At 64.7% G+C, this 56,145-nt stretch carries 58 protein-coding genes (1 of these 58 cut by a window edge); 11 read left to right on the forward strand and 47 right to left on the reverse strand.

Annotated elements, in window-relative coordinates:
- The first annotated feature begins 102 nt into the window (after window positions 1–102).
- Window positions 103–951, forward strand: a complete 849-nt coding sequence (locus RAD16_RS16210) for an SDR family oxidoreductase (RefSeq protein ID WP_458158888.1) — start codon at window positions 103–105, stop codon at window positions 949–951.
- 113 nt (window positions 952–1,064) lie between these two features.
- Window positions 1,065–2,333, forward strand: coding sequence for a serine hydrolase domain-containing protein (locus RAD16_RS16215; protein ID WP_458158889.1), 1,269 nt, complete (start codon window positions 1,065–1,067; stop codon window positions 2,331–2,333).
- A gap of 112 nt (window positions 2,334–2,445) precedes the next feature.
- Here the strand turns inward: RAD16_RS16215 and RAD16_RS16220 are convergent, their stop codons facing one another.
- Window positions 2,446–3,333: a dienelactone hydrolase family protein gene (locus RAD16_RS16220; RefSeq protein ID WP_458158890.1), complete on the reverse strand. Its 888-nt coding sequence runs from the start codon at window positions 3,331–3,333 to the stop codon at window positions 2,446–2,448.
- Window positions 3,334–3,994: 661 nt separating this feature from the next.
- Here RAD16_RS16220 and RAD16_RS16225 point away from each other — a divergent pair.
- Entirely contained in the window at window positions 3,995–4,573 is a 579-nt protein-coding gene (locus RAD16_RS16225; RefSeq protein ID WP_458158891.1) for a MarR family winged helix-turn-helix transcriptional regulator, read from the forward strand.
- Window positions 4,574–4,586: 13 nt separating this feature from the next.
- On the opposite strand, the gene RAD16_RS16230 is transcribed toward RAD16_RS16225, so the two are convergent.
- Window positions 4,587–5,510, reverse strand: coding sequence for a hypothetical protein (locus tag RAD16_RS16230; protein ID WP_458158892.1), 924 nt, complete (start codon window positions 5,508–5,510; stop codon window positions 4,587–4,589).
- Between the two features lie 822 nt (window positions 5,511–6,332).
- Here RAD16_RS16230 and RAD16_RS16235 point away from each other — a divergent pair.
- On the forward strand, window positions 6,333–7,103 hold the full coding sequence (locus tag RAD16_RS16235) for a response regulator transcription factor (protein ID WP_326904033.1): 771 nt from the start codon (window positions 6,333–6,335) through the stop codon (window positions 7,101–7,103).
- Between the two features lie 207 nt (window positions 7,104–7,310).
- Here the strand turns inward: RAD16_RS16235 and RAD16_RS16240 are convergent, their stop codons facing one another.
- The 38 genes from RAD16_RS16240 to motA all read right to left on the reverse strand — a co-directional run bounded on the left by RAD16_RS16240 (window position 7,311) and on the right by motA (window position 39,330).
- Window positions 7,311–7,769, reverse strand: coding sequence for a hypothetical protein (locus tag RAD16_RS16240; RefSeq protein WP_458158893.1), 459 nt, complete (start codon window positions 7,767–7,769; stop codon window positions 7,311–7,313).
- Window positions 7,766–8,278, reverse strand: a complete 513-nt coding sequence (locus tag RAD16_RS16245; protein WP_458158894.1) for a flagellar biosynthesis protein FlgN — start codon at window positions 8,276–8,278, stop codon at window positions 7,766–7,768. Before RAD16_RS16245 ends, RAD16_RS16240 begins: the two co-directional genes overlap by 4 nt.
- Before the next feature lie 42 nt (window positions 8,279–8,320).
- Window positions 8,321–8,797, reverse strand: a complete 477-nt coding sequence (locus RAD16_RS16250) for a rod-binding protein (protein WP_458158895.1) — start codon at window positions 8,795–8,797, stop codon at window positions 8,321–8,323.
- Window positions 8,794–9,210, reverse strand: a complete 417-nt coding sequence (locus RAD16_RS16255) for a hypothetical protein (RefSeq protein WP_458158896.1) — start codon at window positions 9,208–9,210, stop codon at window positions 8,794–8,796. Before RAD16_RS16255 ends, RAD16_RS16250 begins: the two co-directional genes overlap by 4 nt.
- 6 nt (window positions 9,211–9,216) lie before the next feature.
- On the reverse strand, window positions 9,217–9,969 hold the full coding sequence (fliR, locus tag RAD16_RS16260; protein WP_458158897.1) for a flagellar biosynthesis protein FliR: 753 nt from the start codon (window positions 9,967–9,969) through the stop codon (window positions 9,217–9,219).
- Window positions 9,966–12,047, reverse strand: a complete 2,082-nt coding sequence (flhA, locus tag RAD16_RS16265) for a flagellar biosynthesis protein FlhA (protein WP_458158898.1) — start codon at window positions 12,045–12,047, stop codon at window positions 9,966–9,968. Before flhA ends, fliR begins: the two co-directional genes overlap by 4 nt.
- A 76-nt stretch (window positions 12,048–12,123) precedes the next feature.
- Entirely contained in the window at window positions 12,124–12,390 is a 267-nt protein-coding gene (gene fliQ, locus RAD16_RS16270) for a flagellar biosynthesis protein FliQ (protein ID WP_326904040.1), read from the reverse strand.
- Window positions 12,387–12,809 (reverse strand): flagellar hook assembly protein FlgD, encoded by a 423-nt coding sequence (gene flgD, locus RAD16_RS16275; protein WP_458158899.1) that lies wholly within the window; start codon window positions 12,807–12,809, stop codon window positions 12,387–12,389. Before flgD ends, fliQ begins: the two co-directional genes overlap by 4 nt.
- Window positions 12,810–12,824: 15 nt before the next feature.
- Entirely contained in the window at window positions 12,825–13,229 is a 405-nt protein-coding gene (gene flbT / locus RAD16_RS16280; RefSeq protein WP_458158900.1) for a flagellar biosynthesis repressor FlbT, read from the reverse strand.
- Window positions 13,229–13,573, reverse strand: coding sequence for a flagellar biosynthesis regulator FlaF (gene flaF / locus RAD16_RS16285; RefSeq protein ID WP_458158901.1), 345 nt, complete (start codon window positions 13,571–13,573; stop codon window positions 13,229–13,231). The genes flbT and flaF overlap by 1 nt, the downstream gene beginning before the upstream one ends.
- A gap of 72 nt (window positions 13,574–13,645) precedes the next feature.
- Window positions 13,646–14,692, reverse strand: a complete 1,047-nt coding sequence (locus RAD16_RS16290) for a flagellar hook-associated family protein (protein WP_458158902.1) — start codon at window positions 14,690–14,692, stop codon at window positions 13,646–13,648.
- 3 nt (window positions 14,693–14,695) lie between these two features.
- On the reverse strand, window positions 14,696–16,171 hold the full coding sequence (gene flgK / locus RAD16_RS16295) for a flagellar hook-associated protein FlgK (protein ID WP_458158903.1): 1,476 nt from the start codon (window positions 16,169–16,171) through the stop codon (window positions 14,696–14,698).
- Window positions 16,172–16,205: 34 nt separating this feature from the next.
- Window positions 16,206–17,438 carry a flagellar hook protein FlgE gene (locus RAD16_RS16300; RefSeq protein WP_458158904.1) on the reverse strand — a complete coding sequence of 411 codons (1,233 nt, stop codon included), beginning with the start codon at window positions 17,436–17,438 and terminating at the stop codon, window positions 16,206–16,208.
- A 97-nt stretch (window positions 17,439–17,535) separates the two neighbouring features.
- The gene (locus RAD16_RS16305) at window positions 17,536–18,117 is read right to left on the reverse strand and encodes a transglycosylase SLT domain-containing protein (RefSeq protein WP_458158905.1); all 582 of its coding nucleotides are present in this window, start codon (window positions 18,115–18,117) and stop codon (window positions 17,536–17,538) included.
- A complete protein-coding gene (fliK, locus tag RAD16_RS16310; RefSeq protein ID WP_458158906.1) occupies window positions 18,068–19,426 on the reverse strand; it encodes a flagellar hook-length control protein FliK in 1,359 nt (452 codons plus the stop codon). Before fliK ends, RAD16_RS16305 begins: the two co-directional genes overlap by 50 nt.
- Window positions 19,423–20,655: a chemotaxis protein gene (locus tag RAD16_RS16315; protein ID WP_458158907.1), complete on the reverse strand. Its 1,233-nt coding sequence runs from the start codon at window positions 20,653–20,655 to the stop codon at window positions 19,423–19,425. Before RAD16_RS16315 ends, fliK begins: the two co-directional genes overlap by 4 nt.
- A complete protein-coding gene (locus tag RAD16_RS16320; RefSeq protein WP_458158908.1) occupies window positions 20,652–21,959 on the reverse strand; it encodes a MotB family protein in 1,308 nt (435 codons plus the stop codon). Before RAD16_RS16320 ends, RAD16_RS16315 begins: the two co-directional genes overlap by 4 nt.
- Before the next feature lie 5 nt (window positions 21,960–21,964).
- Complete coding sequence (locus tag RAD16_RS16325; RefSeq protein ID WP_458158909.1) at window positions 21,965–22,675, reverse strand: hypothetical protein; 711 nt, start codon at window positions 22,673–22,675, stop codon at window positions 21,965–21,967.
- Window positions 22,672–24,300: a flagellar basal-body MS-ring/collar protein FliF gene (gene fliF / locus RAD16_RS16330; RefSeq protein ID WP_458158910.1), complete on the reverse strand. Its 1,629-nt coding sequence runs from the start codon at window positions 24,298–24,300 to the stop codon at window positions 22,672–22,674. Before fliF ends, RAD16_RS16325 begins: the two co-directional genes overlap by 4 nt.
- Before the next feature lie 306 nt (window positions 24,301–24,606).
- On the reverse strand, window positions 24,607–25,521 hold the full coding sequence (locus RAD16_RS16335; RefSeq protein WP_458158911.1) for a flagellin N-terminal helical domain-containing protein: 915 nt from the start codon (window positions 25,519–25,521) through the stop codon (window positions 24,607–24,609).
- 274 nt (window positions 25,522–25,795) lie between these two features.
- A complete protein-coding gene (locus RAD16_RS16340; protein ID WP_458158912.1) occupies window positions 25,796–26,710 on the reverse strand; it encodes a flagellin N-terminal helical domain-containing protein in 915 nt (304 codons plus the stop codon).
- A 265-nt stretch (window positions 26,711–26,975) separates the two neighbouring features.
- On the reverse strand, window positions 26,976–27,887 hold the full coding sequence (locus tag RAD16_RS16345) for a flagellin N-terminal helical domain-containing protein (protein ID WP_458158913.1): 912 nt from the start codon (window positions 27,885–27,887) through the stop codon (window positions 26,976–26,978).
- A 288-nt stretch (window positions 27,888–28,175) separates the two neighbouring features.
- Window positions 28,176–28,916, reverse strand: a complete 741-nt coding sequence (fliP, locus tag RAD16_RS16350) for a flagellar type III secretion system pore protein FliP (RefSeq protein WP_458158914.1) — start codon at window positions 28,914–28,916, stop codon at window positions 28,176–28,178.
- Window positions 28,913–29,356 (reverse strand): flagellar basal body-associated FliL family protein, encoded by a 444-nt coding sequence (locus RAD16_RS16355; protein ID WP_458159137.1) that lies wholly within the window; start codon window positions 29,354–29,356, stop codon window positions 28,913–28,915. Before RAD16_RS16355 ends, fliP begins: the two co-directional genes overlap by 4 nt.
- A 42-nt stretch (window positions 29,357–29,398) precedes the next feature.
- Window positions 29,399–30,106 carry a flagellar basal body L-ring protein FlgH gene (gene flgH, locus RAD16_RS16360; RefSeq protein WP_458158915.1) on the reverse strand — a complete coding sequence of 236 codons (708 nt, stop codon included), beginning with the start codon at window positions 30,104–30,106 and terminating at the stop codon, window positions 29,399–29,401.
- Complete coding sequence (locus RAD16_RS16365; RefSeq protein WP_458158916.1) at window positions 30,107–30,889, reverse strand: MotE family protein; 783 nt, start codon at window positions 30,887–30,889, stop codon at window positions 30,107–30,109.
- Window positions 30,890–30,956: 67 nt separating this feature from the next.
- Window positions 30,957–32,087 (reverse strand): flagellar basal body P-ring protein FlgI, encoded by a 1,131-nt coding sequence (flgI, locus tag RAD16_RS16370; protein ID WP_458158917.1) that lies wholly within the window; start codon window positions 32,085–32,087, stop codon window positions 30,957–30,959.
- Window positions 32,084–32,560, reverse strand: a complete 477-nt coding sequence (gene flgA / locus RAD16_RS16375) for a flagellar basal body P-ring formation chaperone FlgA (protein ID WP_458158918.1) — start codon at window positions 32,558–32,560, stop codon at window positions 32,084–32,086. Before flgA ends, flgI begins: the two co-directional genes overlap by 4 nt.
- Before the next feature lie 13 nt (window positions 32,561–32,573).
- On the reverse strand, window positions 32,574–33,365 hold the full coding sequence (gene flgG / locus RAD16_RS16380) for a flagellar basal-body rod protein FlgG (protein WP_458158919.1): 792 nt from the start codon (window positions 33,363–33,365) through the stop codon (window positions 32,574–32,576).
- An 18-nt stretch (window positions 33,366–33,383) separates the two neighbouring features.
- Window positions 33,384–33,713 carry a flagellar hook-basal body complex protein FliE gene (locus RAD16_RS16385; protein WP_458158920.1) on the reverse strand — a complete coding sequence of 110 codons (330 nt, stop codon included), beginning with the start codon at window positions 33,711–33,713 and terminating at the stop codon, window positions 33,384–33,386.
- Window positions 33,714–33,715: 2 nt separating this feature from the next.
- Complete coding sequence (gene flgC / locus RAD16_RS16390; RefSeq protein WP_458158921.1) at window positions 33,716–34,132, reverse strand: flagellar basal body rod protein FlgC; 417 nt, start codon at window positions 34,130–34,132, stop codon at window positions 33,716–33,718.
- A gap of 11 nt (window positions 34,133–34,143) precedes the next feature.
- On the reverse strand, window positions 34,144–34,524 hold the full coding sequence (gene flgB / locus RAD16_RS16395) for a flagellar basal body rod protein FlgB (RefSeq protein ID WP_458158922.1): 381 nt from the start codon (window positions 34,522–34,524) through the stop codon (window positions 34,144–34,146).
- A gap of 86 nt (window positions 34,525–34,610) precedes the next feature.
- Window positions 34,611–35,696, reverse strand: a complete 1,086-nt coding sequence (gene flhB, locus RAD16_RS16400) for a flagellar biosynthesis protein FlhB (RefSeq protein WP_458158923.1) — start codon at window positions 35,694–35,696, stop codon at window positions 34,611–34,613.
- A gap of 13 nt (window positions 35,697–35,709) precedes the next feature.
- A complete protein-coding gene (locus tag RAD16_RS16405) occupies window positions 35,710–36,750 on the reverse strand; it encodes a flagellar motor switch protein FliG (protein WP_458158924.1) in 1,041 nt (346 codons plus the stop codon).
- Window positions 36,751–36,752: 2 nt separating this feature from the next.
- The gene (gene fliN / locus RAD16_RS16410; protein ID WP_458158925.1) at window positions 36,753–37,127 is read right to left on the reverse strand and encodes a flagellar motor switch protein FliN; all 375 of its coding nucleotides are present in this window, start codon (window positions 37,125–37,127) and stop codon (window positions 36,753–36,755) included.
- Between the two features lie 76 nt (window positions 37,128–37,203).
- Complete coding sequence (locus RAD16_RS16415) at window positions 37,204–37,518, reverse strand: hypothetical protein (RefSeq protein WP_458158926.1); 315 nt, start codon at window positions 37,516–37,518, stop codon at window positions 37,204–37,206.
- Window positions 37,499–38,440, reverse strand: a complete 942-nt coding sequence (locus RAD16_RS16420) for a flagellar motor switch protein FliM (protein ID WP_458158927.1) — start codon at window positions 38,438–38,440, stop codon at window positions 37,499–37,501. The genes RAD16_RS16415 and RAD16_RS16420 overlap by 20 nt, the downstream gene beginning before the upstream one ends.
- Window positions 38,437–39,330, reverse strand: coding sequence for a flagellar motor stator protein MotA (gene motA, locus RAD16_RS16425; RefSeq protein ID WP_458158928.1), 894 nt, complete (start codon window positions 39,328–39,330; stop codon window positions 38,437–38,439). Before motA ends, RAD16_RS16420 begins: the two co-directional genes overlap by 4 nt.
- A 162-nt stretch (window positions 39,331–39,492) precedes the next feature.
- Here motA and RAD16_RS16430 point away from each other — a divergent pair, with 162 nt between their 5' ends.
- The 7 genes from RAD16_RS16430 (at window position 39,493) to RAD16_RS16460 (ending at window position 49,281) form a co-directional block, all read left to right on the forward strand.
- A complete protein-coding gene (locus RAD16_RS16430; RefSeq protein ID WP_458158929.1) occupies window positions 39,493–40,281 on the forward strand; it encodes a DUF1217 domain-containing protein in 789 nt (262 codons plus the stop codon).
- Window positions 40,282–40,284: 3 nt separating this feature from the next.
- Window positions 40,285–41,013 carry a flagellar basal-body rod protein FlgF gene (gene flgF, locus RAD16_RS16435; protein ID WP_458158930.1) on the forward strand — a complete coding sequence of 243 codons (729 nt, stop codon included), beginning with the start codon at window positions 40,285–40,287 and terminating at the stop codon, window positions 41,011–41,013.
- Window positions 41,014–41,061: 48 nt separating this feature from the next.
- Complete coding sequence (fliI, locus tag RAD16_RS16440) at window positions 41,062–42,387, forward strand: flagellar protein export ATPase FliI (protein WP_458158931.1); 1,326 nt, start codon at window positions 41,062–41,064, stop codon at window positions 42,385–42,387.
- A gap of 938 nt (window positions 42,388–43,325) precedes the next feature.
- Complete coding sequence (locus tag RAD16_RS16445; protein ID WP_458158932.1) at window positions 43,326–43,973, forward strand: MarR family winged helix-turn-helix transcriptional regulator; 648 nt, start codon at window positions 43,326–43,328, stop codon at window positions 43,971–43,973.
- Window positions 43,974–45,210: 1,237 nt separating this feature from the next.
- Window positions 45,211–46,275, forward strand: a complete 1,065-nt coding sequence (locus tag RAD16_RS16450) for a ketopantoate reductase family protein (protein WP_458158933.1) — start codon at window positions 45,211–45,213, stop codon at window positions 46,273–46,275.
- Window positions 46,276–46,844: 569 nt separating this feature from the next.
- A complete protein-coding gene (locus RAD16_RS16455; protein ID WP_458158934.1) occupies window positions 46,845–47,663 on the forward strand; it encodes a YkgJ family cysteine cluster protein in 819 nt (272 codons plus the stop codon).
- 103 nt (window positions 47,664–47,766) lie between these two features.
- Window positions 47,767–49,281: a helicase HerA domain-containing protein gene (locus tag RAD16_RS16460; protein ID WP_458158935.1), complete on the forward strand. Its 1,515-nt coding sequence runs from the start codon at window positions 47,767–47,769 to the stop codon at window positions 49,279–49,281.
- A gap of 10 nt (window positions 49,282–49,291) precedes the next feature.
- Here the strand turns inward: RAD16_RS16460 and RAD16_RS16465 are convergent, their stop codons facing one another.
- The 7 genes from RAD16_RS16465 to RAD16_RS16495 form a co-directional block, all read right to left on the reverse strand.
- Complete coding sequence (locus RAD16_RS16465) at window positions 49,292–50,383, reverse strand: HoxN/HupN/NixA family nickel/cobalt transporter (RefSeq protein ID WP_458158936.1); 1,092 nt, start codon at window positions 50,381–50,383, stop codon at window positions 49,292–49,294.
- 84 nt (window positions 50,384–50,467) lie between these two features.
- Entirely contained in the window at window positions 50,468–51,208 is a 741-nt protein-coding gene (locus RAD16_RS16470) for an ABC transporter ATP-binding protein (protein WP_458158937.1), read from the reverse strand.
- A complete protein-coding gene (locus RAD16_RS16475; protein ID WP_458158938.1) occupies window positions 51,205–52,050 on the reverse strand; it encodes an ABC transporter ATP-binding protein in 846 nt (281 codons plus the stop codon). The genes RAD16_RS16470 and RAD16_RS16475 overlap by 4 nt, the downstream gene beginning before the upstream one ends.
- Window positions 52,050–53,873, reverse strand: coding sequence for an ABC transporter permease (locus RAD16_RS16480; protein WP_458158939.1), 1,824 nt, complete (start codon window positions 53,871–53,873; stop codon window positions 52,050–52,052). Before RAD16_RS16480 ends, RAD16_RS16475 begins: the two co-directional genes overlap by 1 nt.
- A gap of 53 nt (window positions 53,874–53,926) precedes the next feature.
- Entirely contained in the window at window positions 53,927–55,084 is a 1,158-nt protein-coding gene (locus tag RAD16_RS16485) for an ABC transporter substrate-binding protein (protein ID WP_458158940.1), read from the reverse strand.
- Window positions 55,085–55,142: 58 nt separating this feature from the next.
- Window positions 55,143–55,721 carry an alkylhydroperoxidase domain protein gene (locus RAD16_RS16490; RefSeq protein WP_458158941.1) on the reverse strand — a complete coding sequence of 193 codons (579 nt, stop codon included), beginning with the start codon at window positions 55,719–55,721 and terminating at the stop codon, window positions 55,143–55,145.
- Between the two features lie 14 nt (window positions 55,722–55,735).
- A protein-coding gene (locus RAD16_RS16495; protein WP_458158942.1) for a CMD domain protein crosses the window boundary here: on the reverse strand, window positions 55,736–56,145 show its 3' portion. It continues 190 nt past the right edge of the window; 410 of the gene's 600 nt are visible here — the last part of the coding sequence; its start codon lies off the right edge, out of view — the gene reads right to left on this strand; it ends in the stop codon at window positions 55,736–55,738.

Genomic DNA, 56,145 nt, shown 5'->3' on the forward strand with positions numbered 1-56,145 from the left:
AGCGAGTAAAATCGCAATATCTTTTGCCCGACCCAAAAATCTCTTATGAGCGAACGACGCGCCGCTGGCGCGAACGGGAACCTTGACCTGCACGGGAGACGCATGCGGCTCTTCATCCTCGGCCTCGGCTATAGTGCCCGGCACTTCGTCCGCACATTCGGCGGCAGCTTCTCCCATATCGCCGGCACCGTGCGCGATCCCGGACAGCACACCGACCTCGCAAACGTCGAGGTGCATGGCTTTGCCGGCAGCCATCCGGCACGCGAGACGGTCGCGCGCATCGGCGAGGCCGATGTCCTCCTCATCTCGATCCCGCCCGGCAGCACTGGCGATCCCGCACTCACCGCGTTCGGCGACGTGCTGGCAGCGGGCCGCCGCAAGGTCGTCTACCTCTCCACCATCGGCGTCTATGGCGATCACGCCGGCCGCTGGGTGGACGAGAGCACGCCGCCACAGGCCGTGTTCGAGCGCACGCGCCAGCGGATCGCGGCGGAGCAGGCCTGGACCGACGCGGCGCGCGGCGATGTCGCAATCCTGCGGCTCGCCGGCATCTACGGCCCCAGCCGCAATGCGCTGGTGACGCTGCGCGCGGGCACGGCCAGGCGCATCATCAAGCCGGGACAGGTCTTCAACCGCATCCACGCCGACGACATCGCAAGCGCGATCATGGCCGTGGTGAACCATCATGGCGGCGGCATCTGGAATGTCTGCGACGACGAGCCCACGCCGCCGCAGGATGTGATCGCCTATGCCGCAGAGCTGATGGGCGTTGCGCCGCCGGCCGAGGAGCCGTTCGAAAGCGCCGAGATGTCGGCGATGGCCCGCAGCTTCTATGCCAGCAGCGCCCGCGTCTCCAATGCGAAGCTGAAACGTGAGCTCGGCATCACACTGGCCCACCCGAGCTATCGCCATGGCCTCGATGCGTTGTGGCGCGCCGGTGAAGGGCGATGAGGTTCTGACGCCTCCCAGACATGCCGGGCCCGCGCTTGACTTTGCGCCGGTGCGGTCGTGATCTAGGCATTCAGCGAGCCACGTACAACGAGCTCGCTCCTTGGGAGGATCCAATGAACAAGACGATCGCCATGATCGCGGCGGCGGCTGCCGTCATCACGTTCGGCGCTGCACGCGCCGCACCACTGCCTGAAGTCAATCCCGACGACGCCGGTTTCTCGAAGCAGGGCCTTGCACGGCTCGACAGCTTCTTCGCCCGCGAGATCGCCGCCAAGCGCGTGCCCGGCGCGGTCGTCGCGGTGGCGCGGGACGGCAAGCTGGTGCACTACAAGGCCTACGGCATGCTCGATCCGGACAGGGGCACGCCGATGACGGTCGATGCGATCTTCGCGCTGGCCTCGATGACCAAACCGATGGCGGCGGTCGCAGGCCTGACGCTGATGGAAAAAGGCCAGCTGCCGCTTCAGGCGAAGCTCTCCGATTACTATCCCGGCTTTGCCGACATGAAGGTCGGCTCGGCGCAGGCCGATGGTTCGCTGAAGCTCGAGCCGCAGGCTTCGCCGATCTTCATCCATGATCTCTACCGGCATACATCCGGATTGATGTATGGCGGCCGTCCGGACAGCTCGAGCCCGGTGGCGCGGCTCTATCCGGACGGCGTCGCACCGGCGGTTGAAGGCGACACCCAGGCCTTCATCGAGCGCATGACGAAGCTTCCGCTGGCGCATCAGCCCTCGACCGAGTTCGAGTACGGCTTTTCGATCGATGTGCTCGGCGCCGTCGTCGAGAAGGTGAGCGAGCAGAAGCTCGGTGATTATCTCGCCGCCAATGTGTGGCAGCCGCTCGGCATGAAGGACGCGACCTTCCACCCGACCGACGCGCAACGCCCTCGCCTCGCCCGCCCGTTCGCCAATGATCCGCTGACGGGGAAGCCGCAGGCCATCAAGCTGCTCGACACCCCGACCAAGTTCGACTGCGGCGGCGCCTGCTCGTTCGCGACGATGGGCGACTATGTCCGCTTCGGGCAGATGCTGCTCAACGGCGGCGAGCTCGACGGCCAGCGCATTCTTTCGCCGAAGACCGTGCACCACATGACGACCAATCACCTCGGTCCCGAGATCAAGAACAACGTGGCGAACATCGAGCCGCATCGCGCCGGCTTCGGCTTTGGCCTCGCGGTCGCGGTCCGCACCGGCGAAGGCCTGTCGTCGGTTCCCGGCAATCCCGGCGAGTTCACCTGGAACGGCGCCTACGGCACGCAGTTCTTCTGCGATCCCAAGGAGCGTCTCGTCGTGGTGGTGGGAACGGCCGCGCCGGGCGAGCTGCGCAAATATTATCGCGAGCAGGTGCAGGACATCATCTATGGCGCGATGACGAAGTAAGATCAGCGCTGCCCCGATAGAGAAAGGGCGGCCACTCGGGCCGCCCTCTTTAACTCTAGAGCATGATCTTATCGGAAAACCGCTACACACTTTTCCGGATCATGCTCCGCTATCAGCTCAACACGCCGTACTTCTTGAACCAGGCCTCGGCCTGCTTCCAGGCGTCTTCCGCCGCGTCCTTGCGATAGCTGCCGCGATAGTCGGCATGGAAGCCGTGCGGCGCGTCCGGATAGATCTTGAATTCGGCCGTCTTCTTGTTCTCCGCGAGCGCGGCCTTCATCTGCTCGACCTGGGCGACGGGGATGCCGGTATCGGCGCCGCCATAGAGGCCGAGCACCGGCGCCTTCATCTCGGGCGCGAGCTGCATCGGGCTCCTTGGCCACAGCGGATTGGCGGGGTCGACCACCGTGCCGTAGAAGGCAACACCCGCCTTGAGCGCGCCGCTATGGGCGGCGTATTCCCAGACCGTGCGCCCGCCGCGGCAGAAGCCGATGATGCCGAGCTTGGCGGTGTCGCCGCCCTGCGCACCCGCCCATGCCACCACCGCGTCGAGGTCCGACAGCAGCTCGGCGTCCGGCTTGGCATTGACGATCGGCAGCAGGTCCTTGATCTCGGTGATCTTGGTGAGGTCGGTGCCCTTGCGGAAGTAATAGTCGGGCGCAATCGCGAACGCGCCGAGCTTGGCGAGGCGCCGTGTCACGTCCTTGATGTATTCGTGCAGGCCGAAGATCTCCATCGCCACGATGATCACCGGCGCCTTGGTGTTGCCGGCCGGGCGGGCGAAATACGCAGGTATCTCTTCCGAGCCGACCTTGATCTTGGCCTCGCCGGCCTGGAGGCCCTTTGTGTCGGTCGTGATCGCCTCGGCACGGACCGGACCTGCCGCAAGCGTATAGCCGGCGGCGACGGCCGCGGTGGCGCTCATGAATCCACGGCGGGAGACCGGGGCGACTTTCGTCAGCCCGACGACGTCGGATGTCATGGTGGTTTCAAAGCTCATCGGTCAATCCCTTCCAACTGCCTATGCTTGCCCCCTGGGGCGACGCATTCGCCAATAGTTGCCGGGCAAACGCAAATCACCAGCCTGCGAGGATGCCCATCCCTTCGTCGGCGCGGACTGCGGCTTCTTTCGGCAGCGTCCGCCGCGTTCCGGGCCCCTGAACGACAGAACGCGGCCGATCAGACCGCCAGCCACACGGGTCCGATCGTATGCGGGATTTAACCGCGTGGCTGCGCTGCGGCGCAACATCCATTAACCGATAATTGCGGTTCTCCCGCCGCACCCCACATGGTCGGATGTTGCAGACATGGCGCCGCTTCGCGCAATTCGAAACGCTCCGCCGCAACAAATGGGCTTCGCAGTGGCTGTAGCGACACATCATGTTGCCGCGATGTCGTGCGCTATCGGAATCCTGCACGCGAAGCGCAGCCATTTGACTGAAATTTTCGGAAGAGTTGAGCCGAGTGGTTTACTCGAACTTTCTTTGTGACGCTCTAGTTGCACGGCGGAAGTTCCATCTCGGGAAACCGGGAGACATCTTTCCCAAGCGCGCTTCTGCGTCCGTCGCGGACGAAGGATCACGAGAGAGCTTCATTGTCGTCCACCAGATTGCGCTGCCCAAGGCTCAATTGAATAAAGATTTATCCGACCTGGAATTGAAATGAATTTGGCTCGCGAATCGATTGAACTGTTGGAGCAGGTCGCGCGAATCCTCTGGTTCGAAGGCACCAAGCACGGCTTGCGTGATCGCGAGTGGATGGCGCTGCGCTTCCTGTCTCGCGCCAACCGGTTTTCCCGCACGCCTTCGGCGCTTGCGAGCTACGTCGGCACCACGCGCGGCACCGCCTCCTTCATTATCGGCGAGCTCGAGCGGCTCGGCTATATCGAGCGGAAGCGCTCAGCCAAGGATAAGCGGTCGGTGATGCTGAGCGTCACGCAGCAGGGCAAGAAGTTCCTGGCGCGCGATCCCGTCAACGTTCTCGTCGAGGCGATTGCCAGCCTCGACGACGAGGCAAAAATCCGCTTCCGCGACGCGCTTCGGCATGTGCTGGATCAGTCCGATGCCGCGGAGCAGCGCCACCATACCGACGTCTGCAAGCGCTGCATCTTCCTCCGGGAGGATCGCAGCAGCGCGGACGGCAAGTCGACGATCGAGTTCAGCTGCCGCCTGTTTCGCGCGCCGATCGCGGAGCCGGAGATCGAGCTGCTATGCACCAGCTTCGAGCATCACTGGCAATAGACGACGTCGTCGATCAGGGCGTCGCCTTGCGTGACGAATAGATGACACCGCCGGTGGACTCCACCACCAGGCGCCCGTTCTCGTTCCTGATCTCCTCGATGCGGCCAAGGCCCGGCACCTGCTGTCCCAGCACCGCCTCGATGACGCCGTTCGGGCTTTGCAGGATCGCGATCCCCTCATACGCCTGGCGGACCGACCAGCCCTTGACCACTTTTCGCGGGGCGGACGGAGGCACCGAACCCGTGACCTCAGGCGGCGCGAGCGAAGCCATCATCGGCGCAGCCTGCGACGGCTGCACGGCAACCGCCGCCGGGGCCGGCGCCTGGGTCTGCGCCAAAGCGAGCTTGTCCAGCTTCGCAGTCGAGGACGAGCTGACGCGCTCGATCCGGTCGAGGTTATCGGCGAACCGGCCGAAGCGGTCGTTGGTCGCCTTGCTCGATTGATCGACCGCGGTGCGCAGGCCGTCGAGATTTTCGGACACGCCCGACAACTGCTTGCGCAGCAGGGCGACCGTCTCGCGCAGATTCCTGATCTCCGTATTTGCCGCAATGTTGTTCTGGGCGGGCTGCGTGGTGAGATAGGCGATCACTCCGGTGCAGGCGCAGACCACCATGATGGCGGCGACCGCCAATGTCGCGAGCGGCGCGACCCATGTCGGGCGCGGCGGCGGCGGCTTGGCGACGATCACGGCCGGCTTGATCACGACCGGCGCAGGCTTCGGTATCGCCATCTTGTCGAGACGCGCCTTGGCGCGAATGCGCTTCAATCCCTCGAGCGCTTCTTTCGCCAGAGTCTCGTCATTCGCCGCAGCCGACATGCGCTTTGCATTGGCCGCAGGCTTCGCCGCTTGCGCCGTATTTGTAGTGCGTGCTTCCGGAGCTGGCTTCGCCGCCGCATCTGCGGTCGCACTGGGACGAGCTTGTCCATCGGACGACATATGAAAAATGCTCCGTTCGCTTCGATCTATCGAAGGACGAATTTATGTGCCGAAGCTTGCCTGAAACGTGCGCATCAAAAACTTTTCAGCGCGCACGATGCGACGTCGCATGAGTCAAACGCGTCACGCACGTGGCAAGAGTGCGACTCGAAAGACACACCCTCGCCAAGATTTCGCCAAGCTGGAGTCCAGACGCCACACATGAGTCGAATTGTCGCATGTGGAAACTCTGTGGAAAGAGTCAATTCGGGGTTGAAAACACCTCTGGGCGGCGTACCGGCCACACCACTCAAAATAGCTGTGATTCCGGGGGGATGCGGAACTATAGAAACGTCACGGTGCAAAACTAGTTCGAAATCTAAATCAACTGATGCGGCTAAAAATATCAAGAAACAACTCGAAACAAACCAACAGCATCAAACACACTTAGCAATCGCTTTGTAGCGGGCGCTTGATCGGAAATCGGCAATTGTTACGGTCCTACTCAAGTGATTCTCGCCAGTTGGCGAGGAGATCAGCAAGGTTCAGTAGCGTTCGGACGCGATAAGCAACTTGGCGCAACTGTTCTAGGTCGCTGTCTCAATCCGCTCCGCGAGGTGATCCGTAAGACACCCGCCGAGCCTCACGCAGTAAGCGTTCAGTATCGAGTCGAAGTAACAGGCCCGCAGGCGTGGGCACTGAATGCGTAGGGCTGCCCGCGAATATCGAAACCATAACAACGGTTCGCGGGAGGGAAATATCGTCAAACAGCATGGCTGCCGAACCGGGGCATCACAAACAAACCACCCGGCCGCTGCAAATGCGAAACAGGGGCGAAGACTGATGTATATTATCGTTGATGATCGCGAGAGCGTCACGAACAGCTACGTTGGAGGGCTCGTTCGCGAAGGTGTCTCGTCGATCGGGTTCTCCTCCGGAGAATTCTGGGACTGGCTGCAATCTGCGAGTGAATCGGATCTGGCTGCGGTCGACGCTTTCCTCCTCGGGGATTGCGATGCCCGCGGAAGCCTGCCACGGGCGATGCGCAAGCGCTCCGCGGCTCCCATCATCGCCATGAGCGGCCAGAAGATGCTCAAGAACACGCTGGAGTTGTTCGAATCGGGTGTCGACGACGTCGTTCACGTGCCGATCCACCTGCGCGAGATCCTCGCCCGAACGGCCGCGATCGCGCGCCGCCGGGTGGGCGAACTGCCGAGGCCCTGCGAGACCAGGATCCAGGTCTTCTTCAACGGACGTGACCCGGAGATTGCGGGCCACGCCCTCACCCTGCCCCGCCGCGAACTGCGCATTCTCGAGTATATGGTCAGCAACCACGGCAAGTGGGTCACCAAAACGCAGATCTTCAACGCGGTCTACGGCATATTCGAGTCGACCTTCGACGAGAGCGTGATCGAAAGCCACGTCAGCAAGCTGCGCAAGAAGCTCCGCGACCGCCTCGGCTTCGACGCGATCGTGGCCCGTCGCTACGTCGGATACCGCCTCAACATTCCGGCCGGCGAGACCCTGGACGAGCCGGAGCAGGACCTCGACGAGGTCGGCATCCTCCTCAACAGGGCGCATGCCGCCCCGGCGGCCTATCCGGCCGGCAACTGACGCGGCCGAGCACCGCTACCAAACGACAACGGCCTCTGCGGAGCACTTTCGCAGAGGCCGTTGCACTTTCAGGGACCGAGACCGCGAAATTCAGGCCTCGCGGCCCGGGCGCGGGGCGGCAAGGCGCGACGCGATGAGGATCGCGCCTCAGCCCTTCATGCGGGCATGGACCGGCCGCGAAGCCGCGTCACGACTGTCGGGCGAGCCTTACGGCTTCGACTGGAATTCTTCTTTCGAGACGTAGTTGAAGTCCTCGACCAGGACGTCCTGGACCACATCAGCCTGCATCCGCTCGTTGACGCGCTGCTTGATGCCGGTGGTGAGGACGGAGAGGTCGTAGCGGGCGAGCTTCCTGAAATCAAGGCGATCGTCGGCGTAGATCTTGCGGAAGGCCTCGTCGACGACGAACGGCTCCGGCGGAACGTTGAGCTGGTGCATGGTCCGCGCCTCCACGGTGTAGACGAAGCGCGCGACGATGTAGCCCTGCACGCCGCCGTTCTCGATCATCGGCACGCTCAGCGCCCGCGTCTTCTGATACTGGAGCCCTTCGAGATATGCGTCCTTGGCCGGCAGCAGGCTGCCGTTCTCCTTCCAATAGGCCACCCCGTAGCTCGTGCCTGCGGTGAGGATGCAGACCCAGAGCCCGGCCAGAACGAGTCTGATCATTTTCCGTCCTGCGCTGTACGACCGGTGTAAGTGCCGTCCGACTCGGCGTCCTTGATCGCCTTGACGATGATGGACGCGACCTCGCGCACGGCATCGTAATGCATCTCGAGGAGGGAACGATTGCGCTCGAGCTTCTCGCGCAGGCGCTGGATCTCCTCGGTGACCTCGACCTCGGCGCCGAGATGCATCCGCGCCCGCATCAGGCGGACGAATTCGAGCATGCTCCGGCTCTTCCGGGCGCTGAAATCGTCGAAATCGACCTTCCGGCCCGACGATAGCGCGGCCGTCTCCTCCTCGACGATAGCTTCGAGCCGGCGGATCGCCGCCAGCAGGCCGCGCACCTCCTCCGACTTCTCGGCGTCGGTGACGTCGATCACCGCCTCGCCGCCGACATGCGGCAGCAGCACGGGCAGCAGCGCATCGCTTGTTGCCGCTTCCATCGCCATCGCCTCGGTGTCCACCACCGGCTGCTCCATCACCAGGGCCGCCGCGCCTTCTTGTGCCTGCATAGGAAATTCACCCCTCAACGTCTGTCACCCATTCCCTGATCGTCATTCGGCCTTGCCCGTCGTGTCCGGCGCCGCTGGATGTGCGCTGGCGAGCTGCTTGGCAATGCCAATGCCCTTGTCCTTCGCCAGCTGAGCGCCAAGCTGCTCCGCCAGCATCGACTTCCACACGCCGCCGGCAGTCCCCTTGCCGAACACCTGCTCCGATTCCTTCGGCAGCATCGTCTCGACGAAGGTCTGCAGGATGAAGGCTTCGAACTTGCGATAGACCTCGTCCTGGCCGGGCTTCTTGATCACCTGCACCGGCGGCCCGTTCACGGCCGTAGACTCCGTCCCGGCAAGCGTCGCCGCGGATTGATCGGCAGCCGCTTTGGCCTTGCTCGCTTCCGCAACCATCGTGGCGGCGAAATCGGCGTCCGACGATTTCAGCGCATCGAGCTTTGCGGTCGCGGCGCGCTGGGCCACGGGGTCCGCGGCATCGAGGACGTCGAGAACAAGGTCGGGGGTCGCAGTCACGATCATGTCTTATTCCGGTTGGCTGGCCGTGGCGTCCACTCGCGCACGGTAAGTGTTCCCGTCATTTCCTCGAGCGAGCGCTTTTCCGCGTCGCGAAGCTTATCCGCGAGCGCCGCCTTGGCGACTTCCTGAAGCTGTTTCACGCGGCGGGTCTCCGAGCGAACCTGGTCGAGTTGCCGCGACGCCTGCTCCTTCACGACGCGCGCGCCGACGGCCGTCCTGTTGAGGCGCCGGGCGAGCGATTCGCTCGACGACCCCGCCGGGGCCTTTCCCTCGTTGAGGGTGCCGACCAGCCATTCCTGCTCGTCCTGCATGCTTTGCTCCTGCTGCCGCAAATGCGCCAGCTGCCATTCGGCCAGCCGCAGTTGAAGCTTCACGAGCGAGACCATCCGACCGAGCTTGTCCGCGCGTGACTTCATGACCGGTCACTCCGCCAGCCACGACGAGACGCCGAGCATGAACTGCGTCAGGAGCTCGTCGCTGGTGAGATAGAGCAGCAGGAAGCCCCCGAACAACACGAAGGGGACCGAGATGAAGTAGACCGGAATCGCCGGCGTCAGCTTGTTGATCAGGCCGACCGCCAGATTGACGATGACGGAATAGACGATGAAGGGGCTGGTGATCCGCAGCGTCAGCACGAACGCTTCCGAGAGGCGGCCGACGAGCAGGTCAAGCGCCATGCTGCCGCCGAGCCTGTTGCCGGGCTGCCAGACGTCGTAGGAATTCATCAGCCCGCGCAGCACCTGCCAGTGCTGGTCGGTCATGAAGAACAGCGTCGTGACGGACGCCATGATCAGCGGCACGACAGCGGGCGCCGGATCGGTGTCGCCGACCGGCGTGCCCGGGATGCTGCTGAGCCCGATCGCGTTCGCCATCACGGTTGCCATGGTCTGGAGCGCCAGGAAGAACACGCGCCCGCCGAGGCCAATGACGGTGCCGATCAGGGTCTCGGAGCCGATCAGGAACGCCAGCGTCAGCGGCGCCGCGTTTTCCGTGAGAGGTTTCAGGATGGTGATCAGGATCGGCGTCAGCGCAAACGTCGTGACCAGCGCGATGAACAGGCGGACCTGGGCCGGGACGTTGACGCTGGAATAGCCGGGCACGAACATCAGACAGCCGCCGATGCGGCAGAACACGATGAACGTCACCAGCACGCTGTCGGTCAGGCTGCTGATCACGATATGGCCCCGAGCGCCCTGATCTCGGAACTGCGCGCGACCTCGACATGCGAGAGGATCGGCAGCGTCGGGAATACCCGTTCCAGGATCATCCGGACATAGGGACGGGCTTCGGGGGTTACCGCCAGCACCACGCTGGTGCCGTTATCGGTGAACTTGCGGATCGCGGCGCTGGCTTCCGTCGCGAACTGCTCGATCAGGCGGGGATCGGCGTCGAATTCGACGACGTCGCCCTTGGCGTCGCGCTTGAGGCTCTGGTGGAACGCCAGATCCCAGCGATTGCCGAGGCGGACCACGTTGAGCACGCCGTTGTCGGAGAGGTCGCCGCAGATCTGCTGGGCAAGGCGCGTGCGCACATGCTCCGCGACCTGCTCGGAGCGCCGCACATGGGGCGCGATCTCGGCGATGGCCTCGAGGATCAGATGAAGATTGCGGATCGACACGCGCTCGGCCAGCAGGATCTTCAGGATCGCCAGCAAGCCGGAATAGGAGATTTGCGACGGGCAGAGATCCTCGACCAGACGCTTGTATTCGGGATCGAGCCGGTCAAGCAGGCCGCGCATGTCCTTGTAGGACAGGAGCTGGGCGAGATTGGCCCGGATCACCTCGCTCAAATGCGTGAGCAGCACCGACAGATTGTCGACCGGTTTGCAGCCCTGACGCTTGACCTCGTCGGTGAAGGCCTCCGTCACCCACAGCGCCTTCATGCCGAAAGCGGGTTCGATCACCTCTTCGCCGGGCACGTCGGGCTTGCCGTCCTTGTCGACCAGCACCAGCACCTCGCCGAGCCTGAGCTCGCCATGAGCGACGCGCGTGTCGTGAATCCGGATCTGGTATCCCTTCGGATCGATCGACAGATTGTCGGTGAGCTTGATCTCGGGAATGACGAAGCCGTACTGCTTGGCGAACTTCTTGCGGATCTTGGCCACGCGGTGCGCAAGCTCGGTGCGCGAGCCGAGGAGATGAACCGAAAGGTGCCCGCCGAGCGCCAGCTCGATCTCGGCGGTCTTGAGCGACTCCTTGACGGATTCCTTGGCCTCGACCTGGGCGCGCTCATCGGCCTTGCGGGCCTCTTCCTTCTGCTTCTCCGCCGCCTGCCGCTTCGGCAGCGAATAGCCGACGAAGGCCATGACGCCGCCGAGCAGAATAAAGGGCGGCATCGGCAGTCCCGGCATCAGCGCGAGCACGAACATCATCAGCGCGGCCGCCGACACGGCGCGGGGATAGCCGCCGAGCTGCCGCAGCACGGCCTGCTCCGCCGAGCCCCTGGTGCCGCCCTTGGAGACCAGCAGGCCCGCCGACAGCGACACGATCAGGGCCGGCATCTGCGACACCAGACCGTCACCGACGGAGAGCTTCGTGTAGACGTCGGCGGCGCGCGACAGCGTCAGCCCGTGATGGGTGACGCCGATGACGATGCCGCCGAAAATGTTGATCGCGGTGATGATCAGGCCGGCAATGGCGTCGCCGCGGACGAACTTCGAGGCACCGTCCATGGCGCCGAAGAATGCGCTTTCTTCTTCGAGCTCGCGGCGCCGGCGCTGGGCTTCCTTGTCGTCGATCAGGCCCGCGGACAGGTCCGCGTCGATCGCCATCTGCTTGCCGGGGATGGCGTCCAGGGTGAAACGCGCGCCGACTTCGGCAATACGCGTCGCACCCTTGGTGATCACGACGAAGTTCACCGTGACCAGGATGGCGAAGATGATCAAGCCGATGACGAAGTCACCGCCCATGACGAATTTGGAGAAGCCGGCGACGACATGGCCCGCAGCCTGCTCGCCCTCTCCGCCCCGCGACAGGATGAGGCGGGTCGTCGCGATGTTGAGCGCCAGGCGCAGGATCGTCGCGATCAGCAGCACGGTCGGGAAGGCGGAGAAATCGAGCGGCCGCTGGATCCAAAGCGCGACCATCAGGATGAGTGCCGACAGAGCGATCGAGAATGCGAGGCCGAGATCGATCAGGATCGGCGGTATCGGCAGGAACAGAATCGTGAGCATGGTCACGATGCCGGCCGCGAAAAAGGCGTCCGCCCCGAAACGGCGGGGGCTGGGCAGGCTAGCAGCTAATGTATCGGCCATGGGTCACCGGCAGAGGGTCCGCCCCCAGTTTGCCGTGCAAAGCTTACGCGAAGGTGGTGGCCACCAGCCTCGGGACTCAGAAGCCGCGTTCGATATGCGAATAGACCATCTCGGTGAAGGTCGAGAGATGGGCGCCGATGAAGGAACCGGAGACGGCGACGACCACGAGAATGACGATGATCTTCGGAACGAAGGTCAGCGTCATTTCCTGGATCTGGGTCAGCGCCTGCATCAGTGCGATGAGAGTGCCGACCGCCATCGCCGCACCGACGGCGGGTCCGGAGGCAACGATGATGGTCCAGATCGCCGCCTGGACGATGTCGAGGGCGTCGCGCTCGTTCATGACTGGCTGATGGTGAGCCCGGGCCCGACGGCGACCTTGGTGCCGTCCGCGAGCGTCGCGACGGAGCCGTCGCTGTTGATGGAGATCGACGTGACCTTGCCGCTGAAGGTCGCTCCGGTCGAGTCGGTAAAGCTGACGGTCTTCCCGATCAGCCCGTCGGCCTGCGACAGCGATTGCGAGGACAGCAGCGAATCCAGCTTGTTGTTGGTCTGCATCGCCTGCTCGACCGTCGAGAGCTGGGCGAACTGGCTCATATATTGCGACGTATCCATCGGATTGGTCGGGTCCTGATTCTTCATCTCGGCGACGAGGAGCTGAAGAAAGGTATTGTAGTCGACGCCGTTCGTCGACGTGTTCGAGGTGTTCGAGGTCGAATTGGACGACTTGTTGGTGCTGTCGGTCGCGCTGGTGACGTTCATATTGCCTCTCCGCTGTCAGGCAGCCTGGACTGGGGCGGCGGCACCGGCCAGGATGGCCTGCTCCACCGGGAACAGCGCCCGAATTCGCTTGAGCGCCTCGAAGTAACGGGTCGTCTCGACCAGCTCGTCGACCGCGGCAAGTCCCTCCAGCATCTCGCGGCTCTCGCACACCGCGATCAGGGCCGCATGGTGTTGCGCGTAGACCGCCGAGGCATCGCGGACATCGGTCGGGTTCATCAGCATGAGCTGGACGATGAAATAGAGCTGCCGCATCGCCGTGGTGGCGTCGGAGGCCTGCATGACCTGCCCTTCGAGCAGGAACATCACGTCGTTGACGAGCTCGAGGGAGACCTTGCGGTCCACGCGGAGCACCGCGCCGTTGATGTAGATCCGTTCGCCCGCCCGCAAGGAGATCTTCATCAGAGAGCGTCTCGGATCAGGCGGTTGATTTCGATGAGCTGCACGAAGTCGTTCGACTTCTCCTCGCGAAGGCGGTCGGCTTCCTTGACCACCCACAAGCCGATCGAGATGATGTCGGCGCGCAGCTTCTCGGGGAGCCCGTTTTCCGGGTGCGCGAGATCCTCGATGAAGATCGTCCACAGCCGCCGCACATAGAGCAGGCTCTGGATCTGATCCTCGGAACTGAAGCGGCCCTTCTGGAGCCGCTCGAGACGGTCGATGCCGAGGCTGAGCGCCTGCCGCTCGCGGCCCCTCGCCTCATAGCCGCTCTCATCCACGACCGCTTCATAGGCTTCAAACGTCATCAGAACCACTCTGCGCAGGAAATCGAACAACAAGACTAAGGTTACGAGCTTGAGCCGCCGTGGAGCCCAGGCTCAGAGATAGTTGATGAGGCTGATCTTCTGGAGCTGCGAGGTCAGCGCCAGCGCCGTCTGGATCTGGGTCTGCAGGGTGTTGACCCGGACCGAGGCTTCCGCCGGATCGACCTTCTCCATACCGACGATCTGATTGTTCAGAATGTCCTGCTGCGTCTTGAGCTTGTCGGTTGCGGAGGTGATCCGCTGCTGAACCGTGCCGATCTTGCCGCCGAGCGTAGCAAGGTCAGTGATGGCGTTCCCGACGAGGCCGATGGCCTTGTCCACGACGACCTGGAAGGTCGACTGGTCCAGGTTCGCGTTTCCGAGATCGGCCATCATGGTGTAGGCCTCGGCGAGCTTGCGGAAGGCGGGCTCGTTGGCGCTGACGGACGTATCGGCGACCTCGGTCGTGGAGATCCGGCTCTGCATGACCTGGTCGGTGGCCGTGGACCAGTTGGTGTTCCAGGCCGGGCTCGCGAACTCGGCATCGAAGGTGGTGTTGAGGAAGGTCTGCATCTGGGCCGGCGTGATGTTTTTCACGTTGGGCGAGGATTGCGAGAAGCCGAAGGCCGCGAGGAAATCGGCGTCGACCTGGTTCTTGCTAGCCGTGCCCGCGGTGTAGGCCGTGATCGGCGTGTTCTGCGTGTTGATGCCCGAGAACAGATACGAGCCGTTATAGGAGACGTTCAGCGCGCCGATCAGATCCTGGAGGTTGGAGGACGCCGGCGGCAGGATGATCCGCCCGCCACCGTCGGTGCTGCGGGCCGCGATCAGGTCCTTGAGGAAGGACGTTGCGGTCGTGTTGAGCTGGGTGATCCGATTCTGCGTCACGTCGAGGCGTCCCGCGACGAGCCCGTTGGTATCGACGAGCTGATCGGCGAAGCTCATATCCGCCCGCAGGGTGAGGTCGCTTCCCGTCGTGGCACCGAGCTCGAGGCCGACATCGTAAAAACGGCCGGTGGTTGCCTCCGTCGACGCCTTGCTCAGCAGAGACTGGTTGTTCGTGATTGAGGACCTCAACGACGAAGACAGCATCAAGGTCGAGATGTAGTTCGCGCTCATCATGGCTTAATTCCCCACGGCAGCCAGCAGGCTCTGCAGCATTTGGTCGACGGTCGAGATGATCTTCGACGACGCCGAATAGGTGCGTTCGACCTGGAGCATCAAGGACATCTCGTCGTCCATGTTGACGCCGCTGACGTTCGACAGCGCCGCCGTGCTGCGGTCGAGCAGCGTTTTCTGGTAGGTGACGTTGGAGTCCGCGGTCTTGCGCTGGTTTTCGATCCAGCTCGTCGACGACGACGCGTAGTCGATCAGGCTACCGCTCGGCTTGCCTTGCGTGGTTGCATCGAACGGCTGCGCTGCATCCATGCCGCCGATGAGCTGCTGCAGCCGGGCCGAGTAGCCACCGTTGCCGGCGGTGTTGTATCGGTATGCGACGTTGCCGCTGATCGCGCCGTCGCGCAGCAGGTTCGGGTTGCCGCCCTGGGCCGGATCGACTGACGCGGCAACACTGATCAGGCCGGCGAGGCCGACCGAGACGGTGGCGCTCGCAGGCATCGCCGGCGCGCCGGGATAGGTGAAGAGACCGGGAACGTCGGGCAGCGCCGCGCCGGACTGATCACTCTCCCTGAAAGTGTTGATCAGGCCGCGCGCGATTTCGTCGAGCTGGCTCTGATAGGTGACGGTGTCCTGGTCGCGCAGCTGAGCAAGGCCGGCGAGCTTGCCCGACTTCAGCGGCATCACCGAGTTGGCGCCGGTCACCGGCACGCCGTCGACATAGACCGCATTGCCGGTGGTGCCGGCCGTATAGATGTTGGTGGCCGCGAAACTCACCGTACGCGCCGTCTTGTCGAACAGGACGGCGCCGCTGTCGGTGTAGAGCGCCGCGTCTCCGTTGGGACGGAGCGACATCGAGACGCCGAGCTCCTGCGACAGCTGCGAGACGATGTTGTCGCGCTGGTCGAGGTAGTCGGTGACGTCGTCGCCGGAGGCCGTGCCCTTCATGATCGCGGTGTTCACGGTCTGGAACTGGGAGAGCAGCTGATTGATGTTCTGAACCGACACCTTCATGTCGGCATCCGCGTTCTCACGGACCGACTGCACGGTCTGGGTCGCCTGGTTGAGCGCGGTCGCCATGTCCTTGGCGGACGTGACCGCCGCCTGTGCCAGCGTGGTATTGTCCGGGGCGTTGGCATATTGCTGCAGCGCCTTCTTCAGCGCATTGAGCTGCGCCGTCGGCGACTGGTCGAGCTCCGTATCGTCCACCGTGGCAGATGCGATCTGCTGGAGACCGTTATAGATCGCGTTCTGCTTGGCCGACGACGAGGTCGCGACCAGGACGTTGTCGTAGAGACCTGAGCTGGCGGCGCGCTGGATCGCCGCGACATAGACGCCGGCGCCTGGGAGGTTGTCCAGCACGGCGATCTTGCGCGAATAGCCGGTTGCGCTGGCACCGGCGATGTTGCGCGAGATCGTCGACGACTGGATGCCCGACGCCATGAGCGAGGCGCGAGCGGAGTCGAGAGCAGCGGTAAGGGACATGATCTACTCTTGCCCGGGATGAGCGCTGAAGGATTCAGCGCTTCAGGTTGACGACGACGTCGAGCAGGTCGGAGCCGGTCTGGAACGATTTCGAATTTGCGGTGAAGCCGCGCTGCGCCTCGATCATCCCGGTGAGTTCGTCCGCGAGATCGACGTTGGACTCTTCCAGGGCGCCGGATTTAACCGTGCCGAGCCCGCCGGTGCCGGCATTCGCGGCCTGCGCATTGCCGGAATTCATGTTGGTCGTATAGACGTTACCAGGCTCGGGCGTGAGATTGTCCGGGCTCGCGACGTCGGCAAGCATGATCGTGTAGAGCGTCAGTTGCTGTCCGTTCTTGAGGGTGGCCGTCACGTGGCCCGCATCGTCGACGTCGACCTTGTCGACGGCCGAGGGAACGCTGCCATTGACGGTGGCCTTGAAGCTGAAGTCGGTTCCGACCTGCGTCATGTTCGACAGGTTCATGGTCATCGCCGCACCGCCGGGGACGGTGAAGGCGAGACTGGTCGGGCTCAACGCGGCCAGCGCGCCCTTGCCGGTTGCCGTCGTATCGAAGGTGAAAGTGGTGGCCGGGGCGAGCGACGCACCCGTCGCGGAGCTATAGACCTGAACCTGCCAGGTGTCCGAGCCGGCGGCCGTCGCCGTGTGGGACATATAGACGTCGAGCGTAACCGCCTGGCCGATATTGTTGTAGGCCACGATGGAGCTCTTCGACGAATATGACGCCGGACCGGGCGGACCGGCAATGACAGCCGCCTTCGGGTCCAGATTGCCGGTCGTGAGCGTCCCGGCCGTCGAGGGCACGGGCACCTGCGAAACCTGGGCGACGTTGACGATCTGCATGCCGGACAGGCTGTTCTGCGAGAAATTGGACACGTTGCCAGGCTGACCCAGGAGATAGAAGCCGGCCGCGTTGACCAGATTGCCCTGGCTGTCCGGCACGAACGAGCCGGCGCGTGTCAGATATTGCTGCGTGTTGTTGGCGTTCGAGACCACGAAGAAGCCGTTGCCCTGGACACGGAGATCCGTGGTCGACGTGGTGAACTGCGTACCTCCGGAGTCGCTGATGGCGTAGCGGACCGTGGTCTCGACCGCGCCGGAGTCGTAATTGCCGGAGCCGCTCTTCAGGATCAGCGACGAGAATTCCGTCGAAGCCCGCTTGTAGCCGGTCGTGTTGACGTTCGCGATGTTGTCCGAAACCGTCGAGAGCTTGTTGGATTGCGAGTTCATTCCGGAAACGCCGGTGCGCATAACACCATACAGGCTCATGAATTAGACTCCTTTGTCAGGTTGAATCTACAATGCGGGTTGTTGCTTGCGCGGGGCTGATGATTGGGAACCGTGCACAACTTTCAGGTTGTAGCGGTCATGTCGTCTTCGGTTGACAGAACGAGCGCGCCTTGTCGGTCCACGCGCCGAAGCCGCTCGAGACGAGATGCGCGACGATGTGGCAGACGTAGCGTTTCTGAGCGGGCTGGTTGTTGGGGCCAGCGTTATAGCGCGCGACCGCCATGGTCCAGCTGCCCTCCCGCTGCTTCAGCTCCTTGAGGAAGCGCGCGGCGTATTCCACGTTCTTGGCGGGATCGAACATCGCTCGCACCGAGTCGAACTTGTCGCCGTGGTAATAGTGGTTGATCTGCATGCAGCCGAGGTCGATCAGCTTGATGCCCTTGGCGCGCATCGCCTCGAAATTCGCGATCGCATCATTCATGTCCCTGGCGAACACGGTTTGACCGTCGGCGCCGAGCGCGTAAGGATACAGCGCGCCGCGCCGCCCGGTCTCGGTCAGGCCGACCGCATAGAGAATGCCGAGCGGAATCCCGTGCTGCTGGGACGCGCGCGCCATCTCGCGCTCGCAGGGGCGCGAAAGGTCGTTCGCCGCAGCAGCGGCGCCGGCGTTACAGATAAACAGGGCCGCGACGAGTCTGCTGGCCCACGTCCTGATCATGACGGGTCTCCTGATTGGACTGGCGCTCCTGGCGAGCCTGCCTCGCGCCTCCGTCCGATTGTCCCGACGACGAGCCGGTGCCGTCGAACGCACCTTGCGACTGAGACGATGGCTGTTGCTGGCCCGAGAACTGCGACTGCGATTGCGACTGGCCGGAACCACTCTGGAATCCATCCAGCGAGCCGTGCTGGACCGGCGCGACGTCGGCGACGTAGCCGGCCGACTGCATCAGGTCGCGGATCTGGTCGCGCTGCTGATCCAGCATCGTGCTGGTGTCCTTGCGTTCGGCGGCAAGTTGAACCGAGACCTCTGCGCCAACGAGTCGAAGGCGCACGGTGACGTTGCCGAGCTGCGGCGGCTCGAGATTGATGGTCAGAATCTTGAGCGGCTCTTGCGCGTTGGTCTGTGACGTTGCGAGATCGGGTGCTGCGGCCGCCGTCGGCGCTGCCGTCTCCTTCAACTCGGTAACGACCGCATTGGCGACCTGTTGCGGCGCGTTGAATTGCGCGGGCGGCAGATGGGTCTCTTGCTGGACCACGGTGACCTTGGTCGCCTCGGGCAGTGCATCCCGCGACGAGGCCTTGACCGCGCGGTCCACATTGGCCGTGACGGCCTCGAAGCCCGACGTCGCAGGCATTGGCTTCGACGCAGCGTCGCCGCCCTGCAACGCAGTTGCGGCCGCCGCCTGCGAAGCCGGCGCCTGCGCGCGTGGTCCGGCTGGCGCGGAAGCAGATGGCGTGGAATCGACCGCCGCCGCCTTCGCCGTGCTGACGCCCTGAATGTCGCGCTTCGTGGCGGACGATCGTTCGTCGCGCGCGGACGCATCCTTCTTGTCACCGGCTGCCAGTTGCGTCTGCGGCGCCATCGCGGGCACCGCCGCGGCTTCCTGCCCGACGATCGCAGCGATGCTCGGCCGGCTCTGAACGTCCGCCTTCATCACCTGATCGATAGGAACCTGCTTGTCCACCGACTTGTCAGACGATATGTCGGAGGCCTCGTCGGACTTATCGGCCGACTTGGACTCCTCGGCCGCGTCGGCGCGCTTATGCACCGTCCCGTCGGTCTTCTCCTTGTCGACCGGATGCGCCAGGCGCGTGCGCAGCGTTCCGGCTTTCACGCCGGTATCGCTTCCCTCGTCGTTCAATGCCCGCTTCGCCATATTCGAGACGGTGTGAAGCAGGTCGTTGAACGAGGAATCCGCCTGCGATTTCGTTCCGGTGCCTTTCGCCGAGCGCGACGTCCCGCGCATGTTGAGGCTCTCGGCGAGACCGGAGAAGAGCTGCCCGGAGGTTCCGCTGAGCTTGGTCATGGACGGCGATCCCTGGTGAGGAGTTCGAGTTCGCCGAGCTGCTTCTGCGCGCGTGCGAGGGTTGCGGTCGACGATGCGAGATCGACACGCGCCGGCGTGATCGGCGGCTTTTCGGCGGCCGCGGCGGGATCACCCGCGAACGGCTTGCGGACATCGAGCGCGAGCTGGACCGTGGCATTCAGGAGCGGCACGTCGCGCTCGGGCAGCTTCGACCGGTCGAGCGCCTTGAGCTCGGCGAGACCGCCGTCATATTCATCGGTCAGCACCCGCGAGACGCCGCGGAAGAGATGCGCACGCTCGCGCTCCGGCGAGTTGTCGGCGCTGAGTGTCAGTGCCCGTTCGCCGGCGAGCCGTGTCACGGTCATCCGTCCATGCAGCATCGCACTGCGCGCGATGATGAGATAGAGCTTGAGACGGCTCGCGCGGTCGATCTGCTCCAGCAAGGTGACGATCCGGGCGAAGCGGCGCTCATCGAGCGCGAGGCTCGATTGCGTCAGGCCCGAGGAGAAGCGCTGCCAGAAATCGCCGGCATAAATCGAGTTGCGGTAGTGGCGGATATAGGCCAGCGTCAGAAACTCGAACTTGTCGAAATCCTCGGCCTGCCCGACCAGCAGGATCTCGCGCCGCAGCGCCGCCTCCTCCACGAGCGTGCCGGGCAGGAGCAGGCGGGCGTCGTCCAGGCGCTCGATCGCGAGCGATGCCTCGCTGCGCGCGAACAGCGCGCCCTGCACTAGCGCGACCTGCCCGCCAAGGCCCGACGAAATCGTCCGCGGCTTGACGTCCTTGAGCAGCTCGCGCGCCTCGTCCTGACGACCCTCGACATAGGCGAGCGCACCGTCGAACAGCCGAGTGTCGACGTTGATCTTGTCGCGCGGCAGCTTGCGGACCACTTGCGGCGCACCGCCGCTGAGCAGGTAGATGACGACGGCCTGGCCGTTCTGCGGGTTGCTCCACACGTTCGCATCGGCGGCGAGAAACTTCTCGCCAATCTGCCGGATCAACGCGATGTGGCTGGCATGTGCCGCGGTGTCACCGCTGGCGATGCCGTCCTGCACCGCCTGCAATCCGCGCACGAGTTCATAAGGTTCGTTCGATGTCGATGCCGGTGCAGGTGCCGACTCTGCTGCTGGCGGTGCCGATGCCGGAGTCGGCGCCGACTCCGCCAATACGCGTGCCGGCGTCAGCGCCAACGCCATCAGTATCGCGGCACGGAGGAGCGGCCTGATCAAGGACGCTTCTCCCGGATCAGGATCTCGATACGGCGGTTCTGCGCGGCTGCCGGGTCGTTCTGGATCTTCGGCCGCCGGTCGGCATAGCCTTCGACATGCTCGATCCGCTGCGCATCGACGCCGGAGCGAACCAGCATGTAATAGGCCATCTGCGCGCGCGCCGTCGACAGCCGCCAATTGTCGTAGTTCTCCGACTTGTACGGCCGATTATCGGTGTGGCCGCGCACGATGATCACGCCCTGGCGTTTCGTCACCAGCGGCCCGATCTTGTCGATCACGCGGATCAGCTCCGGCCGCGGCTCGGCCGAGCCGACCGCGAACATGCCGAAGCTCGCATCGTCGGTCAGGCTGATCAGAAGGCCCTCCTCGACCTGACGCACCTCGGCCACGGGTCCGGCGCCGGCCTTGATGTCCGACAGCGCATCCGCGATCGCGGACTGAAGCTGCTTCACCGTCGGCTGCTGAGTCTGCGCGGCGTCGCGCGGCTCGGATTCCTTGGGCGTATCGTTGGGACGCGCCTGCGCGCCCGGCTGCGCGTTCGCCTGCTGGCGGCTCTCACGGGACGATTGCGACGGCGCGGGCCCAGGCGGCAGCAGCGGCGAAAGGTTCGCGGACGAGGCGTCCGCGTTCGGCGCTATGCTTCCGCCGGCGTCGTCCTGCGGGGCACGGCGCGCTTGCGGCTCGCCCTGCCCCGTTCCGGACGCGCTGTCGCGCGCAGACGCATTCGGCTTGGGCTCACTGTCGATGAAGCGATCCGCATCCTTGGACGACTGCGGCGCGAGCTTCCAATAGCCGGGATCAAAGGGATCGCGATAGGCATCGCCGCCCTTGAGGCCATCCTCTTCGGCGGAGGTCAGCGCACCGGCGCGGCGCTGGCCCGAGGCCTGGTTCGAGCTGTTGGCGATCTCGGCGAGCGTCGCAAGCGGATCGCGGAACAGGACCTTCTCTTCGAAGGAAGCCGGCTTCTCCGCCGTCGGCGAGTCGCCGCGACGCTCCTCGTTCGGCCCGGCCGGCTGGCGCTTGCCATCCTGGCCCTCGAACTGTGTCGGCTCCTTCTTGGAGAGATCCTTGAGACCCTTCGGGGCAGGCGCGTTTTCGGCGAGCTTGATTGGATTGAAATAGCTCGCGACCACCTGCTTCTGGTCCTGGTTGAGCGCGTTGAGCAGCCACATGACCAGGAAGAACGCCATCATCGCGGTCATGAAGTCCGCGTAGGCGATCTTCCAGACGCCGCCGTGATGCGCCTCCTCGGCGAAGGCGCTGCGGCGGCGAACGATGACGAGCTCGTGCTTGACCTCTTCCATGGTTGCTACCGGCGGGCTTCCTTCAGGCGTTCGCCCCAGGCCGCGATCTGCGTCTCGATCACGGTCTGGTCGGCAACGACGCGGACCTCTACAGTTTCGGCGGGCTCGTATTCGATGCCCGTTCGCCTGGCCGCCTCGAGCTGCGTCCTCACGAGATCAAGCAGCTCGCTCGGGCCCGTGACCTTGAACGCCGGCGCCGGCGAATTGCCGGTCAAAGCCGCAATCTGCTCGACTAGCGACCCGATCGCCTTGTCGCGAACCGCGTCGGCGAGGAATGGCAGCAAGATCCGCGCAACAGAGCTTGCGATGTTGGTCTCGATCTCGCGGCAAGCCGCCTCGAAGCCGCTCACGATCGCGACAGCCTGCTGGTCGGACCATTTTGAGCGTTCCTCGCCGAGCCGGATCGCGCTGCGGACGCGCTCCTCGGCCACCCGGGCATCGCCTTCGGCAACAGCGGCGGCATGACCGCGGCGATAGGCATCCTCGAGCAGATTGACGGGCGGGGTTTCGGGCTCGGGCGCCGCTGGCGGCGACTGAAGCTGCGGCTGCGACTCTGGCTGCGATTGAGGCGGACGCTGCGGCTGGGCCTGCGGCTCGCGCCGGGCCTCCTTCGGCCTCGTCAGCACGTCCTGGATCTTGGGCAGCGGAGGCGGCGGCGACTTGGTCCGGCCATTCGCGTCGAACTGCGTCAGGAGTTTTCCGATTGCCGCGTTCATGCCGCCTCCTCGCGTCGCATCCAGTCTTTAAGGATCGCTGCTGCCTGCATCTGATCGAGACGGACAATCTGCTCGAGCCGCTTCTGCGGTGTCCGCTGCATCTTGCCCTCGAGGTCCTCGACGAGGTTGAGCTCGGGGTCCTGGCTCTCGGTCAATGCGAGGGCCGCGGCCGCTTCGAGCTCTGCGGCCTCGGCCGCTTCGGTCTGCTCCTGCGCCGCACGATGGGTCAGAATGCCGTTGACCGCCGGCCGCAGGCCGAACCAGACCAGCATCGAGGCGACGGCCAGGATCGTCACCGCGTTGATGACGCTGCCGAGCTGCTTGTTGATCATCTCGACGAAGCTGATCGGCGGCACCGGCGCCAGCTCGCGCGAGCCTTCGATGAAGTCGACGGCGGTGACCTGGATCTGGTCGCCGCGGGCCTTGTCCAGTCCACCGGCCGTCGCCGCGAGCTGGCTGATCTCGGCGAGCTTGCTGTCGACGATGGCCTGGTTGCTCTTGTCGCCGAGATCGGCGACGAGCCGCGCGCGGTTGACCAGGACGGCGATGAAGAGCTTCTTGACCGAATAGCCGTCGCTCACCGTCGTCGTGGTCTTCGACGAGACCTCGAAATTGGTGACGTCCTCGCGGCGGCTCTTGTCCTCGCTGGAATTCTTGGTGCCGCCGGAATTGACCTGCTGGTCGGGGAGATTCTGCTGCACCGTGGTCGGCGTCGACTTGTCCGCGTTCTGCGAGGACTCCTTCTCGCGGACGTTTCGCACCGAGCGCTCCGCACGGCTTTCCGGATCATAGACGGTCTCGTTGGTCTGCCGCTTGTCGGTGGAGAGCTGCGGCGAGACGCTGACCTCGAAATTGTCCAGGCCCAGATACGGCGTCAGCGCCTTGCGGATGTTCTCCTGAACCATGCCGCCGACCGTCTTCTGGAGGGTCGCCATCTTGGTCGGCGCGGCGCTCGCCTCGTCCTCTTCCGCGAGCAGCATGGAGCCGTCGGCATCCAGCACCGTCACCTTGTCCTTGCTCATGCCGGGGATGGCGGCCGCCACGAGATGGCGGATCGACTGCGCGGTGCGCGCCTCGATCGCACCGTCGGTGCGCAGCACGACCGATGCCGAAGGCGGCTGCTGCGTCGCGCGGAACGAGCCGCGCACAGGCAGCACGATATGCACCCGCGCCGCCTTCACGCCCTTCATCAACTGGACGGTGCGCGCGATCTCGCCCTCGAGCGCGCGCAGCTTCGTCACTTCCTGCATGAAGGAGGTCAGGCCGAGCGAGCCGATCTTGTCGAACAGCTCGTAGCCGGAATTGGCGCTGGTCGGCAGGCCCTTCTCGGCGAGCAGCATCCGCGCCTGCATGGTCTGGCTCGGGCGCACCGAGATGGCATCGCCGGCCGTATTGACGTCGAACGCGATGTTCTGCTCGCGCAGCGCCGCGCCCATGCGCGTCACGTCTTCGCGGGTCAGGCCCGTGTAGAGCGTTTCAAATTCAGGGCGGCTCAGATAATACGCGCCGCCGACCACGGTCACGAGCACGGCAAAGCCGATCAACCCCAAGGCCATCAGGCGTCGCGGACCAAGCTCCAGCAGATTATTGAGCAGTTGCTGTATCTGCGCACGACTGAACAGCATATGACCTCGTACCAATGCGAACGTAGAGGACACTCCGCTGCCAACCTTGTCTGAAGGTTGCGCGGGGACACGAATGTGTCAGTTCGCGGGCGCGACGTTGCAATTTTGCAAGAATCTTTTCCTACGCAATCGGTTCGGCAACAGCAATCGGGCGCGCGGGCGCATGGCAGCGCGATCGGCTGCGGCGTGCTGGCTGAAATCTGGCGTCAGGAAATCGACTGCTGGCACATCATGTGCCGTCAAAACCGCCGATCACGGCGGGAACCGTGCTCCCATGGGAGCACGGCCGTTTTCCAGAGCCGAAGCTTACTTGAACAGCGACAGGATGCTCTGGCTGTTCTGGTTCGCGATCGACAGCGCCTGAACGCCGAGCTGCTGCTGGGTCTGGAGCGCCTGGAGGCGGGTCGATTCCGCGTTCATGTCGGCGTCGACGAGCTGGCCGATACCGCGATCCACGGAGTCGATCAGCGTCTTGACGAAGTCCGAGTTGGTCTGGATGCGGTTCTTGACGGCGCCGAGATCGGCGGCGGCCGAAGCCACCGCGTTGATCGCAGCAGTGACCTGCGCGATGTAGGCATCGAGCGTGGTCTGGTCGCTGGCCGCGTCGGTCAGCGTGCCGATCTTCAGGTTGTTGACCGAAACACCGGCGGTCGTCTGCGTGTCCAGAATACCGCTCGTGCCGGAGGCGCTGTAGAGCGAGTAGTTGGAGATCGTCAGGGTGATCGAGCCGATCGTGGGCGTGCCGCTGACGCGGGAGAACGACGACACGAGGTCGAACGTCGCCGGCGTCGAGGAGGTCGCGCTCAGCCAGTTCACGCCGTTGAAGGTCGCCGCATCGGCGGTACCCTTCATCTGCTGCTGGATCTGGGTGATGTCGGCCTGGATCTTGGTGCGGTCGATACCCGCGGTCTTGGCTTCGACCAGCAGCGCCTGGAGTTTGGTCAGGCCGCCGGTCTTGTCGCCGACGACGGCGGTCAGAGCGGTATATTCGGTATCGACGGTCGCGGCCGACAGACCGAGCGAGTCGGAGACGGCGGAGAGCGCGGCGTTGTCGGCGCGCATCGAGGTGGCGATCGACCAGTAAGCAGCGTTGTCCGAAGCGGTCGAGACGCGCTGGCCGGTGGAGATCCGGTTTTCAGTCGTCTGCAGGCTCGAGCTGACGTTGCGAAGGGTCTGCAACGCGGTCATTGCCGCGGAGTTGGTGAGCAGACTAGAACTCATTTTTGACGTCCCCTGGGAAAAGATTGAGTATTCTTGGGACATACCGGGCTTGCACCGGTACGGCAGGACGGCATCATGCCTTTGGGCTGCGGAAACCCGCGCTCAACCTGTCGTAACGGTGGCGATAGCACGCGAAGTTTGTGCGAGGCTTGTGGCTCCGTGATCCCAGCCACAATCGGGCAGCGCCGACATGACAGCGCGCGCGGGACGTCACGCCAAATGAAAAGGGCCGCGCTTCTTGCGAAGCGCGGCCCCCGTCAGATGGTCTTCAGGCTTAGCGGAACAGCGACAGGATGCTCTGGCTGTTCTGGTTCGCGATCGAGAGCGCCTGAACGCCGAGCTGCTGCTGGGTCTGGAGCGCCTGGAGGCGGGTCGATTCCGCGTTCATGTCGGCGTCGACGAGCTGACCGACACCACGATCAACCGAGTCCATCAGGGTCTTGACGAATTCGGTATTGGTCGAGATGCGGTTCTTGACGGCGCCGAGATCGGCGGCGGCCGAAGCGACCGAGTTGATCGCAGCGGTGACCTGCGCGATGTAGCCATCGAGCGTGGTCTGGTCGCTGGCCGCGTCGGTCAGCGTGCCGATCTTCAGATTGTCGACCGAGACACCGGCGGTCGTCTGCGTGTCCAGAATACCGGTCGTGCCGGAGGCGCTGTAGAGCGAGTAGCTGGAGATGGTCAGGGTGATCGAGCCGATCGTCGGCGTGCCGCCGACGCGCGAGAACGACGACACCAGGTTGAAGGTCGCCGGGGTCGAGGAGGTCGCAGCCAGCCAGTTCACGCCGTTGAAGGTCGCCGCATTGGCGGTGTTCTTCATCTGCTGCTGGATCTGGGTGATGTCGGCCTGGATCTTGGTGCGGTCGATACCAGCGGTCTTGGCTTCGACCAGGAGAGCCTGGAGCTTGGTCAGGCCGCCGGTCTTGTCGCCGACGACGGCGGTCAGAGCGGTATATTCGGTATCGACGGTCGCAGCCGACAGACCGAGCGAGTCGGAGACGGCGGAGAGCGCGGCGTTGTCGGCGCGCATCGAGGTGGCGATCGACCAGTAGGCAGCGTTGTCCGAAGCGGTCGAGACGCGCTGGCCGGTGGAGATCCGGTTTTCAGTCGTCTGCAGGCTGGAGCTGACGTTGCGGAGGGTCTGCAGCGCGGTCATTGCTGCGGAGTTGGTGAGAAGGCTAGAACCCATTTTGATGTCCCTTTGAGATTGTTGAGTTGGGGACATACCGGACTTGCACCGGTACGACAGGGCGGCGTCATGCCTTTGGGCTGCGGAAAACCGGTTAGGGCCCAACCTGTCGTAGTGGCGACCGTAACCCGCGAAGCTTGTGCGGGGCTTGTGGCTCTGTGACCTGGCTGCAACAGAGCAGCCGAAATTGCGGCGCGCGGCGCCACGCCAAATGAAAGGGCCGCGCTTCGCGAGAAGCGCGGCCCTCCCTGGATCGTCTAAGGGCTTAGCGGAACAGCGACAGGATGCTCTGGCTGCTGTTGTTGGCGATCGAGAGCGCCTGCACGCCGAGCTGCTGCTGGACCTGGAGGGCCGCCAAGCGGGTGGACTCCTGGTTCATGTCGGCGTCGACGAGCTGGCCGATACCGCGATCAACCGAGTCCATCAGCGATTTCACGAATTCCGTGTTGGTCGAGATACGGTTCTTGATGGCGCCGAGGTCGGCGGCGGCGGAAGCGGCCGAGTTGATCGCAGCGGTGACCTGCGCGATGTAGCCATCGAGCGTGGTCTGGTCGCTGGCCGCGTCGGTGAGCGTGCCGATCTTCAGGTTGTCGACCGAGACACCGCTGGTCGTCTGCGCGTCCAGGATACCGCTCGTGCCGGAGGCGCTATAGAGCGCGTAGGTGGACGTGGTCAGAGCGATCGAGCCCGTGGTCGGCGTGCTGCCGACGCGCGAGAACGACGACACGAGGTTGACCGTCGCCGGCGTCGAGGAGGTCGCGGCCAGCCAGTTCACGCCGTTGAAGGTCGCCGCGCTGGCGGTCGCCTTCATCTGCTGCTGGATCTGGGTGATGTCCGACTGGATCTTGGTGCGGTCAATACCGGCGGTCTTGGCTTGGACCAGCAGCGACTGCAGCTTGGTCAGGCCGGAGTCCTTGTCGCCGATGACCGTGTTCAGAGCGGTGTATTCGGTGTCGACGGTCGCAGCCGACAGACCGAGCGAGTCGGAGACGGCGGAGAGCGCCGCGTTGTCGGCGCGCATCGAGGTGGCGATCGACCAGTAGGCGGCGTTGTCAGAAGCGGTCGAGACGCGCTGGCCCGTGGAGATGCGGGTCTGCGTGGAGGACAGTTGCGAACTCACAGACCGCAGGGTCTGGAGTGCGGTCATGGCGGTCGAGTTCGTAAGCAGGCTTGACATTGCGAATGTCCCTTTGATGTACGCGTTACATTTTCATTAGGGGACATACCGGGCTTTCACCGGTACGGAGGGGCGGCATCATGCCTTTGGACTGATGTGGGTGGGGTCCAACCCGCCGTGCCCAATTGCTAACACGCCGAATCTTGCACGCAGATTAAGATCGGCTTGAATTTCGCAGCAAAATCATATGGTTAACATTACCCAATGCTAACCATAGGCCGGTACTTCGCGCTAACTATAGACCTGCACGACTCGCTAACCATACCCCGCCCGCCGCCCTGGCGGGCGCTACGAGAACGACCGCACCAGTCCGGAGGCGAGCAGGTTCCAGCCGTCGATCAGCACGAAGAACAGCATCTTGAACGGCAATGCGATAACCGTCGGCGGCAGCATCATCATGCCCATCGACATGGTCAGTGTCGCCACGATCATGTCGATGACGAGGAACGGCAGCATGATCAGGAATCCGATCTCGAACGAGCGCCTGAGCTCGGAGATCATGAAGGCCGGAATGATGACGCGCAGATCGATGCGCTTGTCGTCGAACTTCCTGCGGAAGCTCTCGGCGGCGAGCGACTCGAAGGTCTGCAGATCCTTGTCGCGGACATGCGCCAGCATGAAGTCGCGGAACGGATCGGTGATCTTGAGGTAGGCTTCTTCCTCCGAGATCTCGTTTTTCATGAGCGGCTGGACGCCGGTCTCCCAGGCCCGGTCGAAGGTCGGCGCCATCACGTAGAACGTCATGAACAGCGCAAGGCTGACCATCACCAGATTGGCCGGCGTGGTCTGAAGGCCGAGACCGGAGCGCAGGAACGACAGCGCCACCGCAAATCGCGTGAAGCTCGTCACCATGATGAGCAGGCCCGGCGCCACCGACAGCACCGTGATCAGCGCCATCAGCTGGATGATACGGCCGCTGGTCGAGCCGTTGCCGGGCGGCAGCAGCGAGTTGAGGTCCGGAATCTGGGCCAGCGCCACCTCGGGCAGCACGACCAGAACCAACGTGAGCAGCAGGACTCTCACTCTCACTGAATCACCAAGGTCTCAATGATCAATTCGCGGATCTTTCCCGATGAGCGGATGTTGGCGCGCTCGGTCAGGTCGTCGCGCAGATGCTGGAGCCCGCGCGATCCCTCGAACTGCGTCACCGAGGCCGAGCGCAGATAGGTGACGATGTCCTCGCTGACATGTGCGGCCAGGATGCCGGCATCCTCGTCGCTCATGCTCTCGGTCACCATGGAGGCCTCGACCCGGGCCCAGTTGTTGGCCGGCGCGCCGAGATTGGTCACGATCGGGGACAGTTTCCGAAGCCGTGCGCTGCCGGCGTAGCTCGACGCGACCGGCGGCGGCGTGGCGGTCTTCTTCGCGTCCGCGACACGCTCGGCGGCCGCAAACAGCTGCAGGCCGGCAAGTGCGCCCGCGCCGACCGCGACGAGCGTCAGCACCAGGATGGCCGCAATCGTGCGCATCATGTCCGTTGCCTCCGCCGCGAGGCCGGGCTGCCAGAAGCCTCAGAACGGTGCCACGGCGTCATAGATCCGATGTCCCCATCCAGGCTGCTGCACGTCTGACAGATTTCCGCGACCGCCATAGGACACCCGCGCCTCCGCGATCTTCTCGTAGGAGATCGTGTTGGTTCGCGAGATATCGCGCGGACGCACGATGCCGCCGACATTGAGCACGCGCATCTCGGTGTTGACGCGGAACTCCTGCGAGCCGCTGATCATCATATTGCCGTTCGGCAACACGTCGGTGACGATCGCGGCGATCGACAGCTTGATGTCCTCGGTGCGGTCGATCTGGCCGTTGCCCTTGATCTGCGTGTTGGTGCTGAGGTTGGCGGTGGTCTGGCCCTTGTCGGCCCATCCTGCGACATCCATCAGCCAGTCGAGCCCGAACTTGATCTGCGAATCGCGCGAGCGATCGGTCTTGTTGTCGAGCTTGGCCTTGTCCTGCATCGAGATGATCACAGTCACGACGTCGCCGGTGCGGCGGGCGCGGGGATCGCGATAAAGGTCGGTGCCGTCGTCCCAGGTCGAGCGATAGCTGACCGGCGTCCGCACGCGGGGTGTTACCGGAATCGGTTCAGCCTGCGTCCTCAGGCCGCTGCCGACCGGCGACAGGCGCGGACCGGTCAGCACTTCGGCCGGATCATTCAAGCACCCGGTCAGGAGCACCGACGACAGCAGGAGCGACAGGATGAGGAACGGCTTCTTCATTTACTTGTTCTTTCCGTCGTCCACGCGGCGCATGCCGCCGAGCAGGTCGGCAAGATGCGCGGCGCGCGCCGTATCCATCTCGTTGAAGATCGCGCTCGAACTCCTCGGGCTCAGCTTGGCGAGCACGGCGGCGGCGGTCTCGTCAGCCATCCCGGCGATCTGGGTCGCGGCGGCGTCCGGCTTCATGCGCGAATAGATCTCGACGACCTGCGCCTCGGCCTTCTTCAGGAAGTCGTCACGCAGCGCCATCCACTTCTCGTATTCGGCGCGCTTGGCCTCGACCTCGGCGATCCGCTCACGCAGCAGGGCCTCGGCCTTCTCCAGCTCCTTGAGCTGCCAGGCCAGCCGCGCATCGACGGCGGGGTCGGCCACGTTGCTGCAGAACAGGGCGACTTCGTTGTCCGGGGACACGGCGGCCTGCGGCGGGGCGGGCTTGGGCGGCGCTGTGACGCTACCGGGCTTGGCAGGCCGAACCGGCGCGGCTGCGGGCGCAGGCGCCGGTGCACGTGCAGGCGTCTCGGGCGCCGGCACTGCGCCGGTGGTTGCCGGCGCGGAATCTTCCGCTGCCCACGCCGTCGCCCGGATCGAGGCGTTGTCGCCTGGAATGGGCGAGGTCGAGAGGGACGGCCTTTGCCCCCCGGGCGCGCGCGCCCGGGCGAAGGACAGCAGATTGAGCGGCTTCGACGTCCTGGCCTCGTCCAGAGCGAGCGCAGGCGACGCGCTCATGATCGCGGAGGCCGCGATCAGGAGGAGGAGCTTGGCTTTGTGATCCAGTGTCAGCATCGGGCCGCGTGCGATTCTCGGTCGAGACCTGAGCATTGAGCGACCAAGCTTGCTCGACGCTTGCGCATCATTGCACGATGACGTCGGCCTGGAGCGCGCCGGCCGTCTTGATCGCCTGGAGGATCGCGATGATGCCGGAAGGCTTGAGGCCGATCTGGTTCAATCCGCGCACCAGGCGCTGGAGATCGACGCCGCTCAGGATCGCCACCTGCGATCCGGCCTCGTTGGCCTCGACCACGGTCTGGGGAACGACCACGGTCTGGCCCTGCGAGAACGGCGCCGGCTGCGACACCACGGGAAGTTCCGTGACGCGGACCGTCAGATTGCCGTGCGTGACCGCAACGGTCGATATTCGCACGTCCCGCCCGATCACCACCGTGCCGGTGCGTTCGTTGATCACCACCCTCGCCGGTGTATCAGGTTCGACCGTCAGCTCGCCGACTTCCGCGAGGAAGCGGACCGGACCGACGTTGCGCGGTTTCGACAGCACGATGGTGCGGTAGTCGCGCTCGAAGGCGATCTGCGACCGGTAGCGACCGCCGGCGTAGCGGTTGATCGCATCGAGGATGCGGGTTGCGGTGACGAAGTCGGGATTCTTGAGCTCCAGCACCAGGAACTCCATCTCATGCAGGCTTCCCTGCACCTCGCGCTCGACCAGCGCGCCGTTCGGAATGCGGCCGGCGGTCGGCGTGCCCTGGCTGACGTTCTGCGCCTGGCCACCGACGCTGTAACCGGCGACCGTGACCGCGCCTTGCGCCACCGCGTAGACCGCACCGTCAGCGGCGCGCAGCGACGTCATCACCAGCGTGCCGCCGAGCAGCGAAGTCGCATCGCCGAGCGACGACACGGTCACGTCCATCCGCTCGCCGGCACCAATCGAGGGCAGCAGGTCCGCGGTCACCATTACGGCGGCGACGTTGCGCGTGCGCAGCGTCGTCGGACGTGCGGGATTGGTCGTGCTCGTGGTTTCGTTCCTGACATTGATGCCCATGTTCTCGAGCATCGATTGCAGGGACTGCTCCGTGAACGGAGCGTTGCGGAGCGTGTCGCCGGTACCGTTCAGGCCGATGACGAGGCCGTAGCCGACGATCTGGTTCTCGCGCAGGCCCTTGATGTCCGCGATGTCCTTGATGCGGACGGCGGCCTGGGCGCTGGCGGCGGAAACGAGGAGGACGAACGCGAGCAGGAACCTGATCATGACCCGTCCACGACCTTGACGGTGCCGTCCGGTTGGACGATGGCCCTGATGATCACGCCGGTGTCGGTGTTTCGCACCGGGATCAGCGCACCGGGCGCGCCCGACTGCATCGCCGAGCCGTAAGTGACGATCGACAGGCCGCTGTCCTCGACCACGACCTTGACCATGGCGCCGCGGGCGATGGTGAAGGGATCCTCCACCGAGTTGGTCGGGATCGGCTGGCCCGGCAGCAGCGTGCGCCGGGCCATGCGGCCGACCAGCACCTGGCGGCCCTCGATGAACATGGCGACGCCGAGCACGTTCGGCGCGAAGATCCGCTCCGTGATCATGTCGTCCCGGATCAGCTCGCCGGCGCGGATCGAGACCGCCGGCACGGGAAGCCGCTTCTCCTCGGCCACGGCGACGCGCGCCGAGACCAGAACCAGCAGCACGGCGGCCAACCCGCGCACGATCAGGCCCACCCTGTTCAACATGGACACACCGAAACTAGCGACTGAGACCCTTCGATACGGTCGAGGCCATTTCATCCGAGGCCTGGATGACCTTGGCATTCATTTCGTAGGCGCGCTGCGCCGAGATCAACTCGGTGATCTCCTTGACGGGATCGACGTTCGAGGCTTCGAGATATTGCTGGTTGATCTTGCCGTAGCCCGCATCGCCCGGCAGTCCGACGACCGGCGTGCCCGACGCCGTGGTCTCGCGATAGAGGTTGCCGCCGAGCGGCTCGAGACCGGCCTCGTTGGCGAAATTGGCGAGGTTGAGCTGGCCGATCTGCCGCGGGTTCACTTCCGTGTCCAGCTTGGCGAACACCTGGCCGGTCTGGTTGACCGTGACCTGGACCGTTCCCTGCGGGACCGTGATGGCGGGATCCAGCAGATAGCCGTCGATCGTCACGAGCTGGCCGTTGGCATTGGTGTTGAACGAGCCGGCGCGGGTGTATTGCACCTCGTTGTTCGGACCCAGCACCTGGAACCAGCCGCGACCGTTGATCGCGAGGTCGTAGGGGTTGCCGGTCTGCGTCAGCGCGCCCTGGATGTGCAGCTTGCGGATCGCCGCCGACTTGACGCCGAGGCCGAGATTGGCGCCTTCCGGGATCGGCGAGGAGCCGTTCACGTTCGCGACGCCCTGCATGCGGTCCATCTGGTAGAACAGATCGGTGAATTCCGCGCGCGCCCGCTTGTACGAGGTCGAGTTGATGTTGGCGATGTTGTTCGCGATGACTTCGATATTGGTCTGCTGGGCGTTCATGCCCGTGGCCGCAATGGCGAGCGATTTCACTTACGTCACTCCCTCAGATCAAATCGACATCCGAACGACTTCCTGGTAGGCCTGCACGACCTTGTCGCGAACCGCGACCGCCGTCTGCATGGCCTGCTCGGCCGACATCAGCGCCTCCACGACCTTGCGGGTCGATTCCTTGCCCTGCATCGCCGAGATCGACGCCGCTTCGCCCGCCTTCAGCGTGCTGATCGCGTCCGTCGTCACCTGCTTCATCACCGATTCGAATCCGACATCGTCGGTCGACTGAATTGCGGTCGGTGCCGCCGGTGCGATGGCCTGCGACTCGGTGGCACGGCTTACCGCGTGGCCGCCGGAAATCGCGGTGGATGAAATCGCCTCAAGCATTGTCAGCTCCTCAGCAGATCGATGGTCATTCCCAGCATCGATCTCACCTGTTTCACGACCTGGAGATTGGCTTCGTAGGACCGGTTGACTTCCCGCATGTCGGCCATCTCGATCATCATGTTGACGTTCGGCAGCTTGACGTAGCCGGCCTTGTCGGCGGCGGGATGTCCCGGATCGTATTCGACGCGGTAGGGCGTGGTGTCGACCCCGATCTCCTTGACCTTCGCGAGCTGCGTGCCCGAGGCACGATCCATCGCGGCGTCGAAGGTGATGGTCTTGCGCTGATACGGATCGGCACCGGCGGTGCGCCCGGTCGAGGTCGCGTTGGCGAGGTTTTCCGAGACGATGCGCATGCGCGTCGACTGCGCTTCGAGCCCGGAGCTCGCAACAGTCAGGGACGCGCTCAATGAGTCCAGCATGTCAATTCACCTCAGGTCTTCGCGCTCGACAGGACCATGCGATGGAACGACCGCACGATCGCCGAATTCATCGAGTAGTCGCGATTGACGTCGTTGCCCTTGATCATTTCCTGCTCGAGACTGACCGAATTGCCGGAATGAACCACATCCCAACTATCCTTCTTGGCAGTCGCACGCGTGTCGCTCTCGGCCGCGGACAGTTGCATGTGCGACGGCGACGTCGTCGCAAGCCGCACCGGCAGCGTGTCGAGCACCTTGTTGAAGGGCTCGACATCGCGCGCCTTGAAGCCCGGCGTATTGGCGTTGGCAACGTTGGTCGCGATGGTCGACTGGCGGAGCTCCAGGTATCGCGCCTGCGACGATGCGAGTTCGAAGAGATAAAGCGGTCCCACGACGGCCCCATTATGGATTCATTGGAAAGAACCCTAGGGCGTTAAGCTTTCGTCAAGCTGTTGGGCGAAGCACCATCCTCGGAAATCTACTGAACCTTCTCGGGCCGCGGCGCCTGCTTCGACTGCAGGAAGTAAATGATCTCGGCGACGGGACGGAAAAACTCGGCCGGAATCACCTGGTCGACCTGCACGGCCTCGTACAGCGCGCGCGCCAGCGCCTTGTTCTCGATGACAGGAATTCTGTTCTGCTCGGCGACCTCGCGGATCTTCAGCGCGATCACGTCCATGCCCTTGGCCACCACGAGCGGCGCCGGATTTTCCTCGCGCTTGTAGCGCAGCGCGATCGCGAAGTGCGTCGGGTTCGCGATCACCAGCGTCGCGCGCGCGGCGGAGGCGATCATGCGCTGGCGCGAACGGTCACGCGCGAGCGAGCGCAGGCGCGCCTTGATCAGCGGATCGCCTTCGGCCTGCTTGTGCTCGTCCTTGATCTCCTGCTTGGTCATGCGCAGCTGGCGCCGCCAGTGGAAGCGGGCCCAGGCGAGATCGATCGCGACCAGGACGATGGTGGCGATGCAGATCGCCGAGACGATCCGCATCGCGATATTGAGGATCATCTCGGGAAGCGCGACCGGATCGGTGTACATCGCCTCGAATGCCCTCGCCTCCGACGAGCGCAGCACGACGGCGACGACGGCCGACACCGCGCCGAGCTTGAACAGCGACTTGGCGAATTCGACGAAGCCCTGCGTTCCGAACAACCGGCTCCAGCCGCCGATCGGGGAGATACGCGAAAGATCCGGCATGATGCGCTCCAGCACCACGCGCGGCGCATTTTGCAGCAGCGATGAGGCAAGGCCGAACGTCATCAGGATGACGACCGGCGGCACCAGGAAACGCAGCGCCTCGAGTCCCACGACGGTGAGCAGGTTCTGAACGTCCGCGCCGTTGTTGAGCGGGAAGCCCTCGGGGTCGTCGAGCAGGCCCTTCAGCGTCGGCACCAAATTCTGCACGCCCTGACCGATCAGGAACGCCAGGATGATCATCAGTGCGGCCATCGAGGCGAAGATGGATGCCTCCCGAGAGACCGGGATTTTGCCCTGATCGAGCGCATCGCGGACTTTCTTCTCGGTCGGCTCTTCTGTTTTGCTCTCCTGATCGGATGTTTCTGCCATGCCCGTTCAGCGGTCAGCGGAAGACCAGCTCATCCTCCTGATCGGGGTTGAGCTCGATTTCACCCTTCTCCGCGAGATCGAGTGCGAGGTCGGTGATGACGCGGCGCGCCTCCAGCACGTCACGCTGGTTCGACGGCTCGCCGCTCGCGAGTTCGTGCTCGACGACGCGGCGGACGCGCGAGGCGACCGACGACAGGATCGTTTCGCGGAAATGCTTGTCGGTGCCCTTGAGCGCGACGACGATGCGATCGGTCGGCACCTGATCGAAGATCATGGTGCGCGCCTTCGGCGTCAGGTGGATCACGTCGTCGAAGGTGAACAGCAGTTCCTTCAGCACTTCGGCCGACTTCGGCCGCTTCTCCGACAGGCTCTTCAGCATGTCCTCGATATGGCCGCGCTCCATCTTGTTGATGATGTCGGCGACGCGGGCGTAGGTGTCGGCGCCGAGGTTGCGGGCGAAGTTCAGCGTCAGGTCTTCGTGCAAGGTCTTTTCGAGGACCTTCATGGCGTCGTCGACGATCGGCTTGAGGCTGAGCACGCGCCGCATCAGCTCGTTGCGCAGGCTCGACGGCAACTGGCTCATCACCTTGGCGGCGCAGGACGGCTTGACCTTGGACAGGATCAGCGCCGCGGTCTGCGGATGCTCCTTGGAGAGGTAGGTCGCCAGCGAGTTTTCCGACACCGACGAGACGCGATCCCAGACCGACCGGCTCGAATTGCCGAGCAGGTCCGTCATGATCGCGGTGACCTGGTCGGCGGGAAGCACGTCGCCGAGCACGGCTTCAAGGCCGCCGATGGTGCCGAGGATGTTGGCACCCATCGAGAACTGCTGCGCAAATTCCTCGACAATCGCCTCGAGTTCCTGCGCAGTGATCGGCCGCAGCTCAGCCGCGGCCTTGGTGACGATACGAATATCCTGTGGCTCGAACTGCGCGAGCACACTCGCGGCCGCCTGCCGGCCCATGGCCAGCAGAAGTGCCGCGACCTTTTCCGTCCCGCCCAGCGCGGCAACGCCTCGCTGCTTGATGGGAGCGATGCCGACCTGTGCCGCCATTGTCAGGAATCACCCTGCCCCAGCGGTCCGACGATCTCGGTGAGCGAGACGCCGAAGCGGGAATTGTCCTCTTCGACGACGACCACTTCGCCACGGGCGACGATACGGCCATTGACGACGACGTCGACCGGCTCGCCGACCCTGTGATCGAGCGGAACCACCGCGCCGCGCCCGAGCTTCATCAGGTTCGCCACCGGGATGGTCGCCGATCCCAGCACCACCTGCATGGTGACGGGAATGCGCATGATGGCGTCGACATTGGCGAACTTGCCGGTCTCCTCCGCCGTGCGCGCGGCGATCTCGGCCAGCCGCTCCAGCGGAGACGTCTCGGTCTCTTCCGATGCGGATGCAGTCTCATAATCGAAGGATTGCGCCATGTGGTATCGCCTCTTGGTATTTCCACTCCCGGAGCACCACAGCGCTCCGATCGTAATTGTTCCGCCGGTTCGGGCTTCAGTGCTTGTTCACGTCGGCACCACCGGCGGTCGCGGCGGACCCGAGTCCGCTCCTGGCGTCGAGCGCCGCGATCGCTTCGTGGGCCTGGTCGATCTTCGTCGTCAGCACGTTGGCGAGCCGCCCGAGATTTGCGGTCGAATCGTGCGCCGCGGTGATGACCGTGTCGAAGGCGCCCGTCGTCTCGTGGACGATGGTCGAGAATTCGCCCTGGTAGCTGCGCAGGCGCGCCAGCTCCCGATGCATCTTGGTCACCCGCATGCTGGTGAAGGCCAGCGCGATCAGCAGCACGGCATCAACGAGATAGGATATCATCGACGAACTCCCGCTTCTGGTCGACGGGATCGGCCACCTGCATGGCGTAATAGCCATCAAGCTGGCCGATCTGACACCAGAACAGCACCTGATTGTTGCTTTCGAGACGGGCCAGCGTGCGCGGCGTGGCCTCGAGCTCCAGGACCTGCCCCACCTTGAATTTCACGACGTCCTCGAGCGTAATCATCTTCTCGTCGAGCACCGCGCTCAGCGTCACCTCGGTGCGCTGAACCTCGCTCTCCATCTGCTCGCGCCAGCGCGGATCGGTCGTGCGGCCGTCGCTGGCAGTGACGGTTGCAAGCTTCTGCCGCAATGGGTTGAGCGCAGAGTGCGGAATGATCAGGAACATCTGGCCGCCGCGATAGAGCGCCTGCACCATCATGTTCGCACAGATCGACATGTTGCTGGCGCGCCCGATCGCCAGCGACGCCATCGCCGTCTCGACCCGCTCGACCCGGAAGGTGACGTTGGACGTGCCGGCGAAGGCGCCCTGCAGCGCCTTGGCGAACCGCTCGAACAGCGCCTGGACCAGCCGGATCTCGATGTTCGAGAAGGTGCGCTCGACATCGAGCGGCGGTTCGGCGCCGTCGGAGCCGAACATCGCCTCGACCATCGTGAACACGAAGTCACGATCCAGCATGATGATGACGCGGGAGTCCCACTGCTCGGCATAGAGCACGGCGGCGACTGCGTTACCCTCGTAGTCCTTGATGATATCGCCGAGCGGGTCGTTGGTGATGCCGTTGACCGAGAAGTAGCACGGCGTTCCCGCCATCGGCTGCAGGCTGTCGGTGCACGATGCCGCCATGCGATCGAAGATCACATTGAGCATCGGCATGCGCTCGATGGAAATACCCGCCGCGTCGAGCAGGTAGTTCGGCAGCTGCTTCCGCTGATCGATTTCGACGTCTTCCATCGTCATGCGCGGGCCGCCTTCGGTTCAGCGTCGGGCACGGCCTTGGGACCCGCGATCGTCTCGTTCTCGACGACGTCGATCGAGGGACGCTCGTTGCTCGCGATCATCTTGCGGCCGTGCTCGACCGCGATCTGCGGCATCGCGCCGTTCATGAAGGCCAGCAGCGTCTGCTTGACGATGATGTAGGGCCGGCACTTCTTCTCGCGCGTCATTTTGATCTTGATCGCGAAGGGCGAAATGATGCCGTAGGACAGGAAGATGCCGGCGAAGGTGCCGACCAGGGCCGCGCCGATGAAGCCGCCCAGCAGCTTCGGCGACTGGTCGAGCGCGCCCATCGCCTTGATGACGCCGAGCACCGCGGCGACGATGCCGAGCGCCGGCAGCGCCTCGGACACGGTCACCAGCGAATGGTAGGGCGCCAGCTTGCTCTTCACGATGGTGTGGATTTCCTCGTCCATCAGCGCTTCGATCTCGTGCGTACGGGCATTGCCCATGATGATGAGACGGACATAGTCGCAGATGAACTGGAGCAGCGAGGGGTCGCCGAGCACGCTCGGGAACGCCTTGAAGATCTCGGAGGACGAGGGATCGTCGATATGCGCCTCAACCTCGTTGCGGCCCTTGCCCCGCAGCTCGCGCATCAGGGCATGCAGCGCCCCGAGCAGGTCGAGATAATAGCGCTGGCCCGGCACCGCGCCGGTGATTGCCTGCATGCAGGCGACCCCGGTGTCGACGACCGTCTTCCACGGGTTGGCCACGATGAAGGTGCCGACCGCCGTGCCCATGATGATCACGAATTCCCACGGCTGCATGAGCACGGCCAGATGCCCGCCCATGGCGGCAAATCCGCCCAGCAGCGCCACCACCGTGATGAAAATCCCCACGAAACTGAGCAACGCGCCACTCCATCGCCGATCCCACCGGAAATATTTAGTCGGCCACGCTTGCGCGAAGCTGGCTTCCCATGCCGCAAGCCTCGCCCCATACCGCCAGCCTCACGCAAGCAATCCGCGGCAGCTTGGCACCATGTCGCAAGGGCGGCCGGAAGGGCACGTGTCATGCTATCCACGATCGCGGACTACACCAGATTGACCACGGACATGAGCAAGTCGCTGACGCAGGTCGCGACCGAACCCGATGTCAGCCGCGACACCGACTACTTCCTCAGCCATATCGGCAACGTCAAGACGATCGATGACTTCCTGGGGGACTATCGCCTCTACTCCTATGCGATGAAGGCCTATGGCCTCAGCGACATGACCTACGCCAAGGCGTTCATGCGCAAGGTGCTGACCGAGGGCGTCTCGGACCAGGACAGCTTCGCCAACAAGCTCTCCGACACCCGCTACCGCCAGTTCGCCGCCGCCTTCAATTTCGCCGCCCTCGGCGACCAGGCCACCTCGACCACCGCAGCCACGACCGATACGGCGACCCAATACGTCACCCAGACGATGGAGGAGAACGCCGGCGACCAGAACGAGGGCCTGCGGCTGGCGCTCTATTTCACCCGCAAGGCGTCCACGGTCACGACGGCCTACCAGATCCTCGCCGACAAGGCGCTGACCCAGGTGGTCCAGACCGCCATGGGCTGGTCGTCGACGATCAGCTCGTCCGACATCGACGCCCAGGCCAAGATGATCACGGACAAGATTGACCTCACCGACTTCCAGGATCCTGCCAAGGTCACCAAGTTCGTGCAGCGCTTCGCCGCGATGTGGGATGCGACCCAGGCCCAGAGCGATAGTTCGACCAACCCCGCACTGGTGCTGATCGCCGGCGCCTCGACGTCGGTCACGCTGGATACCGACATGCTCACCACGCTTCAGAACATCCGGTTCAACAGGTAAGTCATGCAATCGGCCCTTTATGTCGGCTTGTCGGCGCAGGTCGCGCTCGAGAAGCGTCTCCAGACGATCGCCAACAACGTCGCCAACGTCAACACGGCCGGCTTCCGCACCGACGTGGTCAAGTTCGAGACCGTGCTGTCCAAGGCCGGCGCGAACCCGGTCGCGTTCTCCTCGCCCGGCGACAACATCATCTCGCGCGAGCAGGGCAGCATCACCGAGAGCGGCAACCCGCTCGACGTCGCCGTGGTCGGGAACGGCTGGATCGCCTTCGCAGGGCCAAACGGCACGGTCTATACCCGTGACGGCCGCCTCCAGATTGCCGCCAACGGCGACCTGCAGACCGTGTCCGGTTTCCCCGTCGTCGATGCCGGCGGCGCCCAGATCACGCTGGATCCGAACGGCGGCCCGGTCGCGATCTCGCGCAGTGGCGCGATCACCCAGGACAACAACGAGATCGGCACCATCGGCCTGTTCAACATTCCCGCCGACGCCAATCTCGAGCGCTACGGCAATTCCGGCGTGACCCCCGACCGTCCCGCGACCGCCATTGCCGACTTCCAGCGCGACGGCTTCAAGCAGGGCTATGTCGAGGGCTCCGGCGCCAATCCGATGATGGAGTTGACGAAGCTGATCGCGGCTTCGCGTGCGTTCGACGGCACCAATTCGATGATCGAGGGCACCGAGAGCTCGCTCTCGAATGCAATCCGGACGCTGGGCGAGCCGGGCAAGTAGACTTGCAAGTAGACTGCGCCCCGCGCGCATTGAAGGTGGACGGTTTCCTTGAACGCTCTTCGGCAACTCGAGTGGGCTCTGCTGGAGCTTCAGCAGAGCACACCCCTCGCCAGCGTCAGCGGCGCGATCTCCGAGATCGCGCCGACGCATTTCCGTGTCTCCGGCCTGTCGCGTTTCGTCAGGCTCGGTGAACTGATCGGCGTCAACTCCGGCGGCAAGCCGCAGATCGGCGAGGTGGTGCGGATCGACAGCGAGGGCATCGTCGCGAAGCCGTTCGACCGGCAGTTCGGCGCCGGCCTCGGCTCGGTCGCCTACCGGATGCCGCCCCTGACTTTTGCGCCCGATCCGAGCTGGAAGGGCCGCGTCATCAACGCGCTCGGTGCCCCCCTGGACGGACAGGGTCCGCTCACGCCCGGATCGGTCGCCGTCTCGGCGGAGGCCGAGGCGCCGTCGGCCATGAAGCGCGCGCGCGTCCACAAGCCGCTGCGCACCGGCGTCCGCGTGATCGACCTGTTCGCCCCGATCTGCGCCGGCCAGCGCGTCGGCATTTTTGCCGGCTCCGGCGTCGGCAAATCGACGCTGCTCGCCATGCTCGCCCGCAGCCAGGGTTTTGACACCGTCGTGCTGGCGCTCGTCGGCGAGCGCGGACGCGAGGTGCGCGAATTCATCGAGGACGTGCTCGGCACCAACCGCAACCGCGCCGTCACCATCGTATCGACGGGAGATGAAAGCCCGATGATGCGGCGGCTGGCGCCGAAGACCGCCATGGCGGTCGCCGAATATTTCCGCGACCGGGGCGAATCGGTCCTGCTCGTGGTCGATTCGATCACCCGTTTTGCCCACGCCGCCCGCGAGGTCGCGCTCGCCGCCGGTGAGCCCGCGGTCGCGCGCGGCTACGCGCCGACGGTCTTCACCGACCTGCCGCGCCTTCTGGAGCGCGCCGGCCCCGGCGAGGAAGGATCCGGTTCGATTACCGGCATCTTCTCCGTGCTGGTCGACGGCGACGATCACAACGAGCCGATCGCCGATACGATCCGCGGCACGCTCGATGGCCACATCGTGCTCTCCAGGCACATCGCCGACCAGGCGCGCTATCCGGCCGTGGACGTTCTGGCCTCGGTCTCCCGTCTCGCCCACAACGTCTGGGACCCCGAGGAGCGCGAATTGGTGAGCAAGCTGCGCACCATGATCGCCAAATACGAGGACACGCGCGACCTTCGCCTGATGGGCGGATACCAGCAGGGACGTGATTCGGGCCTCGACCAGGCGATCGACATGGTTCCGAGAATCTACAGCGCGATGCGACAAGACGCCTCGGCTGCACCGAGCGCCGATCCATTCCGCGAGCTGCGGGACATGCTCAGGGGCGAGTAGCGCCAATTCCGCTCCGATGACATCGGAGCGCGGTTCCGCATTTCGGGTTTCACGGGCTTTCCTTGTACGAGCCCGTGCCGGCTTTGCGCGAAAGCACCCCGGCAAACTACGCATCGGCCGCCCACGATCGCATCCTGCTCATTATTTCGACGGTCGATCATGCACGCCACCGCGCTTCCGCTAGATGCGTACGCATCGCGGCCGCAGCTTTCCGCCGTGAGCGTCTCAACCAATCGGATGAGATTCGGGCGGCCGTGACGCAAGCGGTCGACTTGCCGATTCCGCCTTCGCGAGCACAACAACCGCCGCGTGCATTCCCTACGAGTTCCCCCGGCGATTCTCCCGCAAATCACACAAGTTGTGGATGACTCATCCACGCAGGCCGCCTTGTCATGCACAAGCTTCGGTCAACTTGCATCAACGCCGGACAGCAACATGCTGTGCAATTAAACCGTCGTATAGTTGCGTGCATGGTGCTTGCGGGACAGCGTATTGCGTTCACTAACATGTGTCCCGGAGAACGAGATTGTCTTGAACGATACATTCGCCTGAAGCGACATCCAGTCTGCAAGAGTGTCTCTACTTGATTTTGTTGAGAAGCTCATTCATCGTTTCGACGGAATATAAGAAACGTCTGCGTGTGACTTGAACTTAGGGGCTGCGGTTGAACAATTCCGATCTTTCGTCCGCTGGTGGCGGCAACTCGGGCTTGCGTTCGACGGCATCGCGATTGGCATACCATCGGCGGCATGGCGTCTCGCGTCGGCGCCCATCGGTTCAAGTCGGCAACCTCGCAGTCCAAGCTTTCGCGCAAGAGCCCGGCACGATGTGCGCGTCGGACGAATGTGCGGATCGGGCTTCGCGCGACGGATTTGCGTGGCATGGCGGAACGCGGCTTCGGGACGCCGCAAACGAAGTCCTGGGGGCGAGGTAATTCCATGCCGTTGGCACGAGAAGCCGTCGAGCTGCTGGTCCAGGCGGCGCGGGCTTGGTATTTCGAGGGCAATCAGCATGGATTGCGCGATCGGGAATGGATGGCGCTGCGCTTTCTCGGCCGCGCCAACAGGTTTTCGCGCACGCCCTCCGCGCTCGCCGGCTTCATCGGCGCCACGCGGGCGACTGCTTCGCAGATCGTGAAGACACTGGAGGGCAAGTCCTTCCTGGTGCGCAAGCCCTCGCATGAGGACAAGCGCTCCGTCGTGCTCCATGTCACAGCGCAGGGCGAGAAGTGCCTGAACCAGCACGATCCGATCAATCACGTGGTGAACGCCGTCACGTCGCTCGGGACCGACGAGTGCCTCAGGCTGCGCGACTCGCTGCGTGAGGTCCTCAACCATCTCGACGCGGCCCATCAGCGGCTCGACGCCAGCATCTGCCGGGACTGCATGTTTCTGGCCGAACGCAGCCCCGGCATCGGGCCGGCCGCCGGCAAGGGACGCACGAGCGCCGAGTTCATGTGCCGGCTGTATCGCGCCCCTGTCTCCCTCGAGGAGACCGAGCTGCTCTGCACCAGTTTCGAGCGCACCCGTGACCGCCCGAAGATCGAGGAACATCTCGATCGCGCGCGCATGGCGAGCCAGGGATAAGGCTGGGTTACGCAGCCTGATCGCGTGCGAAACATTCGCATGATTGCTGCGGCGCAGGCTTGCGTAAAATTTCGCGGCGATGCGGATCTTTCGCGACACTCGCTTTGCCATCGCGCAGAGTTGACGGTGACACCCGTAGTTTCCACATCGTCGTTGCGAGCGAAGCGAAGCAATCCAGAGTCCTTCCGCGGAGAGATTCTGGATTGCTTCGTCGCTTCGCTCCTCGCAATGACGGCATTATCAGCTCCGTCATCCTGAGGCGCGAGGCATGGGACGCGACGCGTCCCATGCCTCGCGCCTCAGGATGACGGTCATAGAGGCTCGAATTCCGCATTGGCCAACACACAGACACGCCTCCGCATCCTCGCGGCTCAATTCGCCCGAGCTTTGCTTCATCGCTTCACCCTCTCAGTCAAGAGGGCGCAGGGAAGGCCGGGTGCCGGCTGGCACCCACGGTCCGCTGTGCGACAGCACACGCAGAAGAACTGCACAGCGGCATACAGGTGAAGCCCAACACACGGCCTTCCCTGCGCGATGGTTGGACGGCTTATGCCGTGCTCTCGGGAGCCGAGTTCCCTTTGGCCTCCCTCGCCTCCGCGGAAGTCGCCGGCATTGCGCCGGTTGACGCGAATGCCGCATCCGCCAAGGCTTGGCCGTAGCAACGACGGCCAGGACCACACGGTTTTGCCGTACGCACGGCCCGCTCCTCGCCGCAGTTTTCCCGGCCCTGTCGACGGAGCCGGAAACTTACTGGCGAGACGAACCTGACAGCGCCGCTCGTCGACACGAAGCCTCGGGCTCACGGAGAGCAATCCGCCCTGCCCTTAACTCTCGCGCCCGACGCTGCCGCGTCCACCGCAAGCCCGGCTCGCGAAAATGACGACCACATGATCGCCCCTCAAGGATGAGCCGGGATGGGCGATAGATACGACAAATCCGAATTTCGGTAAAGTGGAATATTTTCGCGCGAGCGGATTGACAGCGTGCGGGGTGTTTTGCCCGTCGGGCAATATCTCGTAGCCCGGATGGAGCGCAGCGCAATCCGGGAAAGGTGCCCCGCCCGGCGAGCGGCCCCGGATTACGCTCCGCTCCATCCGGGCTACAGCCCTCCCTACGACCCTCCCTTGTATGCATTATCCCAGTTGCCATTGCCGCGCGGTTCGCTTTACATGCCCGCAACCCGCCCTCGGGCCACGGCCGGGGCGCAAAAATCACATGACATTCCAGGGGACGAAACATGGCGCGTAACGTATTGATTCTTGGGGCTTCCTACGGCTCGCTGCTGGGCACCAAGCTGCTGATGGCGGGGGGCAATGTGACCCTGGTCTGCCGTGCCAAGACCGCGGAGCTGATCAATCGTGACGGTACCGAGGTCCGCATCAAATTGCGCGACGAGGCGGGGCACCGGGCGATCTTCTCGCGCGACCTGCCCGGCAAGCTCGACGCCGTGACGCCGCAGAATGTCGACGTCTCCCGCTACGATCTGGTCGGCCTCGCGATGCAGGAGCCGCAATACACCAATCACACCGTCCGCATGCTCATGGTGAAGATCGCCGCGGCGAAGCTGCCGTGCCTGTCGATCATGAACATGCCGCCGCTGCCTTATCTGAAGCGGATCCCGGCGCTCGCCGACATGGACCTCGAGGAGGCCTACACCAATGCGCAGGTGTGGGAGCGGTTCGAGCCCGGCCTGGTGACGCTGTGCTCGCCCGACCCGCAGGCCTTCCGTCCGCCGGAAGAGGCCGCGAACGTGCTGCATGTCGGCCTGCCCACGAACTTCAAGGCCTCGGCCTTCGCCGACGAGAAGCACAACAAGGTGCTGCGCGAGCTCGAGGCCGACATCGACGCGGTGACACTCGACGGCAAGGACGTGCCGGTGAAGCTGAAAGTGTTCGATTCCCTGTTCGTGCCGCTGGCGAAATGGTCGATGCTGCTCACCGGCAATTACCGCTGCATCACCCCGAACGAACCGCAGTCGATCCGCGACGCCGTGCATGGCGATCTCAAGCGCTCGCAGACGATCTATGACCATGTCGACGCGATCGCCCGCCGGCTCGGCGCCGATCCGCAGGACCAGGTGCCGTTCGAGAAATATGCCAAGGCCGCCGAAAGCCTGCTCAAGCCGTCATCGGCCGCGCGCGCAGTGGCGAGCGGCGCGCCCTTCATCGAGCGCGTCGACCTCCTGGTGAAGCTGATCTCGCATCAGCTCGGCACGCCGAACGGTGAGATCGACCGCACGGTCGAGACCGTGGACCAGAAGCTCAACGAGAAGATCGTGCAGGGCGGCTCGGGCGCGCAGTAGCGCGCCGTCTCGATCTCCCTCCGAATGTCGGACACCGACTTTGGTCGTGCAGCGCAGACGCGCGCCGCGCGCTGCAATACTTCGCGCCGGCAACAGTTCCCGGTGTGGCACGGATCCGACGCAGCGTGAGCTCCGCCGATTTTAGATAGAGTCCGCGCGCATCAACGATGTGTGGCTGCTGCCGACAAAATCGATCACGTCTCGTCGATCACGTGATCGTGTCGTCTCCTCGTTTCCCCGCTGCATGTCAGAATTTATCACGGCTGTGTGAGACGAAGGCATGTTGCTCGTCATATCCCGACGCGAGATGGCGTGAAAACGCGTCGTTTGCGTGCGAGTCGAGCAAAAACGCGCGTGACTCAACCCCGTCGACAATGTGAATCGAGCCTCACGCTTCCCGCGTGATGCCGCGTTTGTGCAAGCGCCGCATGCGCGCTTGTAGGGCTCGCCTCCTTGCCTCGCGCATGAGGCATGAGCAACATACTTTGTAAGTCATCTGTCCTTCACGGTCTTTCCCGGCACTGGTTGCAGTGCGTTAGGGATCCAAACAACAACAAGAAAAGAAGGTCATGGACCAGGCGATGCAGAGCGTCGTCCGCGCGGTCGGAGCAGGCGCAACGACGATCAAGGGCGTGATCGACGCCACCGGACTGTCCCGTCTCAAAATCGAGCGCGCGTTGAACGCGCTGGAGAAGCAGAAGCTGGTGGTCCGCGACGGCCAGGGCTTTCGCGCGACCGGCCTGCCGAAGACAGCGCCGCTGACCCGGCAATGCGGATCGTGCAATGCCTGCTGCGATATTCTCGAGGTGGCCGCCGTCGACAAGCCGGTCAACCAGCTCTGCAAGCATTGGCAGACGGGCACCGGATGCAGCATCTACGACCGCCGCCCGCAGATGTGCCGCTCCTTCGTCTGCGCCTGGCTGCAGGGCCATCTCGACGACGATTGGTTTCCGGCGAGGTCGGGCATCATCGTGCATTTCAGCCAGGACGCCGTGAACGTGACGGTCGACGACCATTGCCCCGATCGCTGGCGCGAGGAGCCGTATTTCAGCAAACTCGCCGAATGGTCGCTGAACGGGATCAGGCGGATCGGCAATCGCGGCTATGCCACCCTCGTGGTCTCCGGCGAAAGCCGGTTCCTGCTGCTCGGGCGCACCGTCGTTCCCGAGCCGACGCCGTTCGGAACGGCGTTCCTGCCGCTCACCGCCGACACCTTCCGGTTCTGGCGGGCGACATCGCCGGAGCATTTGCAGCGGCTGCACGAGCGCATCGCCGAGATCGAGCGGATCAGGCAGGATTTCGGCTCCTGCGCGATTCCCGAGAACGAGGACGACGACCCGCAGGCGCCCTTCCGGCCCGCACTTCTACGGCTCTCGAATCACGCCTGAACTCCGCCGTGGGCAACAGGCCATGATTCGCGCCGCAGCGCTCGACGCATCCCGATCGGATTGGTAAGCCCCTGTCCGCAATGACGGGGACTTGAGTCGGGGCATGACGGTTGCGATCGAGATGGGGCTGACCACGGCGGGCGCCGCGGCCGCCATGGACCTCGAGGAACTCCTGGCGACCCGTCTCCTGGTGCAGGGCAATTCGGGTTCCGGCAAGTCGCATCTGCTGCGGCGGCTGTTGGAACAGAGCGCGCCCTGGGTGCAGCAGGCCATCATCGACCCCGAGGGCGATTTCGTCACGCTGGCCGAGCGTTTCGGCCATCTGGTGATCGAGGCCGAGGATCACACCGAGCGCGGCCTGCAGGTCGCCGGCGAGCGCGCGCGGCTGCATCGCGTCTCCACCGTGCTCAATCTCGAAGGTCTCGACGCCGAGAACCAGATGCGGCGCGCCGCGGCGTTTCTCGGCGGAATGTTCGACGTCGATCGCAACCATTGGTACCCGATGCTGGTGGTGGTGGACGAGGCGCAGCTGTTTGCGCCGGCCGTTGCCGGCGAAGTCTCGGACGAGGCGCGAAAACTGTCGCTCGGCGCCATGACCAATCTGATGTGCCGCGGCCGCAAGCGTGGCCTTGCCGGCATCATCGCGACCCAGCGCCTGGCAAAGCTCGCCAAGAACGTCGCGGCCGAGGCCTCGAACTTCCTGATGGGCCGCACCTTCCTCGACATCGACATGGCACGCGCCGCCGATTTGCTCGGCATGGAGCGGCGGCAGGCCGAAGCCTTTCGCGATCTCGAGCGCGGCCAGTTCATGGCGCTGGGACCGGCGCTGTCCCGCCGTCCGCTGCGCCTGAACATCGGCCCGACCGCGACCTCCCCGCGCAACTCGACGCCGCGGCTGATGCCGCTGCCGGAAGCGACACTGGAAGATGCCCGCGCCGTCATCCTCGCCGCGCCACCGCCCGATGCCAGCCGGCCGCAGCGCCGGCCCGCGCCTGACCTGCTCGAACAGCTCCGCGCCGCGAAGGCGGCCGCCACGCCGGAGATCCGCCCCGAGATGGTCGAGGTGCCGGTCAGCGCGGAGGAGCTTGCGGAGCGGCGCGAACGCGTCAATCGCACCTTGCGCGCTGTGCTGGCCGAGCCCGATGCCGGCTTCCGCGCCATCGGCGTGCTCTATCAGGAATTCGTGGTCCGCTGCCGCATCGAGGGGCTCGGCGCGGCGGTGCCCGACCTCAACGAATTCCGCCGCATGCTCACGCATGCGCGCGCCGGCGTCGGCACGGATCTGGCCGAAGACGATGCCTGGCAGGAGGTGTCGCTGCGCGCCTCGATCCTGCCCGACGACATGCAGGGCGTGTTCATGATGATCGCGCGCGCAGCCAAGGAAGGCTGGCCCTGCCCCGGCGATGCCGCGATCGCACGCGCCTACGGCTCGCACTCGCTGCGCCGCGCGCAGCGGCTGCTCGGCTATATGGAGGAGCAGGGCCTGATCGTGGTCCAGCTCGACGGCGGCGGCCGCCGCTTCGTGACGCTGGTGGAGCTGGCCTGGGCCACCGCGCCGGGCGATCCCAATGGAGACGATCTGCCGGCCGAGCAGGTCGCGAGCGCGGCCTCGCTCTGATCCGACTGGCTTACGCCCGTCGCGCCAGCTCGGCCGCGTGCATGTCCGGTGCACGCCGATCATCAGCAAACACGCGGTGATAAAGCGCGATCGACACGAGCCAGGCGATCACGAACAGCGCGATCACGGCGATGCCGACATGGGCGAGCGACTCGTTGAGGCCGTCGACCAGCGTCCATACGCCGCCGGTCAGGCCAAGCCGGTCGGCAATCAGGCCAAGCGCCTCGATGCCGCCGATCAGCAGCGCCACCGCGACGGAGGCGCCCGTGATCGTGAGGTTGTACCAGAGCTTGCGCTTGGGATCGACGAAGGCCCAGCGATAAGCGCTGACCATCAGCGCGGAATCGGCGGTGTCAACCAGCGCCATGCCTGATGCGAACAGCGCGGGGAAGACCAGGACATCGACGAGCGAAGCGCCGCGCGCGGCTTCGCTGGCGGAGATGCTGAGCAGGCCGATCTCGGTCGCGGTGTCGAAGCCGAGCCCGAACAGGAAGCCGAGCGGGTACATGTGCCAGGGTTTTGTCACCAAGCGAAACATCGGGCCGAGCAACCGCGCAAGGAAGCCGCGATGGGCGAGCAGCTTGTCGAGACCCTCCGCATCGTGAACGCCCTGCTCGCGCGCCGCACGAAACGTCCGCCACAGACCAATGAAGATGGCAAGATTAATGGCCGCGATCGCGAGCAGGAACAGCGCCGACACCGAGGTGCCGATCAGGCTGCCGATCTCCTTGAGCACGCTGTCGCCGCCAAGGCTGACCACGCCGAATGCGAGCAGCGTGGTCGCGACCACGACGATTGTGGAATGGCCGAGTGCGAAATAGAGCCCGGCGCTGCGCGGCGCCTCGCCGGCATGCATCAGCTTGCGCACGGTATTGTCGATGGCGGCGATGTGGTCGGCATCGACGGCGTGGCGGAGACCGAACACCCAGGCCAGCAGCGCCGTCGCCATCACCGTCGGATGGTCGCCGAACGCCGCGAAGGCCCAGGCCCATGCGGCGATGTTGGCGGCAATGAGCCCGCCGAACAGCAGCACGACACCGGGCTCAGCCGCCCGCAAAGACCATCTCGTCACGACTATCGTTCCGTCCGCTGCACGCCCCATCGCGGCAGAGGTATGATCTTTTCATAGGATGGTCATACTGACCAGTGCAATTCGGCAGGGCGGCTTTGCAGTAGCGCCCGCGTTCTACGCGGCCTCGGAACCGCCGAGATAGGCGTCGCGCACGCGGGGGTCGTCCTTCAGCTCGCGGGCCGGGCCTGACAGCACGATCTTGCCGGTCTGGAGCACATAGGCCTCGTGCGCGATCTCGAGTGCGAGGCTGGCGTTCTGCTCGACCATGAAAAGGGACACGCCTTCCTGGTTGATAGTGCGGATCAGCTCCAGCACGCGGTCGACATAGAGCGGCGACAGGCCCATGGTCGGCTCGTCCATCACGATCATGCGCGGCCGGCTCATCAGCGCGCGCGCCATCGCGACCATCTGCTGCTCGCCGCCGGACAAGGAACCCGCGCGCTGCGACAGCCGCTGGCCGAGCTTCGGGAACAGCGTGAGCATCTTGTCGAGATCCTGCGCCACGGCGTCGCGGTCGTTGCGCACGAAGGCGCCCATCAGGATGTTTTCCCGCACGGTCATGTCCGCGAACAGCCGCCGCGCCTCCGGCACCGAGGCGATGCCGCGGCGGACGATCTGCGGTGTAGAGAGGCCGATCAGAGAAGCCCCATCGAAAGTCACATCGCCCGAGCGCGGCTTGACCAGGCCCAGGATGATCTTCATCGTCGTCGACTTGCCGCTGGCATTTCCGCCGAGCAGGCAGACGATGTGGCCGCGCGCAACCGTGATCGACAGGTCGAAATGGACCTGGGCCTGGCCGTAGAAGGTGTTGACGTCGGACAACGCCAGCAGCGGTTCGGGTGCGCTCGCTGTCATGCCGCGCTCTCCTGCTCCGTCATCCCCGACAGACCGTGGCCGAGATAGGCCTCGATCACCTTGGGATCGTTGCGTACCGTTTCGCCCGGCCCTTCCGCGATCTTCTTGCCTTCGTCCATGACGATGACGCGGTCGGAGAGGCGCATCACCATCTCCAGCTTGTGCTCGATGAGGAGGATGGTCAGGCCTTCCGCCTTCAGTTCGGCGACGAGCGCCTGCATCTCGGCGGTCTCGGTCGGGTTCATGCCGGCGGTCGGCTCGTCCAGCAGCAACAGGCGCGACTTCAGCGCGAGCGCGCGGGCGATCTCGACGCGGCGGCGGTTGGCGTAGGACAGGCTGTAGGCGGGCTGGTCGATGCGCGGCAACAGCCGCTCGCCGAAGCGGGCGAGGATGGCCTTCACCTCCTCGCGCAGGCGCTCCTCCTCGGCCTTGACGCTAGAGGGGCGCAGCAGCGCCAGGCCCAGCTCCAGCAGCGGGCCGATCACCGGCACCGCCGGCTTCACGGCACGCAAGCGCGTGTGGGCGCCGATCAGCACGTTGTCCATGACGCTGAGATTGCCGAAGACGCGGCCGAGCTGAAAGGTGCGCGCGATGCCCTGGCCTGCGAGCCGCTCCGGCGACAGACCCGTGATGTCCTGGCCTTCGAACTGGACATGGCCGGCATCGGGTCGGTCGAGCCCGGTCACGAGATTGAACAGCGTGGTCTTGCCGGCGCCGTTCGGGCCGATGATGCTGACCAGCTCGCCCTTGGCGAGGTCGAGATCGATGGCATCGACGGCGGTGAGGCCGCCGAAGCGGCGCGTCAGCCCGCGCAAGGACAGCATGGGAGCCCGCTCCGCCATCACATCGTCCCCAACAGGCCCTGCGGCCTGAACCGTACCAGCAGCAGCAGCACGATGCCGTAGATCAGGATGCGGTACTCCGCCGCGATCCGGAACACCTCTGGCAAGCCGACCAGCGCGACTGCTCCGAGAATAGCGCCGACGACATTGCCGAGGCCGCCGAGGATCACGACCGTCAGCGCCAGGATGGATTGCTGCGTGTTGAAGGTCTCGTGGTTGATGTAGGAATAGAGATGCGCGGCGATGCCGCCGCTAACGCCGGCGGCAAAGCCGCCGAAGATGAAAGCGAGCGATTTGTAGCGGTTCAGGCCGAGACCATAGGCGCGCGCGGCGATGTCGTCGTCGCGGATGGCACGGAAGCTGCGGCCAAGATGCGAGCCGAGCAGCCGGCCCTGCAGCAGCGCGAGTGTGACCATCACCACGAAGCTGAACCAGTAGATCGCATTCGGGCTGATCAGATCATAGCCGAACAGCGACAGCGGCGGGATGCCTGAGATGCCGATGGGACCGCGCGTGACGCTCTCCCAGTTCAGGATCACCAGCGACACGATCTCGCCGATCGCGAGCGTCGCGATCGAGACGTAGTGCCCGCGCAGGCGGAACGACGGCGAGATCAGCAGCGTGCCGAGCGCAGCGCTCATCAAGCCACCGGCGATGATGGCGAGGCCGACCGGGACGTTGAGCGTCAGCGACAATAGCGCGGAGGTGTAGGCGCCGATCGCGAGCAATGCGGCATGTCCGAGCGAGACCTGCCCCATCGTGCCCGCCACCAGTGTCAGGCTGAGCGCGAGCATGCCGAGCAGCCAGGCGTTGATCAGGGTCTGGAGCACGTAGAAGGACACCGGGAAGAACGGCAGGACCGCGAAGATCGCGGCCGCCGCCAGCAAGGCCCAGCGCGGAATGCGCACGGGACGGCTCGGCGCAATGAAGGTGCCGGTGAGCGGCTCGGGCGGCGCCTGCCGCGCGCTGGCGAACAGGCCATTCGGGCGCAGTACGAGCACGACGACCAGCAGCAGGAACGCGAACAAATTGCGATAGCTGGTGCCGAACACGGCCACGCCGTAGCTCTCGACCAGTCCCAGCAACAGGCTGCCGATGACAGCGCCGGGCACGTTGCCGGCACCGCCGACGACTTCGGCGACGACGCCCTTGAGCGTCGCCTGCAGGCTCATCGCGGTGTCGATCTGGTTGTAGTACATGCCGACCAGCATGCCGGAGACGCCGCCGAGCGCCGCGGCAATGCCGAACACCGCCTGATTGACGCGGTTGACGTCGACGCCCATCTGCATCGCCGCGTCGCGATCCTGCGATGCGGCGCGTACCGCCCAGCCGAGCTTAGAGTAGCGCAGGAACACGAACAGCAGCAGCGCGCTGGTGAGGCCGACGCCGGCGATCAGGAGATCAAGGGGGCCGATGGTGCCGCCGCCGACCTGGAAGCGCACATCCGGCAACTGGCTCGGCAGCGCCCGCGGGTTCGGCGAGAAGGTCAGCATCACCAGCTGATCGAGCACGAAGCTGATGCCAATGGTCGCGAGCAGCGGCGCGATGCGCACCGAGTTCTGCAGCGGCCGCAGGCCGAACCGTTCGATGATCAGCCCGACGATCGCGGCGGCCACTGCCACCACGACGATGGTGAGCGGCAGCGGCGTATGCAGCTGCACCACCGCGACCCAGCCGATATAGGCGCCGACCAGGTAGATCGAGCCCTGCGCGAAGTTGATCAGCCGGCTGACGCCGAAGATCAGCGCGAGCCCGACCGCAACGAGGGCGTAGACATTGCCGACGATCAGCCCGTTGATCGTGTAGTCAAGCCAGGAAGACACGCGATGGTCCCAATCAAGAGAAAGCGGCCGAGGCTGGCGCCCCGGCCATCAGGTCAGGTCGGCTTGCCGTCCCAGAGCGCGAACTGGCCCTTGCGCACGACCAGCTCGGCGTTCATGGCGCCCTTGACGCGGCGGGTGGCGACGTCGAACGTCGCGGCGCCGAAGATGACGCTCGGGACGTCCTTGACCTTGGTGAAGGCATCACGGATCGCCTTGCGGTCGGTGCCGCCGATCCTCACCACCGCCGCCGCCATGTTCATGGCGTCATAGGCGTAGGCGTTGAAGGCGTCGGGCTCGAGCCCGTTGTACTTCTTCTTGAAGCCGGCGATGAACTTCTGCACCTCGGGCCGCGGGTCTTCGGGGAAGTAGCGCGTGCCGACATGGACGTCCTCGACCGCCTCGCCGCCGAGCTCCAGGAATTTCGGCGAGTAGACCGAGCTCGCCGCGCAGATCACCTGCTTGAGCCCGACCTGGCGCGCCTGACGCGCGATCAGCGCGCCGTCGGAATAGTAGGAGATCAGGATCAGGCCGTCCGGATTGGCGTCGCGCACGCGCACCAGCGTCGAGCGGAAGTCGCGCTCCTCGGCGATATAGCCCTCGGTCACCGCGATCTCCGCGCCGTATTCCTTGGCGGCGTTGACGAAATAATCGCGGCTGGTGCGGCCCCAATCGGTGTTGAGGTGCAGCACCGCGAGCTTCTTCAGGCCAAGGCGCTTCACGGCATAGGAGGCCAGCAGCGGCTGCTCGTCGGCCTGACTGACCGAGGTGCTCCACATGAAGTCGCCGCCCTTGGTGAAGTCAGGGTGCGAATTGGTGAAGCCGAACTGCACGAGGCCCGCGCGCTGGTAGATCGGCGAGGCGGCCATCGAGGCGGGACTGGAGAAGTCGCCGAGCTCCAGCACGATGCTGGGATTGGAGACGAATTTCTGGGCGATCGCCACCGACTGGCGCGGGTCGCTCTGGCTGTCCTCGAATTGATAGGCGAGCTTGCGGCCGTTGATGCCGCCGGCCGCCTGGATCTCGTCGAGCGCGAGGTCAAAGCCCTGCTTCCACTGCGTGCCGTATTGCGCGTTCGGCCCGGTCAGGGGACCGCTGACGCCGAGCAGGATCGGCTCGGAGGATTGCGCGAGGGCGCCGCGCGAAAACGCTGCGCCCGCCATCATGACGGCGAGCGAGCCCTTGACCAGGGTACGACGATCGATGTTGCTCATGCACGGCTCCATCCACTTCAGTTGATACAGGCAGCAATTCTCGTGCCGGTGAGATTGCCTATTTCGAGGGCTCACCGAGCGACAGCATCAGCCGGTTCGCCCAGTTGAAGAACGAGGCGCCGTTGATGACGTCGACGATCTCGGCATCGTCGAGGCCGGCGCGGCGCAGCTCCGCGATATTGTCGGGGCCGAACGCGACCGGCGTCGCGGCCAGCGCGACCGAGGCCTTGACCACGGCATTCCAGCGTTCGCCGAGATCGGCACCGACGCCTTCGTCGAGCAGCTTCTGCACGTCGTCGCGGCGCTTGGAATAGGTGCTGGCGAAGCGCGCATGCACGGAGGCGCAATAGATGCAGCCGTTGTAGCGCGAGGTCGCGGCCGCCGCGAGCTCACGCTCGGCGCGCGGCAGGCCGTCGGCGACGTTGTAGAAGATGTCCTTGTCGGTCTTGGTGCGGGCTTCCAGCACCTCGGGATCGCGCACGAGGAGGCGAAAATATTCCGACTTGGCGCGGGAGCGATCGACCAGGCCATTGAAATGCCGCTCGGTCAGCTCGGCCTCGGGCAGCGGCTCGATCCAGGAGACCCAGCCGAGCTCATCCTGGGTGAAGACGACGGGGGGATTGACGGTGGCGCTCATGATGCGGCCTCCTCTTAGGCGTTCGCGGCGGCGAGCGTGCGCAAGCCGCTGACGAGCCGCACCTGAAACGACAGGAACGCGACGAGCTGGGAGAAGGTGACGATGCCGGTGTTCGACCAGCCGACGGCCAGCAGCGCCTTCATGTCGGTGGATGCCGCATCGCGCGGCCGGAACACCAGCAGATGCGCATGCTCGAATGCCGCGACGAGCCGGGTGCCGAGGACGGACTTGCTCGCCGCACTCACGCGATAGATCAAGCCGGCCGTGTTCTCGACCGACAGCGGGCCGGCCGGAAAGGAGCCATACGGACCCGAAGTCCTGCCCCGCGCGATCTCGGCGTCGATCGCTTCAAGCAGAGCGGCACCACCCGCACTCGCAGCAAGCTTGTCGCGATAGAAGGTCGCAACGGGCGACTCGCCATGCA

It is taken from the genome of Bradyrhizobium sp. 18BD, from assembly GCF_054185225.1.

What these genes read in the sequence shown, in the direction of transcription:
- flhB (WP_458158923.1), bottom strand. Translation starts at nt 35,696, where the DNA reads ATGGCAGAAACATCCGATCAGGAGAGCAAAACAGAAGAGCCGACCGAG.
- flgD (WP_458158899.1), bottom strand. Translation starts at nt 12,809, where the DNA reads ATGAACGTCACCAGCGCGACCGACAGCACCAACAAGTCGTCCAATTCG.
- RAD16_RS16415 (WP_458158926.1), bottom strand. Translation starts at nt 37,518, where the DNA reads ATGATATCCTATCTCGTTGATGCCGTGCTGCTGATCGCGCTGGCCTTC.
- RAD16_RS16320 (WP_458158908.1), bottom strand. Translation starts at nt 21,959, where the DNA reads ATGGAAGAGGTCAAGCACGAGCTCGTCATCGTTCGCCGCCGCAGCGCC.
- RAD16_RS16490 (WP_458158941.1), bottom strand. Translation starts at nt 55,721, where the DNA reads ATGAGCGCCACCGTCAATCCCCCCGTCGTCTTCACCCAGGATGAGCTC.
- RAD16_RS16430 (WP_458158929.1), top strand. Translation starts at nt 39,493, where the DNA reads ATGCTATCCACGATCGCGGACTACACCAGATTGACCACGGACATGAGC.
- RAD16_RS16235 (WP_326904033.1), top strand. Translation starts at nt 6,333, where the DNA reads ATGTATATTATCGTTGATGATCGCGAGAGCGTCACGAACAGCTACGTT.
- RAD16_RS16355 (WP_458159137.1), bottom strand. Translation starts at nt 29,356, where the DNA reads ATGCGCACGATTGCGGCCATCCTGGTGCTGACGCTCGTCGCGGTCGGC.
- RAD16_RS16385 (WP_458158920.1), bottom strand. Translation starts at nt 33,713, where the DNA reads ATGCTTGAGGCGATTTCATCCACCGCGATTTCCGGCGGCCACGCGGTA.
- fliQ (WP_326904040.1), bottom strand. Translation starts at nt 12,390, where the DNA reads ATGAACGAGCGCGACGCCCTCGACATCGTCCAGGCGGCGATCTGGACC.
- RAD16_RS16225 (WP_458158891.1), top strand. Translation starts at nt 3,995, where the DNA reads ATGAATTTGGCTCGCGAATCGATTGAACTGTTGGAGCAGGTCGCGCGA.
- RAD16_RS16450 (WP_458158933.1), top strand. Translation starts at nt 45,211, where the DNA reads ATGGCGCGTAACGTATTGATTCTTGGGGCTTCCTACGGCTCGCTGCTG.
- fliN (WP_458158925.1), bottom strand. Translation starts at nt 37,127, where the DNA reads ATGGCGCAATCCTTCGATTATGAGACTGCATCCGCATCGGAAGAGACC.
- flgC (WP_458158921.1), bottom strand. Translation starts at nt 34,132, where the DNA reads ATGCTGGACTCATTGAGCGCGTCCCTGACTGTTGCGAGCTCCGGGCTC.
- RAD16_RS16220 (WP_458158890.1), bottom strand. Translation starts at nt 3,333, where the DNA reads ATGAGCTTTGAAACCACCATGACATCCGACGTCGTCGGGCTGACGAAA.
- RAD16_RS16245 (WP_458158894.1), bottom strand. Translation starts at nt 8,278, where the DNA reads ATGCAGGCACAAGAAGGCGCGGCGGCCCTGGTGATGGAGCAGCCGGTG.
- RAD16_RS16420 (WP_458158927.1), bottom strand. Translation starts at nt 38,440, where the DNA reads ATGACGATGGAAGACGTCGAAATCGATCAGCGGAAGCAGCTGCCGAAC.
- flgH (WP_458158915.1), bottom strand. Translation starts at nt 30,106, where the DNA reads ATGAAGAAGCCGTTCCTCATCCTGTCGCTCCTGCTGTCGTCGGTGCTC.
- RAD16_RS16230 (WP_458158892.1), bottom strand. Translation starts at nt 5,510, where the DNA reads ATGTCGTCCGATGGACAAGCTCGTCCCAGTGCGACCGCAGATGCGGCG.
- RAD16_RS16475 (WP_458158938.1), bottom strand. Translation starts at nt 52,050, where the DNA reads ATGGCGGAGCGGGCTCCCATGCTGTCCTTGCGCGGGCTGACGCGCCGC.
- RAD16_RS16335 (WP_458158911.1), bottom strand. Translation starts at nt 25,521, where the DNA reads ATGAGTTCTAGTCTGCTCACCAACTCCGCGGCAATGACCGCGTTGCAG.
- RAD16_RS16215 (WP_458158889.1), top strand. Translation starts at nt 1,065, where the DNA reads ATGAACAAGACGATCGCCATGATCGCGGCGGCGGCTGCCGTCATCACG.
- RAD16_RS16485 (WP_458158940.1), bottom strand. Translation starts at nt 55,084, where the DNA reads ATGAGCAACATCGATCGTCGTACCCTGGTCAAGGGCTCGCTCGCCGTC.
- RAD16_RS16345 (WP_458158913.1), bottom strand. Translation starts at nt 27,887, where the DNA reads ATGTCAAGCCTGCTTACGAACTCGACCGCCATGACCGCACTCCAGACC.
- RAD16_RS16240 (WP_458158893.1), bottom strand. Translation starts at nt 7,769, where the DNA reads ATGATCAGACTCGTTCTGGCCGGGCTCTGGGTCTGCATCCTCACCGCA.
- RAD16_RS16305 (WP_458158905.1), bottom strand. Translation starts at nt 18,117, where the DNA reads ATGATCAGGACGTGGGCCAGCAGACTCGTCGCGGCCCTGTTTATCTGT.
- RAD16_RS16210 (WP_458158888.1), top strand. Translation starts at nt 103, where the DNA reads ATGCGGCTCTTCATCCTCGGCCTCGGCTATAGTGCCCGGCACTTCGTC.
- flgA (WP_458158918.1), bottom strand. Translation starts at nt 32,560, where the DNA reads ATGTTGAACAGGGTGGGCCTGATCGTGCGCGGGTTGGCCGCCGTGCTG.
- RAD16_RS16365 (WP_458158916.1), bottom strand. Translation starts at nt 30,889, where the DNA reads ATGCTGACACTGGATCACAAAGCCAAGCTCCTCCTCCTGATCGCGGCC.
- RAD16_RS16255 (WP_458158896.1), bottom strand. Translation starts at nt 9,210, where the DNA reads ATGAAGTCACGCGCGGACAAGCTCGGTCGGATGGTCTCGCTCGTGAAG.
- flaF (WP_458158901.1), bottom strand. Translation starts at nt 13,573, where the DNA reads ATGACGTTTGAAGCCTATGAAGCGGTCGTGGATGAGAGCGGCTATGAG.
- flhA (WP_458158898.1), bottom strand. Translation starts at nt 12,047, where the DNA reads ATGGCCGATACATTAGCTGCTAGCCTGCCCAGCCCCCGCCGTTTCGGG.
- flgF (WP_458158930.1), top strand. Translation starts at nt 40,285, where the DNA reads ATGCAATCGGCCCTTTATGTCGGCTTGTCGGCGCAGGTCGCGCTCGAG.
- RAD16_RS16460 (WP_458158935.1), top strand. Translation starts at nt 47,767, where the DNA reads ATGACGGTTGCGATCGAGATGGGGCTGACCACGGCGGGCGCCGCGGCC.
- RAD16_RS16405 (WP_458158924.1), bottom strand. Translation starts at nt 36,750, where the DNA reads ATGGCGGCACAGGTCGGCATCGCTCCCATCAAGCAGCGAGGCGTTGCC.
- RAD16_RS16250 (WP_458158895.1), bottom strand. Translation starts at nt 8,797, where the DNA reads ATGATCGTGACTGCGACCCCCGACCTTGTTCTCGACGTCCTCGATGCC.
- RAD16_RS16300 (WP_458158904.1), bottom strand. Translation starts at nt 17,438, where the DNA reads ATGAGCCTGTATGGTGTTATGCGCACCGGCGTTTCCGGAATGAACTCG.
- RAD16_RS16445 (WP_458158932.1), top strand. Translation starts at nt 43,326, where the DNA reads ATGCCGTTGGCACGAGAAGCCGTCGAGCTGCTGGTCCAGGCGGCGCGG.
- RAD16_RS16325 (WP_458158909.1), bottom strand. Translation starts at nt 22,675, where the DNA reads ATGAACGCGGCAATCGGAAAACTCCTGACGCAGTTCGACGCGAATGGC.
- fliF (WP_458158910.1), bottom strand. Translation starts at nt 24,300, where the DNA reads ATGCTGTTCAGTCGTGCGCAGATACAGCAACTGCTCAATAATCTGCTG.
- RAD16_RS16340 (WP_458158912.1), bottom strand. Translation starts at nt 26,710, where the DNA reads ATGGGTTCTAGCCTTCTCACCAACTCCGCAGCAATGACCGCGCTGCAG.
- flbT (WP_458158900.1), bottom strand. Translation starts at nt 13,229, where the DNA reads ATGAAGATCTCCTTGCGGGCGGGCGAACGGATCTACATCAACGGCGCG.
- RAD16_RS16470 (WP_458158937.1), bottom strand. Translation starts at nt 51,208, where the DNA reads ATGACAGCGAGCGCACCCGAACCGCTGCTGGCGTTGTCCGACGTCAAC.
- flgI (WP_458158917.1), bottom strand. Translation starts at nt 32,087, where the DNA reads ATGATCAGGTTCCTGCTCGCGTTCGTCCTCCTCGTTTCCGCCGCCAGC.
- flgK (WP_458158903.1), bottom strand. Translation starts at nt 16,171, where the DNA reads ATGTCCCTTACCGCTGCTCTCGACTCCGCTCGCGCCTCGCTCATGGCG.
- RAD16_RS16465 (WP_458158936.1), bottom strand. Translation starts at nt 50,383, where the DNA reads ATGGGGCGTGCAGCGGACGGAACGATAGTCGTGACGAGATGGTCTTTG.
- fliK (WP_458158906.1), bottom strand. Translation starts at nt 19,426, where the DNA reads ATGACCAAGCTCAGCGGAACCTCCGGGCAGCTCTTCTCCGGTCTCGCC.
- RAD16_RS16455 (WP_458158934.1), top strand. Translation starts at nt 46,845, where the DNA reads ATGGACCAGGCGATGCAGAGCGTCGTCCGCGCGGTCGGAGCAGGCGCA.
- RAD16_RS16290 (WP_458158902.1), bottom strand. Translation starts at nt 14,692, where the DNA reads ATGATGAGCGCGAACTACATCTCGACCTTGATGCTGTCTTCGTCGTTG.